Origin of the sequence: Amycolatopsis sp. 2-15, from assembly GCF_030285625.1 — a bacterium.
GTDB lineage: Bacteria > Actinomycetota > Actinomycetes > Mycobacteriales > Pseudonocardiaceae > Amycolatopsis > Amycolatopsis carbonis.
Genome location: NZ_CP127294.1, coordinates 2,124,927 through 2,180,434, shown reverse-complemented (window position 1 = coordinate 2,180,434; position 55,508 = coordinate 2,124,927). Strand labels below are relative to the sequence as shown.

Genomic DNA, 55,508 nt, shown 5'->3' with positions numbered 1-55,508 from the left:
CGCGGTTGCCGCCGAAGCCACCGCGGCCGCCTGCCACGAAGTAGTGCACCTCGCCGGCGCCGACGTACTGCTGGAACTGCGCGAGCGTCGGCGCCGGGTCGCTGCCACTGAAGCCGCCGATGGCCATCACGGGCTTGCCGCTGCTCAGCGCGAGACCGGCCGACTGCATGGCGCCGGTCTGCGCGGCGGCCCACTTCGTGGTGGTCGCCTGGAGAAGTCGATCAAGATCCACTGTGGACTCCACCGTCCCACCGAACCCACCGAAGCCGCCGCCGCGCAACCCACCGCCGCCACGCTGCCCCGCCGGCCCCGACGACGGCTGGCCGCCGGTGTGCGCCGTCGCGGCCGTGACGACGGTGAACGAAGCCGTGCCGAGCAGCGTCGCCACGAGCCCGAGCACGGCGACGACCGGCGCCGCGCGGCGGAGCGAGTCGACGCCGAAGAGCACGGCCGCGGTGGCGAGCGCGCCCAGCACGAGCACGGCGTAGCGCAGCCACGGCTGCCACTCCGGCGTCCGGGCGAGCAGGATGAACGCCCACACGGCGGTGGTGGCCAGCATCAGGGCGAGTACCGCGCGCGGGGCGAAGCGCGCCCGGCCGCGCCACAGCTCGCAGGCCGCGATGCCGATCGTCGCGGCGACGCCGGGCGCGAGCGCCACCGTGTAGTACGGGTGGATGATCCCGCTCATGTAGCTGAAGACCACGACCGAGACGACCATCCAGCCGCCCCACAGCAGCAGCGCGGCGCGGCTGCGGTCGGTGCGCGGGGCGCGGCGGGTGAACCACAGCCCGGCGACGAGCCCGATCAACGCGGCGGGCAGCAGCCACGACGCCTCGCCGCCGAACTGCTCGGTGAACAGCCGCGTCAGGCCCGTGCCGCCGCCGAAGCCGCGAAAGCCGCCACCTCCGCCGGCCCGGTTCGGCAGGTCTAAGCCGGCCGGCAGCTCGGGCCGGGCGCCAGCACCGCCGTGACCCTGGCCGAAGATCCGGCCCAATCCGTTGTAGCCGAAGGCCAGCTCCAGCACGCTGTTGTTCGTGGAACCACTGATGTAGGGCCGGTCGGCAACGGGCCACAGCGCGACGGCCAGCACCCACCACCCCGCCGACACGAGCACCGCACCGGCCGCGGCGAGCAGCTGCCACAGGCGCCGGCCGAGCGACGTCGGCGCCGCCACCGCGTAGGCGAGCACGAACGCCGGCAGCACCAGGAAGGCCTGCAGCATCTTGTCGAGGAACCCGAACCCGATCGCGACGCCCGCGAGCAACAGCCACTTCGTGCTCGCCCGCTCCAGCGCGCGCACCACGCAGTAGCCGCCGGCGACCAGGAGCAGCACGAGGAACGCGTCGGGGTTGTCGAAGCGGAACATCAGTGCCGCGACGGGCGTCAACGCGAGCGCGGAGCCCGCGAGCAACCCGGTGCCGGGGCCGGACAGGCGCCGCACCGCGAGGTAGAGCAGGCCGACGGACGCGACGCCCGCCAGCGCGTCGGGCACCAGCAGGCTCCAGCTGGAGAAGCCGAAGATCCGGCCCGAAAGCCCCATGACCCACAGCGAAAACGGTGGTTTGTCGACCGTGACCACGTTGCCCGGATCGAGCGAGCCGAAGAACCACGCCTTCCAGCTCTCGGTACCGGCCTGCACGGCCATGGCGTAGAAGTCGTTGCCCCAGCCCGAAATCGCAACATCGGTGACATACAGCGCAGCGGTCGCGACCAGGAGCACCGCAACCGCCGGCCGCACCCATCTGGGCTGCTCCACGGGCGGGGCCGCGGGCGTCGGGTCCACTGTGGTCGGTCCGGGCGCGGTGAGGGCACTCGTCATGCGGCCATGCTCACGACGCGGTTTGTGGGCTCCTTGTGCGCTTCCTGTGCGCGTCCTGTGAGAAATTCACGACCGGGTGATAGCCGGGTCACGGAACTCCGGGAACATTGCGACAAACTCTGTTCGTCCGGGCTCACTGAACACCGAGACGCGGCCGCTGTGCGCGGCCACGACGGCGGCGACGATGGCCAGGCCGAGGCCCGTGCTGCCGGCCGCGCGGGAGCGTGAGTTGTCGCCGCGGGCGAAGCGTTCGAACACGTCCGGCAGGATTTCGGGCGGGATACCCGGGCCGTCGTCGAGCACCGAGAGCCGCACCCAGCCGTCCTGTGTGGACAGTGCCGTGGTCACGGTGGTGCCGGGCGGGGTGTGGGTGCGGGCGTTGCCCAGGAGGTTGAGCACGACCTGGTGCAGCTGGCCGGCGTCGCCGAGGACGCTGATCGGCTCGCCGGGCGCTTCGAGCCGCCACTTGTGGTCGGGGCCGGCCACGTGGGAGTCGGCTACGGCGTCGGCCACCAGGCGCGAGAGGTCCACCGGCTCGGGCACGACGGGGCGGCCGGAGTCGAGCCGGGCGAGCAGCAGCAGGTCCTCCACCAGCGTCGTCATGCGCGCCGACTCGGACTCGACGCGGTTCATGGCGAACGCGACGTCGGGCGGCACCTGCTCCTGGCTGCGGCGCGTGAGCTCGGCGTAGCCGCGGATGGCGGCCAGCGGCGTGCGCAGCTCGTGGCTCGCGTCGGCGACGAACTGGCGCACGCGGCTTTCGCTGGCCTGGCGGGCTTTCAGCGCGTTGGCGATGTGGCCGAGCATGCGGTTAAGCGCGAAGCCGACCTTGCCGACCTCGGTGCGCGGGTCCGTGTCCACTTCGGGCACCCGCTCCGACAGCGCCACCTCACCGCGGTCGAGCTGCAGCTCCGACACGCGCGACGCGGTGGCGGCGAGCCGGTCGAGCGGCGCCATGGTGCGCCGGATCGTGACGGCGCCCGCGACGCCGGCCACGAGGATGCCGCCGAGCGCGACGCCGCCGAAGATGAATCCCAAGCGCCACAACGTGTCCGTGACGTCCGAGAGCGGCAGGCCGACCACCGAGAAATCACCCGACGGCGAGAACGACGCGATCACCCGGTACTCACCGAGGTCGCCGCCGAGGTCGATGGTGCGGCGGTGGCCGTCGGGCGGGAGGCCGAGCAGCAGCTTCTGCTGCGCGGTGGAGACCGATTGCAGCGGCGGCTTGACCTTCGACGGCGTAGCGGAGCCGAAGTTGAGCACGGCCGCGCGCACCGCGCCGTTGTGGACCTGGACGGCGAGCGTGCCGTCGCCCTGGCCGAGCACACGCAGCGGGTCGGGGGGCGGTTTGTCGCCGTAGATCCACGGTGGCCGGTCGCCACTGCGGAAGCCGCGGTCGGTCGCCGCGGCGAGGCGCTTGTCGACCTGGCCGACGAGGAAGTCCTGCAGCGCGAACTCCGTGACCACGCCGACGACCAGGCAGACGAGCGCCAGCAGCGCCGCCAGCTGCACGATCAGCCGGCGCCGCAGCGACCACGGCCGGCGCGCGCGGCCCGCGGGCGCGTCAGCCGGCGGGCTTGAGGACATACCCCGCGCCGCGCATCGTGTGGATCATGGGCTCGCGGTCGGCGTCGATCTTCTTGCGCAGATAGGAGATGTAGAGCTCGACGATGTTGGCCTGGCCGCCGAAGTCGTAGCTCCACACGCGGTCGAGGATCTGCGCCTTGCTCAGCACGCGCTTGGGGTTGCGCATGAGGTAGCGCAACAGCTCGAACTCCGTGGCCGTGAGCGGCACGAGGTCGCCGCCGCGATGCACCTCGCGGCTGTCCTCGTCGAGCGTCAGGTCGCCGACCACGAGCTGCGAACCGCTCGCGCCCGTCACCCCGTTGGCGCGCCTGAGGAGGGCGCGGAGCCGCAGTGCGACTTCTTCGAGGCTGAAGGGTTTGGTGACGTAGTCGTCGCCGCCCGCGGTGAGGCCGGCGATGCGGTCTTCGACGGCGTCCTTGGCGGTGAGGAACAGCACCGGCAGGAACGGCGCCTCGGCACGCATGCGGCGCAGCACCTCTAGACCGTCGAAGTCGGGCAGCATCACGTCGAGCACCACGGCGTCGGGCCGGAAGTCGCGCGCTACGCGGACGGCCTCCGTGCCGTCGCCCGCGCTGCGCACCTCCCAGCCCTCCATGCGCAGCGCCATGGCGACGAGCTCGGCCAGCGTCGACTCGTCGTCCACCACCAGCACCCGCACCGGGCTGCCGTCGGCGCGGCGCAGCTCGTCCTTGCCCCGGCCAGGCGACGTCGCGTTCATACTGCTCATGGTGCCATCCTCGGGCCCGGTGTTCAGGCCGAGCTGTGCGGCGGCTGTGCGTTTCCTGTGCGGTGGTTCAGCCGTTCGTGGCTCTCTTGCACAGCCGCAACCCACTCCGGACACAGCTCCCGCACAGCGGCGGCCGCGACTCTCGGTCGGACAGTCAAGACCCGGAGGAAAACACCATGACGACCGATCCAGCGCAGGGCGCCACGTGGGGCGCCTCTGGCGGCGAGCCGCCGGCGGCCCCGAAGAAGTCGTGGTCGGGCCGCAAAACGGCGATCGCCGCGGGCGTCGCCGTGGTCATCGCCGTGGGCGGGGGCCTCGCGATCTGGGCGGGGACCAGCTCCAATGACGCTTCGGCGCAGCAAGACCCCGGCAGCCCCGGCGGCTCGGGTGGCTTCGGCGGCTCGGGCGGTTTCGGTGGCCCGGGCGGCCGCCGCGGTTTCGCCGGCGGTCCAGGCGGTTTCGGCGGCGCCGCCGCCTTACGCGACGCCCTCCACGGCGACTTCGTCGTCACCGACGCAGGCGGCTACCTCACCGAACGCCTCCAGACCGGCGCCATCACGGAGATCAGCGCGACATCCGTCACCCTCACCAGCAAGGACGGCTACAAGCAGACCTACGTCCTCGACTCGTCCACCCAGAAGTCCGCCGCGACCCCCAAGACCGGCGACAACGTCACCGTCATCGCCAAGCTCAACGGCACCACCGCCACCGCCACCTCACTGGAGCCCGCCACCGCCGCCACCCAACGCGGCCCCGGCCCCGGCGGCACCGGCCAGCCCGGCCAGGGCCGCCGCCGCTACGGCAACTGACCGGGCCCCTCGACGCCGGCGCCACCGCCCGACCGCCATCGGGAGGTGACGCCGGCGTCGTCGTTCCCGTCTGCCGGGTCCCCTCGCCCGCCGGAAGTAGGCGCGAGAAGTCCACTCGTGCCACGGGCCACGACCTGTCCCCTCGCACCGCTGGCTTGGCCCCGCTGGCCCCACTGGCCCCCTCGCCCCGCCGACCGCGCACGACCGGTCCACTCGCGCCCCTGCGACGGCACGACCGGTCCACCCCACCGGTCCACTCACGCAGCGAACTCTGCCCGATCGGGCCCTCGCATCACCGCCCCGCACGACGGGTCCCTTCGCAACGCACGGCGCGAGAAGTCCACTCGCGAGCTCGCCATGACACGTCCCCTCGCGCGGTAAACCCGGCATCAGAAGTCCAGTCGCACCACCGACGCGGCACGACTGGTCCCATCGCAGGCCCCGACTCGGCACCAGCGGTCCCATCGCGCCCCGCCGGCACGCGACGCCCGGTCCAGCCGCGTCGCCGACCTGACCCGGCCGGCCCACTCGCTAGCAGGAATTTGGCGCGACCGGTCCCCTCGCGCCCCTGCGATGGCACGACCGGTCCATTCGCGCGGCCAACCCGGCGCGACTGGTCCAACCTGCCTCCCGGCCCCACCCTCCCCTCGCGCCCGGCGATGGCACAACCGGTCCCCTCGCGCGGCAAACTCGGCCGGAGCGGTCCCCTCGCACAACCAACCCGGCCCCACCAGCCCCCTCGCACAACCAACCCGGCCGGAGCGGTCCCCTCGCACAACCAACCCGGCCGGAGCGGTCCCCTCGCACAACCAACCCGGCCCCACCAGCCCCCTCGCACAGCAAACCCGGCCCGAGCGGTCCCCTCGCGCAGCAAACCCGCGGCCCGACCGGTCCCACCACACAACCAACCCCACCCCACCAGTCCCCTCCCACCGCAAACCCACACCCCGCCCAGCCGAACGTGCGTCCCCTCCCCAAACCGCAACAAAACCCCGCCACCGATGCGTAAGTTGGCCGGGTGCGGGACATCAACGGGTCACTGGCCCGCCAATCGCTACTGGTGGCCCTCGTCTGCCTGGTCTGCGACGTCTCCCTCTTCACCCTCCGCGGCCCGCTGCCCGAGGCCGGCTGGCGAGGCTGGGTGATTCTCGGCGGCGCGGTCGTCGTCGACGGGGCCCTGGCCGGAGCGGCCCGGTACTCGGGTTGGGTGGCGGCCGGTCATGCCGCGCTGTTCGTCGCGGCCCCGCTGCTCCTCTGCACCTGCACCGGTTTCGTGGTGGGCAACAACGCGGGCGTCCTCGTCGCGGGGTATCGGGCCGGGGCGTGGTTGCGGGTGGGGCCGGCGGTGGTGGCGCTGGCGGCGATGCTGGCGGGCGTCGGGGCGGGGGAGCTGCTCGGCGGCGGCCGGGGCTCGAACCCGGCGCTCATCGCGATCAGCATGGCCGTCTCGGCGGTGCTGCCGTGGCTCGTCGGCCGGTACACAACGGCCCGGGGCGCGTACATAGCCGACCTGGAGCGTGAAGCCGAAGAGCGCCGAAGGCACGAAGCCGAGGCCATCCACCGGGCCGTCCTCGAAGAGCGCGAGACCATCGCCCGCGATCTGCACGACGTGATCTCCCACCACGTCAGCGCGATCGGCGTCCACGCCGGTGCCGCGAGGCTGGGGCTGCCCCAAGGAGAAAGCCCGGTCCGCGACTCGCTCGGCGCGGTCGAGTCCGCGAGCCGCTCCGCGATGGCCGACCTGCGCCGGCTGCTCGACCTGCTGCACGCGCGTGGTGACGAAGCCGCCCAGCCCGGGCTGGACAACCTCGACGAGCTGCTCGACACCGTGCGCGCCGCGGGCCTGCCCGTGCGCCTCACCGTGCACGGCGACGTCCGCGAAGTCCCCGGCTCGCTCGACGTCGCCCTCTACCGCATCGCGCAGGAAGCCCTCACGAACGCGTCGCGCCACGGCACCGGAGCCGTCGAGCTCGCGCTGGACCGCCGGCGCACGGAAATCGTCCTCGCCGTCACCAACGAGACCGGCCGCCCCTCCCCGCAGCGCGACGGCGCCCACCGGGGGCTCGCCGGGATCCGCCAGCGCGTCACACTCTTCGGCGGCGAGGTCACGTACGGACAAAAGGACAACAATTGGCAGGTCAAGGCCAGCTTCCCCCTGGAGGTCCCATGAGCACACAATCGCGCCGGCCTGCTCATGCCGCCGACCGGGTGCGGGTGTCCCGCAAAACACAGGAGGTCGCATGATCCGCGTGCTGCTCGCCGACGACCACGCCATGTTCCGCTCCGGCATGCGCGCCCTCCTCGACACGCAGCCCGACTTCGAGTGTGTCGGCGAAGCGGCCGACGGGCGTGAAGCGGTGGCGGAAACCCAGCGCCTCAAGCCGGACGTCGCGGTCCTCGACGTCCGCATGCCCCGCCTCGACGGCCTCGCCGCCACCGAGGCCATCCTCGCCGCCCCCGGCAACGACACCCGCGTGCTGGTCCTGACCACCTACGACGCCGACGAGTACGTCTACCGCGCCCTGCGCGCCGGCGCCAGCGGCTTCCTGCTCAAAAGCCTGGCCCCCGAAGAGCTCGTGGCCGCCATGCGCGTCGCGGCGAGGGGTGACGCGTTGATCGACCCGTCCGTCACGCGCCGGCTCGTGGCCAGCTTCGCCACCAGCCTCGAGCCGCGCGCCGCCGAGCCGCCGGAGCTGGCGCGGCTCACGTCCCGCGAACGCGAAGTGCTGCTCCTCATCGCCGACGCGCGCAGCAACGCGGAGATCGCACGCCAGCTTCACGTCGGCGAGGAGACTGTGAAGACGCACGTCTCCCGCGTGCTCGCGAAGCTCGGCTTGCGCGACCGTGTGCACGCCGTCGTGTACGCCTACCGCAACGACCTGGTCGCGAAAGAAGCCACCTAGGAGGAACCGCCGTGAAACGCTGGATCACGCTGGCCATCGGCGCGGTGCTGGTGCTGGTGGGGGCTGTCTGGGTCCTGCAGGGCGCCGGCGTCATCACCGGCAGTTTCATGACCGGGCAGAAGCTGTGGTTCCTGATCGGGCTGGTCGCGATCCTCATCGGGATCGTGGCCGTCGCCGCCACAGCTCGGCGGACCACGAAGAAGTAGCTCAGGCGGGCATCAGCTCGAAGATGGGGTAGCCCGGCGCGATCTCGCGCAGCTTCTCCTCCGGCGCCTTGGCGTCCACGCCGTCGAAGAACACGCCGACCTCGAACTTCCAGCGCTTGAGGTACGCGCGCAGCAGCGCGGGCTTCTCGTCGTCGGCCAGCTCGCGGTAGGTGAAGCCCTCCACGCGCTTGCCGACGCGCAGCTGTCCCTCGCCGGCCACGCGCAGGTTGCGCACCCACTGCGTCGCGCCGCGCGGCGCGACCAGGTAGCGGCCGCCCTCGAACGGCAGCAGGTTCACCGGCACCTCGCGGATCTCGCCGGTCTTGCGGCCGCGGACCATCAGCACGCGGCTGCCCACCACGCTCACGCCCCGCTTGGTCAGCCACTGCACGAAGTTGTTGAACGAGTTGGTGGCCTTGGCGGGCTTGATGTAGCGCTTCTCGGTGTTCATCTCGGGCCTCCAGTTATTCGAGAGCACTGCTCTCCGTTGAGATCAGTGAACACCACGCCGCGCTCCGCGTCAAGAGCAGTGCTCTTCATTTTGTGCAACGCTCTCGAAGTGGCACACTGGTCCCCATGACCGCCACCAAGACCGCCCGCGAACGCGCCCGCGCCGAGCTGACGCAGGAAATCAAGGACGAAGCCCGCCGCCAGCTGGCCGAAGTCGGCGCGCACGGGTTGTCGCTGCGCGCGGTCGCGCGCGAGCTGGGCATGGTGTCCTCGGCGCTCTACCGCTACTTCCCCAGCCGCGACCGCCTGCTCACCGAGCTGATCATCGACGCCTACGACGCCGTCGGCGAGGCCGCGGAGAAGGCCGACCCGGGCACCGTCGACCCGCGCGAGCGCTGGACCGCCGTCTGGCAGGCCACTCGCGCGTGGGCCAAGGCGCACCCGCACGAGTACGCGCTGATCTACGGCTCGCCGATCCCCGGCTACCAGGCGCCGCAGGACACGATCGTGCCCGCCGCGCGCGTGGCGCAGGCGCTGGCGAAGGTGCTGCTCGAGGCCGATCCGCACGAGCCGGCGGTCACGGCACCGATGTCCGCCGAGCTGCGCGGGCAGGCCGAAGGGCTGGCCCGGGACCTGGGCGCGAACGCGCCGGCCGAGGTCGTGACGCGGCTGATCGGCGCGTGGACGCAGCTGTTCGGCGCGATCAGCTTCGAGCTGTTCGGCCAGTACGTGGGCAGCGTCGACCCGTCCGACGCCTACTTCGAGCACCTGACGGGACAGATGGCCGACTTCGTGGGGCTGTGAACTACTCCTCTCAGGACGGTCCGCTCACCGCGGAGAACCGGTACGTTCGCGCGTGACGGCTTCGCGGGGAAGGTGGTTCGACGTGGCGGGATGGGCCGAGCGGGTCAGCAGGGTCCGGGTGGTCGGGACCGGCGTGATGGGGCGCGGCATCGCCCAGCTCGCCGCGACCGGCGGGGTCACGGTCGAGCTGGCCGACCTCGACCTCGACGCGGTGCGCTCCGCGCTGGACCACGTGCACAGCATGCTCGACAAGCTGGTCACGAAGGGCCGCCTGTCCGAGAACGAGGGGCGCGCCGCCAAGGAGCGCCTGGTCATGGTGGACACGCCGTCCGCGCCGGCCCAGAACGTGGACCTCGTGATCGAGGCCGTGCGCGAAGACCTCGAGGCCAAGCGCGTGCTGTTCGGCAAGCTCGAACAGGTCTGCCGGCCCGACACGGTGTTCGCCACCAACACGAGCTCGCTGTCGGTCACGGAGATCGCCGCAGGCCTGAGCGATCCGACGCGCGTGGTCGGCCTGCACTTCTTCAACCCCGTGCCGTTGATGCGGCTGGTCGAGGTCGTCCCGGGCGTCCGCACGGTCGAGTGGTTGCCCGACGAGGCACTGAAACTGGTGCGCCGCTGGGGCCACGAACCCGTGCTCGCGAAGGACGCGCCGGGCTTCCTGGTCAACCACGCCGGGCGCGGCCTGAACACCGAGGCGCTGCAGATCCTGTCCGAGTCGGTCGCCGAGCCGGTGGACGTCGACCGCATCGCGCGCGATGTGCTGGGGCTCAAGCTCGGGCCGTTCGAGCTGCTCGACCTCACCGGTCTCGACGTCTCCCACGCCGTGCTCGAAAGCATCTGGAGCGGCTTCCACTCCGAGCCGCGGCTGCGCCCGTCGTGGCTGACGCGCCCACGCGTGGCGGCGGGGCTGTTCGGGCGCAAGAACGGCGAGGGCTTCTACCGCTACGTCGACGGCAAGCAGGAGGTCGCGCCCGAGCCGGCCGCGCCGCCGGCCCCGAACAAGCCCGTGTTCACCGCCGAGGAACGCCTCGGCCGCCTGCTCACCGGCGCCGGCGTGCAGGTCGTCGCCGACGCGTACCCAGACGCGGTGCTGTTGGTATCACTGCGCGGCGAGTCCACTTTGGACGCCGCCGCGCGCGCCGGCCTGCCCGCTTCGCGCGTCTGTGGCGTCGACGCCCTGGGCGGCTACGAAGGCCGCCTCACCCTGTCCGTCCACCCGGGACTCGACCCCGCCGCGGGCCGCGCCGCGTGGGGCGCGCTGGCCGCCACGGGCCGCCCGGTGACCATCGTGCAGGACGGCCCCGCGCCCGTCGCGCAACGCCTGCTGGCCTCGATCGTCAACACGGCGTGCTACATCGCCGCCCAGAACCTCGCCGACCCGGCCGACATCGACACCGCCGTCCGCCTCGGCCTCGGCTACCCGCGCGGCCCCCTGGAATGGGGCGACCTCGTCGGGCCGGACAAGGTACTGCGCGTCCTCACCGGCCTGCACCAGTCGACAGGGGACCCGCGCTACCGGCCGAGCAGCTGGCTGATCGAACGCGTCGCGCTCGGCCTGCCGCTCACCGCGAAGGGCACGCGGCCCGCCGACCTGCTCTGACGCCGACCGGAACCGGCGGTGCCGTCCCGACCGCGGCGCCCCCGGGTCCGGCGCGGGTTCAGTCGAAGCTGCAGCCCGGGTTCGGCGCGTCATCTGAGAGGGGCGCGCCGTGGGGCATTACGTAGAGGACGTCGAGGACCATCGGCGTGGTGCCCTCGTTGCGGCCGATGTGGACGTGGTCGGCACCGGCCGGTTCCATGATAGGGGCGCCCTGGTGGTAAACGCCGTCGATGGCGCAGTCGGACTCGTAGTGGGTGAGCGTGCCGGAGCGGACCCAGCCGTAGAGGTTGCCCTCGTGGGTGTGCCAGCCGGTGGAGCCGCCCGGGGCGAGGGTGATCTCGCGCAGGACGAAGTCGGTGTTTCCGGCCGTCCACTGGGAGATCAGGGTCGCGCTGACACCACGGCCGGGCGTGGCCGACGCGACGGACGGCACGAGCAGGGTGGCGAGGGTGGCAATACCGGCGACGGCGGCCGTGGCGAGCTTGCGCATGGAAGACCTTTCTCGATGATCTTCCGTGAAGTTACCTCACGAACCGTTGTCTGAAAGTTCCTGACTTACCGTCCACACGGGCACTTCCCACCCGCCTGGAACGCCCACAAAGGACAGATCACCCACGCCGGACCCGGCGTGGGTGACCCGGGCCACTCACCAGCGGCGGTCGACCGCCCCCGCCGGCGTCCACACGATGTAGCCGCCCTGGAAGTCGCTGCGGAACCCGTTGGCGCCGTACCGGTACTCGTCCGACGTCGGCAGCCCCAGGTACGACTTCTCCCACCCGAGTGCGGCCCAGCGTTTGCGGATCTCGCCCTTCACGTTGTGCGCGCCCGTCGCCGGACTCCAGTAGATCGACGCGTTGCCGCTGAAGTGGTTGTAGCGCGCGGCCCCGTTGGGCGTCGCGGTTTCGTCGGTGGTCGGGTAGCCGAAGCCGCGCTCCCAGCCGTATGCCGCCCACTTCTGCTTGATCGCGCCACCGATCTCGTGCGCACCCGTCGACGGCGTCCAGTAGATCGAGGCGCCACCAGTGAAGTGGTTGTAGCGGCCGACGCCGTCCGGGGTCACCGACTCGTCCGTGGTCGGATAACCGAGCCCGCGCTCCCAGCCGTACGCGGCCCACTTCTGCTTGATCGCCCCGTTGATCCAGTGCGCGCCCGTGGCCACGGTGTAGTAGATCGAGCCGCCGCCGCTGAAATGGTTGTAGCTGCCGACGCCGTCGGGCGTGCCGGCCTCGTCGTTGATCGGGTAGCCCGTGGTCTTTTCCCAGCCCAGCGCCGCCCACTTCGCGCGGATCAGGCCCTGGATCGAGTGCGCGCCCGTCGACGGCGTCCAGTAGATCGACGCGGCCTGCGTACCCGGCGTGCCCTGCAGGTGGTTGAACCGGCCGACGCCGTCGGGAGTCGGCGTCTCGTCGGTCACCGGCGGCCCGTAGTCCTGGTGCCCGCCGATCGCGAGGTACTCGGCGAGGATCTGGCCGCCGATCTCGCGCACGCCGGTCGCGACCGTCCAGTACAGGCGGGCGTGGGCGTACGGGCGGTAGTGCACCGGGCCGTCGACCACCTCGGGACCGGTCGCCGCGCCGACGAGCGTGCGCAGCGCGGGTTCCGCGGCGTAGCGCTGGTCGATCGCGGTGGCGTAGTTCGCGGTCAGCGTCGTGTCGCTCGCACCGACGGTGATCGACCACGACGCGGTGGCCGGTCCGTCCTGCCAGCCGGTGAACTTCGACGCGCCGTCGCTGCCCAGCGGTGCCGCGGTCACGTCGAACGTCGCGCCTTCGGTCACCATCGCGCTGCTCACGCCACCCTCGCTGGGGATGCTGAGCGCGGCCGGCTGCGCGCTCACGAGCGTGAGCCGGTGCTGGCGCGGCATCGCGACGTACGTCTTGCTCGCCTTCACACCGGCGCTGTCGGTGACCGTCGCGGTGAACTCCATGCGCGAGTCGGTGTGGTCGGTGAACGGCACGGAAAGCGAGGGCCCGGTCGCGCCGTCGTCGGGGTGCACGTGGCAGGCGCCGAGGTCGGGGCAGTGCCGGATCAGCGACGTCCACGTGACCGGCAGCGTGCCGTCCTCTTCGTCGGTGGCCGTGGCGGTCAGCGAAACCGGCTCCCCGACGGCGAAGGTCTTGTCCGGAGTGGACAGTTCGAGATCGGATGAGTGGTTCCCCGGCGCGACCGCGACCGTGGTGGTCCCCTTGGCACCCAGGGAATCCTGGGCGGTGAGCGTGGCCGTGAACGACGGGCCCGTGGCGTACTTGTGGCTCGCGGTCGCACCCGTCGCCGTGGTGCCGTCGCCGAAGTCCCAGGTGTAGGTGAGCGCGTCGCCGTCGAAGTCGTAGGAACCACTGGCGTCGAAGGAAACGGTGCGCGTGTCGGGGTCGGTCGACGACGTCGCCACCGCGACCGGCGCCGCGTTGTTGCTCGAGTAGCTCAGGCGGCGCAGGCGGCCGCCGTTGAGGTCGGCGAACACGATGTCACCGTTGGGCGCCGAGGAAATCCGCGTGACGCCGCCGATGTTCGCGAACGGCGGCGGGTTCACCGGCGCCTGCATGAGGGCGCCCTGCGCGTTGTACTTGAGCGTCCACAGCTTCTGGCCCGCGTAGTCACCGAAGAAGTACGCGCCCTGGTACCCGGCCGGGTACGTCGTTCCACTGTAGACAACGCCGCCGGTGACGCTGTTGCCGTTCGTCGGCCCGGTGCCGTGCTGGTGTTCCCACAACGGCGGCGTGTTCACGACGTGGGCGCAGCGCGCGTCGGTGCTGTAGCCGGGCGTCGGGTGGTTGCCTTCCCAGCACGGCCACGCGAGGTTCGCGCCGGGCTGCACCACGTCGATCTCTTCCCACAGGTACCAGCCGACGTCGCCCACCACGGGCAGCCCGCTCTTCGGGTCGAGCGTGAAGCGGAACGGGTTGCGGAAGCCGCTCGCGAACACCTTGCTACGCGTGGAATCCGGCGCCGAGGCGCTGTAGAACGGGTTGCTCGGCACACCCTTGCCATCCGGCGTGATGTGCAGGATCTTGCCGTGCGGCGAGTCGAGGTCGAGCGCCACGAACGCGACCTCGTTGGTCTTGCCCGCGTCGCCATTGTCGCCCACGGAGTACCAGAGCGTGCCGTCGGGCGCGGGGATCACGGTGTCGAGGCCGTGGACGTAGTACTGACTGCCCGGCAGCTCGAAGATCACCTTCTCGCCGGTGAGCCCGGAGGGGTGGCCCGAACTGTCGAGGGTCACGGTGAAGCGCGCGGCCCGCAGCACGTACTGGCCGCGGCCCGTGCTCACGGCGCGGTTGAGGTAGATCTGGTGCGAGGTCGCGTAGTCCGGGGCGAGCGCGACGCTCGTGAGCCCCATGTCGCCCTGCGTCTCGACCGCGAAGTTCGCGATCCGCTCGGGCGCGCCCGAGCCGTTGGCCGGGACCCAGTTGACGGCACCGCTCTTGCCCAGCGCCAGCACGCTGTCGTCGGGAAGCCACGCGAAGTCGGTGAAGTCGTAGGGCGAGAGCCCGGTAGGCGTGTCCCGCAGCACGAAGCCGGCGGGCAACGACGGCGCGGCGTCATCGGCCGCCGCGGCGGACGCGGTGATCGGGACCAGCGCCACGGCCAGCACAGCGGCCGTCAGCAGCGAGCGAAGCTTGTTCCAGGCCATGCGTTGCCCCTTCGTGAGTGATCGGTTATCGCTCACGAAGAAGACGTTGTTACCACATCCGGGTGAATTGCGTTAAGTACCCGCACCGACCCTGCGGGTGCCACCTGGACCTGCGCATCCCGTGAATATTCGAACACCTGAGCCCAACCCGGCTCGATCACGGCGCCGCCGGAGCTGACCATCCACGGCCGGCCGTGCCTGCCCGCGTCCGGCTCCGCGAAGACGGTGATGCTGGCGCTGCACGGCATCACCTACACCAACCAGTACTGGGATTCGGGCTACCAGCCCGAGACCTACTCGTTCGTCCGGCAGATGACCGCGGCCGGCTACGACGTGTTCGCCATCGACCGCCTCGGCTACGGCAAGAGCGCCCACCCCTCGGGCGCGCTGGTCACGCTCCACGTGCAGGCCGAGGTCGCGCACCCGGTGCTGCAACAGCTGCGTGCGGGCAAGATCGGCGGCTCGCCGTTCGAGCACGTGATCCTGGTCGGGCACTCCTACGGCACCGCGACGTCGTGGCTGGAGTCCTCGATCTACTACGACGCCGACGCCGTGATCGGCACCGGCTGGGGCTCGAGCATCCAGCTCGACCCGCTGGTCCGGTTCTTCAGCGGCTTCGCGCGCAACCCGGCGATGATCGACGCCAAGACCGCGTCCGTCGTCGGCCTCGACCCGACGTACTTCACACCGCCGGCGGGCGGGCGTGATCAGGACTTCCTCTTCGTGTTGTCCAATGTCGATCAAGGAATGATCGATTACGACCAGAACGTGTTGTGCGACACCGTGACGCTCGGCGAAGGCTCGACGTTCGTCAACCGCCACAACAAGCTCTCCCTCGGCGCGATCCCCAGCACCGGGCAGGAGCTGTCGCTGCCGCTGTCCACGCACACCGAGCAGATCCGCATCCCGACTCCGGAACGAACGGCACGAGCGGTCCCGCCGCGTTCGGGCCGTTGGCCGTGTAAGCGCGAAAAAGAAGTGGGGGCGCCGGTTTCGACCGACGCCCCCACTTCGCGTTTCACCCACCCGTCAGGGCACGACCTGCACGACGTCGCCGACGTGGAGGGTGTTGAAGAACCTGAGCGACGACGTCGCCGAGAGGTGGACGCAGCCGTGCGAGTACGTCTTCAGGCTGCCGGTGTGGAAGGCGTCGCCGGGGTAGAAGAAGACGGAGTTCGGCATGGGCGCGTTGTCGAACTCGCGGCTGTAGTGCATCTTCTCCTTCGACAGCACGCGGAACGAGCCCGTCGGCGTCGCGTAGCCCTTGCGGCCCGGCAGCATCGAGACGGGGCCGTAGATCACCTTGCCGTCCTGCAGCAGCCACGCCTTGTGCGCCGAGATGTCCACGCACGCGGCCGTGCCCGACGCGGCGGCGGCCTTGGCGCACGGCACGTCGGCCGTGGTCGCCGGCGGCTTCGGCTTGGTCGTGGTGGGCTTCGGCTTGGTGCTCGTCGGCTTCGTGCTCGTGGGCTTGGGCTTCGACGAGCTCGTGGCCGGCGAGCTCGTGGTGGCCGGGGCGCTGCTCGTGGTCGCGGGCGCGCTGCTCGACGTGGCCGCCGAGGTCGTCGGCGCACCGCCGCCGGCACCGGCCTCCACCGCGCCACCGCCGGTCACGTTGGCGGGCGACGCACCGCCGCCGGAACACGCGGCGAGCACGAACGCGCCGGCCACGGCCGCGATCCCCACCAGAAGCCTCTTCACGATCCGGTACCCCCAGGGTCGAACTCGTCGGTCGAACTTGTCACGGGGATAGACGACCGTCCCCCAGTGGTGGTTGCGGCCCGAAGGTCACGATTTCGGCGCGGCTCCACCCCCGGGTGGACGCGAGGATCCACCCAGGACCCGCCCGTGAGCTGACGAAACGGCTGGTCGGAAGGACGAATCTGGGTGTCACCACCGACCAAGGAGCCCCCGATGAACCCGCTGTCCATCCTCGCCTACGTCGCCATCGCGGCCCTCGTCCTCTACCGCCTGGTCTACAAGCAGCTGCGCGGCACGCTGCTGAGCCGCAAGTCACTGGTCACGATGCCGCTCGTGCTCACCGCCATCGGCGTGTTCACCACCGCCCAGGCGCTGCCGAAGGCGAGCACGGGCGAGCTGGTGCTGCTCGGCGCAGACATCGCGGTGCTGGTCGTGCTCGGCCTCGCCCGCAGCGCCAGCACGACGCTCACGGCGCGCGGCACCACGACGTTCCAGAAGGGCTCGGCACTGACCCTCGTGCTGTGGCTCGCGACCATCGGCGCCCGCGTCGGCTTCGGCTTCCTCGGCGGCCACCTGGGCTTCGGCAGCGGCCTCACCTCCGCGTCGATCCTGCTGACGCTGGGCCTGAGCATCGGTGTCCAGAACGCGCTGACCTACTACCGCGTCCAGCAGCGCGGCCTGCCGCTGGCCGAGCAGAGCCGGCCCGCGGTGCGCGCCTGACGATCCGCCGCGAAGTCCTCCCCACCCGGGTCGGGAGGACTTCGTCATCCCCGGACCTGCGCGACCACGCGCGCGTACATCCGCGCCGGACTCGGCGCCACGCGCAGGAATCCCGGCAACGGCGGCAGATCACGGACGAACGGGCCCAACCGCGCGTACAGCACGTCGGCACCGGAGGGACGGTCCGCCGGGTCCTTGGCCAGGGTCGCGGCGAGCAGGGCGTTGAGCGCGGCGGGGACCCCCGGCACGGCGGCGGGCGCGTCCTTCACCTGCTTCTCGAACACGGCGTACGCGGTGGGACCGGTAAAGAGCTGGCGGCCGGTGAGCATCTCGTGCAACGCGCAGCCCAGCGCGTACAGGTCGCTTCGCGGCTCCGCGAGGCCGCGCTGGATCTGCTCCGGCGCCATGTACGACGGCGTACCCAGCAGCTGGCCGGCTCGCGTGAAGCGGGCGACGTCGGCTTCACGCAGCACGGCTAGGCCGAAGTCCATCACCTTCACGCTGCCGTCGGGCAAGAGCATGAGGTTGGCGGGCTTGAGGTCGCGGTGGCAGACGGACCGGGCGTGGGCCGCCGAGAGCACGGCGGCCGTCTGCGCCGCGATCGCCGCCGCCCACGGCACCGGCAGCGGGCCGTGCTCGGCGAGGAGATCAGCGACGGTGACGCCGTCGACGAACTGCATGACCTGGAACAACCGGTCGTCGTGCGTGCCGAAGTCGTACAGCGTGGGTACGCCGGCGTGGTCGAGCGTCGCGAGGATGCGGGCTTCGCGGGCGAAGCGTTCTTCGAGCTCTTCATCACGGCCGGGCAGGCGCAGCAGCTTGATGGCGACGCGCCGGTCGAGACGCCGGTCGTGCCCGCGGTGCACCGCGCCCATCCCGCCGCGGCCCAGCGGCAGCTCGTCGACCTCGTAGCGATCGGCGATGAGCATGGTTTCCCTTCAGGCGCCGGGCCGCAGCCGTCCTTCGGCGAGCGCCGCAAAGCCTAGCCGGACCAGGTCACGGCCGATTTCCGCCGTCTCCCGCAGCGCCCGGTCGAACTCGGCGAGGGCCCGGAAGGCGGCGCCGTGCGAGCGTTGCTCGGCAAGCGGGTAGCGCGGCACCTTGAGGCGCCGCGCGTCGATGCGGGTCGAGGCGCTGTGCACGGGGAAATCGGCGGCGCGCAGGCAGCCGGCGAGAAACTCGGCGTCGAGCCGGGCGGGATCCACGCGGTAGAGGGAAAGTGCGGGGCCGAGCCGCACGGGCGGTCCACTGTGGACCTTGACCGCGCCGGTGACGGACGCGATCACGTCGCCTTCGTGCGCGATCACGGCCGCGTCGTCGGGAGCCGCGTAGCCGGTGGGGGCGCGGCCGGCCAGGACGTCGTCGGGGGTCAGGACGGGTTCGTCGCCGTCGCCAGTGCGCGTGGGCGCGTGGTGGATCTCCAGCGCGCCGGCCTTCACCAGCTCGCCGACGGTGGTGTGCGGCGGCTCCTCTCCCGTCGGCTGCAGGGGCGGGAGGTCGAGGCCGACGCGACTGAAAAGCCGTTGCGCGGCAAGGAAAGCCTCGCCGAGATCTTCGCGGGCGGTGCGGCGCTGGGCGGGCGTGAGATCGACGTCGTCGTCGAGGAGGTCGATGATGCGTTCGCCGGCGCCGTTGTCGAGGTGGTCGCGCCAGAGGGCCTCGGCGTCGTCGACGGTTGTCTCGGCGATCAGCGCGGTGGCGGGCGCGCGGGTGCCGGGCTCGGGTCTGGTGAGCAGCCAGAGGTCGGCGCCCGGGGCGAGGGTGAGCACGGCGCGGAGGGCGCCCGCACGCAGGAGGTTGGCGCGGATGCGTTTGCCGCTGCGCCGGCCGGCCGCCGCGCCGGGCATGAGGATGGCGACGGTGCCGCCGGGTGTCACGTGCGCCAGGCAGTGCTGCACCCACGCGAGCTCCGACTCGCCGCGCGGCGGCAGGCCGTACTCCCAGCGCGGGTCGCCGACGAGCTCTTCGTGGCCCCACGCGCGTTCGTTGAACGGCGGGTCGCACAGGACGACGTCGGCACGCTGGCCGGTGTAGGCGTCTTCACGCAGGGAGTCGCCGGCGTGGACTTCGGTGTCGGCGCCGTGGAGACGCAGGCGCAGGGCGGCGATGCGGGCGGTGGTGGGGTCGCTGTCCTGGCCCTGGGCGTGGGTGGCCTCGGCGGCGAGGAGCAGGGACCCGAAGCCGCACGCCGGGTCGAGCACGGTCGTCCCCTTCGCGCCGGTGAGGCGGACCATCAGGCTCGCGTACGCGGGGGCGGTCGGAGAGACACGGCGAGCGTGGGCTTCGAAGTAGCGATCACAGAGCTGCTCGAACGTCCAGCTCGCGCCGTTCGTCGTGGCCACCTCGGTGAGGAGGGCGAGCAGCTCGGGGTCGTCCGTCGGACGTTCGGTGGCGTGGGCGAGGTATTCACCGGCGTCGGCGACGCGGGTGCCCAGCTCGAGGTCGTCGCCGAGGGCGCGCAGCCGTTGCCACGCCAGGTCGATCGGCGCGAGCTCCACCGGCCGGCCGCGGCTGGTCAGCCACGCCTGCACCTCGGGCAGCGAGAACAGCGGGCTGGACGCGGTGCCGCCGACCGGGCGCGGGAAGTCGTCGTGGCGCCGCCGCCAGTTGCTCACCGCGGCGCGGCGCACCCCCGCGAGCCGGGCGATCTCGGCGGCGCTGACCGTCGCGGTGTCGTCCATGGCCAGCACGATAGCTGATGACTGAAGTTTCCATCGTTTTGCTTGTTAACTCAGTCAACCAATGGTTTCATGGTGGCATGGCCACCAACCAGACCCGGTTCAGCCTGCGCTACGCCGCGGGCTCCGACACCGGGCGACGACGCTCGATCAACGAGGACTCCGTCTACGCCAGCGGACGCCTGCTCGCCGTGGCCGACGGTATCGGTGGTCAGCCCCACGGGGAAGTGGCCAGTGCCACCGCGGTCGGCGTGCTCGCGAGCCTGGACTCCGAGCTGCGCTCGCTCGACCTCACCTCGCTCGACCTCCAGAGCACCCTCGCCGACGGCGTACGGCGGATCGGCGAGCGCCTCGCCGAGGTCGCCGAGCAGGACCCGGCCACCCACGGCATGGGGACCACGCTCACCACCCTGCTCTTCGACGGCGTCCACTTCGCCGCCGCCCACATCGGCGACTCGCGCGGCTACCTCCTGCGCGACGGCGAGCTGCACCGCATCACGCGTGACCACACTCTCGTCCAGGCCCTGGTCGAAGACGGCCGAATCTCCCAGGCCGACGCCATCGACCACCCGCGCCGCTCACTGCTCATGAAGGCCCTCCAGAGCACCGGCTCGGGCGACCCCGACGTCTGGGAGTTCACGCCCCTCGCCGGCGACCGCCTCCTGCTCTGCTCCGACGGCCTCACCGCCGGCGCCGGCGAACCCGCCATCGCCGAGACCCTGGCCGCCGGCGCCCCCGACGAAGCCGTCCCCGCCCTCATCACCCTCGCCAACGACGGCGGCGGCCCCGACAACATCACCATCGTCGTCGCCGACGTCGTCCCGGCCTGATCCCCACCCCCGGCCCGCCTGCGGGACCGCACCACCCCATCCGGTACCCTTCTCCACGGAGGATTGGCCGAGCGGCCTAAGGCGCACGCTTGGAAAGCGTGTTGGGTTCACGCCCTCGCAGGTTCGAATCCTGTATCCTCCGCGCTTCAGTCGAAACGCCGGGCAGCTTTCACGAGCAGCCCGGCGTTTCGCGCGTTGTACGGACCTGTCATTGCGCACTCTTGTTGCGCAGTCACGATTCCCGCCGCGCGGCCGGCGCGCGAAGTGGATCAAGCACCGCACCGCTTCCGGAAACGCGAATTTCCTTCTAGCTGCCCGATTTCTCCCGTGCGCACCGCGACCGGAAGCCGTTGCCGAAGCGTTGCTGATCGGCACCCGCGCAGGCCAGGGACTAGCCGAGGACCTCCGAAACCCACCCCGACCGCACCCGCTACGCTCCTGCGCAGACTCGATCGTAGAAGTTCGGAGAGGTTCATCGGTGTCACGAATACCGGCTTGACCTGGGCGCGGCCACTCACGCGCGAGCCTCGAAAACCGCAGGTCACCATGGCTGGAACTCGGTTCGGGGGTCCCGTCACCAACCGCTGCCCGCGAGGCCCCGGACGTCACCCACGTCCGGGGCCTTGTCGATTCTCCCCCAGTTCCTCACTTACCGAAGACACCTGATCACGCTAAGTTTGTACGTGGTCGTTCCAGCCCCGACGCACCGAGGAGTCCGCCCCCATGCCCGGAGTGGAAGAGATCCGCGCTGGCATCGCGCTCGCGAACGAGAAGGCGTCCGCGAGCATCGCCGCCCTGCAGCAGGCAGCGCAATCTCTCGAAGAAGCCCAGTTGTCGCTTTCCCAGGCGACGCAGGGCAGCAGTCAGCACGAGGTCAACCAGGCCCACGGTCTGCTGGCCGAAGCGCTGAACGGAATCACCGGGATGCAAAGCACCATCCAGGCCAGTATTTCGTCGGCCGACTCCTACTCGGCCCGGTTGTAACCTGATGTCGGGACTCGCCGAGATCCACCAGTTGCTCACCGCCGCGATGACGGGGCTCACCGACGGGCGTGCCCACGCCGAGCGGGCCAAGTCCCTGCTCGGGGACGCCCGCAGAGCGCTCGTCGATGCACAGGCGAAAGCCGATCCTTGGCTGCCGACGCAACTGGACCAGGCCGACGAGGGACTCGACCACCTCCTCACCCGCCTAGCCGCCGCCGACGACCTGGTGAGCGGATACCAGTCACGCCTGTAGGGACGAACGGCACAGTATGAGCGACACCGATGGCCAGTAAATCCGCCGAGCAGCGCAACCGCGTTCAGACGGCGCTGGACCGGGTCCGGCACCAGATCGGGCTCGTGCTCGGTGCCGCCGCCGGCGCCCGCGAGGCCGCGGAGGCCGACGTGGCGCGGCTCGCTCTCGAACAGGAAATCGTGCGGGTCGGCATGAACCACGCCAATGCCGAGCAGCAGACCGAATGGGCGCGGCACCCGGCCGCGCACGAGGTTTTCGCTTCGCTCGGCGGCGTGCGCAACGCGTTCTACACCGACTGGAGCTCGGGGCCGGGCGCCCTGCGGGACCTGGTGGCGGCCAACGCTCCGGGTCCCGCGGGACGGCCGCCGAGCGAATGGCTCGGCCGGGTGGGGACGAACCCCGGTATCACCGCGCCGGGGTTGTGGCGCGTGGGCTCGGCGACGGCGGCCGGCCGCGACATCTCGCGGACGTTCGACGTCGCCGTGCCCCTGCTCGACGAGTCGCACCTGCAGATCACCTCGGCGCCCAAAACGCGTCCGGTGATCGACGGGATCGTGCAGAACCTGCTGATGCGGGTGCTCTCGACGTTCGAGCCCGGCGCCGTGAAGATCCACCTGTGGGACATCGGGCAGCTCACCGCGATCCTGCCCGACCTCTACCCGATCAGCCGCACCAGCGCGCTGTCGCTGTACGACCCGACGCGGCTGGAAGACCTCCTCGACGAGCTGGCCGGCCACATCCGCCGCATCCACGCCACCGGCATGCAGGCCGGGCACACGTCGTTGCGGGAGCTGCGGCGCGCCGGCAACCAGCGCGTGGAGCCGTACCGGATCGCGGTGCTCTACGGCAACGGCGAAACGCTGGAACCCGAGCTCGCGCGCGACCTCAAGCGCGTGGCCAGCGGCGCGCTCGCCGCAGGCATCTGCCTGATCCTCATCGACGTGCCCACGGCCGTGAGCGCGTCGATCGAATCGCTGAGCCTGCTCGACGAGCGGCGCGCGATCAGCAGCATGACGGGCACCGACCTCGTCGTCGACCTCGATCCGCCGCTGCCGTCCGGGCAGGTCATCCGCGCGGCCGGGCGGATCGCGGAAGCGTTGATCGCCAAGCAGGGCGGGCCGCGGTCGTTCGCCGACCTGCTGCCCACGGAGTTCGGCCAGGAGAACTCGGCGCGGGAGCTGCGCGCGCCCGTCGGGTTCTACGAGGGCGAGGCCGTCGAGGTCGTGATCGGCGACGCGAGTCCCCACGCGCTGATCGGCGGCCCGAGCGGGTCCGGAAAGACGAACTTCCTCTACGCGCTGCTGGGCAGCCTCGCCGCGCGCTACTCGCCGGATGAACTGGCGCTGTACCTGCTGGACTTCAAGGAAGGCGTGTCGTTCGCCGGTCTCGCGCCGGGTCGCAAGGACGCGAGCTGGCTGCCGCACGCGAAGCTCGTGGGTGTCAACGTGAACACCGACCGCGAGTTCGGCCTGGCGCTGCTGCGGTTCCTCGCCGACGAGCTGCGCCGTCGCTCGGCCGCGGCCAAGGAGCACGAGGTCACGAACCTGGCCGACCTGCGCGAGCAGGACCCGGGCGGGCACTGGCCGCGGATCGTCGCCGTGATCGACGAGTTCCAGTACCTGTTCGCCGGCCGTGACCAGGTGACGGCCACGGCCACGCAGCTACTGGAGGACATCGCGCGGCGCGGGCGTTCGCAGGGCATCCACCTCGTGCTGGCGAGCCAGGACGTCGCGGGCATCGAGGCGTTCTGGGGCAAGCCGGCGGTGTTCGAGCAGTGCACGCTGCGCATCGCCATGCCGAAGGCTCGGCGCGTGCTGGCGGAAACGAACAACGCGGCGGTGTCCGCGCCGAAGTGGCACGCCGTGATCAACCACGATTCCGGTGTGGCGCACGGAAACCTGCTCGCGCACATCCCGGACGCGAGCAGCCGCAACGTGTTCGTCGAGCTGCAGCACAAGCTGTGGGAGCTCTACTCCGGACGCTTCCCGCGCCCCCGTCTGTTCGACGGCGCGCATTCGCCGGTGCTGGAACAGTTCCCGGCGTACACGGAACTCAAGCCCACCTCACGCCCGCGCGCGCTGCTGGGCCAGTCGATCGACGTGACGGAGGCCGCACAAGGCGTGGAGCTGCCCCGCGCGCCGGGCCGTAACGTCGCGGTGCTGGGCGGCGCGTCGGCCGAGGCACTGTCCATCATGGACTCCGCCGCACGGTCGCTGGCGCGGCAATACGACATCGGCGAGGTCGAGTTCGTGCTGCACTGCCCGATCGAGGCGTGCGCACCGGCCGTGCTGGAGCTGACGGATCGGCTGCGCGCCGAGGGCCACATCGCGGATCTGATCGACGACCTGACGGCTTTGCTCACCTCGATCGTCGAAGGGGAGCTCGGCGGTCCCTCGCGGATCCTGCTGCTGTACGGAGTGGACGCCGCGTTGCCCGCGCTGGAGACCAAGGCCCCCGGCCAGCTCAAGAGCGGCCTCGACCACCTGCGCACGGTGCTCAAGACCGGCCCGGGCCACGGCGTGCACACCATCGGCTGGTGGCGCAGCATCGCGCGCCTCAAGGACACGCTCGGCTTCGGCGGCACCGACGACATCGGCACCTGGGCGGCGCTCGACGTGCAGGGCAACGAGCTTTCGCCGTTCGCCGCCGGCCAGGTCGTGCACTGGTCACCACGCCAGGGCCGTGCGTTGTTCTTCGACCGCACCACGCACGGCGCCCCCGAAGTGATCATCCCCTTCCAGCGACCCGAGCAGACTGGAGATCCGGCGTGACGGACGACGCCAGCGCGGCCATGCGCTACAAAGAGATCGTCGGCCTGGCCCGCGGCTCCGCCGACAACCTGCGCGCCTGGGAGCTCGCCCGCGCCGACGAGATCGACCACCAGCTCGCCGACGCGCACGCCGCCGTCTCCGCCGCGAAGGAACGCGAGGAGAAGGCGGCGGAACGCGCCTCCCGCTGGTGGAAGATGGCCCTGCACAACGTCGCCCGGCTCACGTTCCTCGAGCCGCCCGACGACCCGCAGCCGGTGTCGACGGCGCGGCCGCAGTATCTGGACCGCTATCTCGAGGAAGTGAAGCCGTCGTACCAGGAACTGGTGCAGGCGGTGCTGGCGCTGGGGTGGCGAGCGAAACGCTGACGCGTCAGATGATGTCGGTGTAGAGCACGACGGTGCCGCCCGCGGTACTGGCCGTGACGCCGCAGTTCAGCTTGTGGGCCGCGAGGTCCGGTGTGACGGCGAGCTGGGGGTTCGTGGCGCCCTCGACCGGGACGTAGAACTCGAAGCCGTTGGCGGGGTCGACCCGGTTGGAGTACCAGGCGTAGTCCACCTTGGCCGGTTTTCCGCTCGTCCACTTCGGAGCATCGCAGGTGAGTGTGTTGCCTGCGGCTTTGGTGCCGGTGATCGTGGGCTCGTTCCGGGTCATCGGCGCCAGCGGCGGCCTCGGCTGTGTCAGGAAGGAACGCAACGCGGCCGCGTCGGCGAACCCGTTGGCGGTCGGCTCACCACACTGCTTACCGGCGACCTCACCGGCGAAGCTGACGACGCCGACGAGCCGGCCGTCCTGGACCAGCGGCCCGCCGCTGTCGCCGGGACAGACGGTGGCCGCGGCCTGCGTGCACAGCACCGACGGCCCGTCGATCACGTCCTGGCTCCCGAACGACTGTCCGCACGCCTGGTCGTCGATGACCTCGAGCTGCGCGTGCGCGAGCTGGTCACCCAATGCGGGCAACGGATCCTTCGGGTCCGGAGTTCTGGTGAGCCCGTGCCCGTATACGTCCACAGTGGATCCCGGCTTCGGCGCCCTGGTGGCCACCGGCAACGTCGGAATGCCGAACACCGGATGCGCCAGCTTGATCACCGCGACATCGTCGGCCGCGCTGGCCTTCGAGTAGTCCTCCGGCGCCTGCGGCGACGGGATCAGCCGAAACCCCGGGTTGATCGACCACCCCTCGATCGGCACGATCCACCCGGGATCCGTCGACAGCGTCCCACCCCCGAGATGCACCTCGAAATGCGTCGGGTCCACGTGGTCGAGGCAGTGCGCCGCCGTCGCCACCCGATCCGGCGCGATCAGCGCCCCACCGCAACTTTCCCGCTGCACCAGAGGCTCGTCACCCTTGAACCCGACCGTCACCATCCACGGCGCCGCGCCATCGGGTGTGGGCTCCCCACCGGACACCGCCATGGCGGGCGCCGCCACCACCGTGCCGGCCATCAAAACCGCCGCGGCCACGGTCAACATCCTGCGCATTCGGACCTCCTCATCGGTTGGTCCAAACGTACGAATCGCGCACCAGCCCGGACAACACTCGACGGACTGATCACCACGTACACCTTTCGGCTACGAGTAACGCGCCGATCGGCTACGCGTTCCAGACCACTGCGTCGGTCACCAGGTCCGAGGCCGCCGACACCTTCACCGTCAACCGGAACGGGCGGCCCTTCGGCGTGATCCCACAGACGATGCTGCCGGCGTGCAGCGAGTCGAGCTGGTTCGTGCCGTCGGCCGCGACCAGCCGGCTGCAGTCGTCGCGGCCGGGGACGCCGTTGTCGACCCAGATCCGCATCCGGCTCTCGCCGGCGGTGAACAGGTCGGAGCCGAAGTGGTCCGCGATGTCGTTTTAGTCCCCCTCGGCAGGCGGGTTGAGGTCGAGGTTGATGCTCCCGAACGTGACCGGCCCCGTGAAGTACGACCCGGGCACCTGGCCGGCCGGTGGCTGACTCGTCGGCTGCACCCGCCCGCCCGACACCGGCGTGTCCCCCGGCGCGGCCGCCGTCACGGTGACCGTTGCCGGCGCCGGCTGCGCGGGCGTGCTCGGCACGCTCGCCCTCCCGACGAAGAACCCGGCCCCGGTCAACGCCGTGACCAGCGCCGCGATCGCGGTGATCCACTGGTGCCCGAGCATCCCCAGCCCGTCTTCTTGGCCTCGCCCTCGTCCGCCACCGCTGCGCCCCCGTTCGCTTGCGAGGGGCCGATTCTAGCCGCCCCGAACACACCGAAGGCCACCATTCGCGGAGAATGGTGGCCTTCGGTGCCGATCAAGAACTACTTACGCGGAGCAGTGCGCCAAAGCAGCTGGTCCAGGTAGTCCAGCAGGTCGTAAGCCAGGTCCTGCAGCTTGTTCCCCGTCGACGGCCGGAACCGCACGATCTGCGGGTCGTGGTCGCTGGCCTGGTCGGCGAACTCGGCGTTGATATGGACCACGTCGTAGTCCACGCCGCGCAGCGCACCGGAAGCCAGGATGTGGTCCAGCACCTGCGACTGGCCCTCGAACACGTAGCTGTACCGCTCGGCGGCGGGCAGCGTCGCGATGAGGTCCTTCAAGCCGCCGGACGTCAGCTGGGCCAACGCGGGCGAGAACTGGTAGTCGTTGAGGTCACCGGCCACCACCACGTTGGCGTTGCGGTCGGCCGAAAGCAGCTGCGAGACGAAGCCCTTCAGCACCGTCGCCTGCGTCTGGCGCTGCACCTCAGAACTGCGCACCGGCGGCTGGAACCGGCCGTGCGTCGGCTGGTCGCCGCCCTTGGAGTTGAAGTGGTTGGCGATCACGAACACCGTGCGGCCCTGGAAGACGAACTCGCCGGCCAGCGGCTTGCGGCTGTCGGTCCACGCGTCGTTCGTCGGGTCGACGCGGCCCGGGGACTGCGTCAGGTGCACCTTGCCGTGGTCCTTGGTCACGCCCACCGAGGACAGCGCGCTGCCACCCGGACGGTCCACGAAGGACACTCGCGCCGGGTTGAACAGGAAGCCCACGCGGATGTTGCCGCCCGGCTCGCCGCCGTCCTCGTCGTTGGTCGGGTCGATCTCGCGCCACTGGTAGTGCGGGCCGCCCGCCGCGACGATCGCGTCGGTGAACTTCTTGAGCGTCACATCGGCGGCGACCACACCGTCGTTGGTGGCGCCGTCGTTGTCCTGGATCTCCTCCAGGGTCACGACGTCCGGCGCGGCCAGGTTGTCGACGATGCCGTGCGCGAGCTGCGCGAACTTCGTGTCCGGGTCGGACGGCGCGAGGTTCTCGACGTTGTACGTCGCCACCGCGAGCTGCCCCGGCCGCTGGCGCGCCGTGACCTCCTTCTGCAGGTGGTTGTCCTTCGTCGCACCGAGCTGAGACGCGAAGAGCGTGTAGCCGCCGAAGCTGCTGTACTCCACCGGGCCGGAGGTGGTCCCGGTCAGCACGTCACCGGTGTTGACCTTCGGGAACGGCTGCTGGTCGAACGGGATGATCGACTGGACCTTCAGCACGCCGGTGTTGATCTTGTCGTAGCCCAGGTAGACCGTGCCGCCGCGCTGCGTGGGGTTCTGCTGCGGCTTCGTGGTCACGTAGAGCTCGTCGAAGTCGTTGCTCGGGCCGACCACGCGGGCGTCGGAGATGCTGACGATCTCGCTCTCGTGCGACTCCCAGAAGTCCAGCGAGTACTTCGCCGGCTCCAGCGGCAGGGCCTCGATACTGCCGCCGGCGTTGGGCGCGAGCACGTCCGGGATCTGGTCGGGCGTGATCTTCGTGGGCGCGGGCAACGCGTTCTCGTGCGTGCCGACCGTCCACTGTGCACTGGACAGCTCGGTGAGCGACTGGTAGGTCGACGTCGCAGGGGCGTCCGGGTAGAACTCCTTCACCGTGCCGGCCGCGGTCACCGCGTCGCCGACGGCCACGGCGGGCGTGGTCGAACCGGTGAACACGAACAGGCCCTCGCTGGTGCGCGGGTCGCTGTCGGGGTTCGGGTCGGTGAGCCAGAAACCGCGCGAGGAACCGAAGGTGCGCGCGGCCGTCACGATGCCCGTGACGTCGCTGACCTTCTTGTCCTTGAACGGCGAGATCCGCGTGGTGCCCTGGATGTCGTGGATCTTCGCGGGGGTGCCCGGGTCGACCGGACCGGTGTCGCCACCGCCGGACGTCTCACCCTTGGAGTTGGTGGGCGTCGGGTCGCCGACGGTGAAGTCGGCGCTGTTGTTGTCCGTGTCGGCCAGCGACGCGGCGCGCGCGGCCGAGGTCGCGTTCGAGAGCGCGGCGGTCGGCGTGCCCTCGCGGACCACGGCGTCACCGAAGCCGACGAGGTCCTTGACCTGCGGGTCGGCTGCGCAGTCGGCGGCGGTCTTGCAGGTCAGCGCGGTGGCGCCGCTGACGAGGGCGATCGTGCCGGCGGTACCGGACATCGCGATGGTCCCGGTCGCGTCCGGGGTGGGCAGCGCGGTGGTCCCGCCGGTGCCCTTCGACTCCTGGACGAGGTAGCGGCCGCCCGCGGCGACCGAGCCGGCGAGCTTCGTGACCTGCCACGTGCTCGACGCGCTGGCCGTGGCCGGCAGGTACTGCACGCTGAAGCCGTCGAGCGCGAGCGGCGCGCCGCCGTGGTTCGCGAGCTCCACGAAGTCGTTGGTGAGCGTGGCGCCGACGTTGCCCCCACCGCCGTAGACCTCCGAGATGACCGCGTCCGCGCTGGGTGCGGCGAGTGCGGCGGGAGCGCCGCTCACCACCAAGCCCGCGACGGCAGCGGCGGTCAGCACGCTCTTTCTTCGACCGGATATGGTCACCCTGAGTCCCCTTTGCATGAACGGTCGACGCATCGTCCCCCGAACAAGCGAAGGGTAGGAAGACTAAGAGGCAACGATTCGTAACGAGTTCACGGAATTACCTCCGAGGGACGGGTTGACACAGTGATCTCTCTCGTACTCGGCGGAGACGTCAACGTGCAGGGCCGAAGCGAGCCGAAAACGGCATTCCGGGCATTGACTCCGTTGCTGAGCGGGGCCGACGTGCGTTTCGTCAACCTCGAGGGTCCGCTGTCGGGATCGATGGGCGACCACGGCGGTCTGGACATCCCGCACAAGCCGAATTGGCGCCATTCCGCGCCGGAAATGGTCGAGGCGCTCACCGCCGCCGGCATCGACGTGGTGTCGGTCGCCAACAACGTGACCTACCCGCCGCCGGCCATGCTCGCGAGCCTGTCGGTGCTGGAGAAGGCCGGGATCGCGTACTGCGGCGGTGGTGCGAACCTCACCGCCGCGCACACGCCGGCCGTGATCGAACGGGCCGATCGCCGCGTCGCCTTCCTCGCGTTCACGTCGCTGTGCTGGCCGATCGGTCAAGAGGCGAAGGCCGACTCGGCGGGCGTCGCGGCCGCCGGTGCCTACACCTCCTACCAGCCGGATCCGCGGGTGCTCGACGTGCCGGGCCGGCCGCCGATCGTCCACACCAACCCGGTGCCGGCGGACCTGGAACGTCTGGTCGCCGACGTCCACCGCGCCCGCGCGACGGCCGACCACGTGGTCGTGTCGATGCACTGGGGGCTGCCGGGCGACGAGCTCACCGAGTACCAGATCGCCTACGCCCACGCGATCATCGACGCGGGCGCCGACCTCGTGGTGGGCCACGGGCCGCACAGCATCCAGGCCGTGGAGGTCTACCGCGGCCGCCCGATCCTCTACAGCCTCGGCAACCTCGTGTTCGACTGGCCCCCGATGCGCGGCCGCCACGTCGACGGGCTGCTCGCCGGGTGCCTGCTCGGTGACCGGCCGCGGCTCGAGCTGATCCCCGTGCGCCGTGGCGAGGACAACGAGTGCGTGCCGCTCGCCGGCGAAGCGGCGGCGCAGGTACTGCGGCATGTCGCCGAGCTGTCAGCCCGGCGGTCCACAAAGGTGGCCGTGGGAGCCGGGATCGGCACCGTCGAAGGGTTTCTCGCGCCGAAGCGCTGAGGGGCGTTTGCCCAGGTCGTCACCCGGACGGCCCATCTGCCTTAAATGCAGGTCAAGCTTTGGCGCGGTCCGTTTGCCCCAGAGGTACCTTTACTCGCGAGCCCCCGGGAACGTGGCCCAGACCACTTCCCGAAAGCTCACGGGTCGCACACCGCGGGGGGAGGCGACACGATCACATGGGGGTTGATCGTGTTCGGCTTGCGCGGTTTCGCGCCCCGCTGGGGAACGCCGCGGACGCGGGATTTTCCGCTTCTCCCGCGACCGCGGCGTCCGCGGAAAAGTTTGCCCCGGGGGTTCGTGGGTGGTGCGGCTTCGCGGCCGCACCACCTACGAACGGTACTTGCCGATGAGGGTCTTGGCGCCGGACAGCGCCGCGCGTCCGGCGCCCTTCGCGCTGGCCGCGAGGAACGTCGTCCAGTCGAAGTAGTCGCGCCACAGCACGATCCGGCCGTTCTCGACCTCGAAGGTGCCGCACACCCAGAACTCCGCCGCGAACGAACCGCGGCGCAGCACGTCGGTGCGTTCGGTGAGCACGATGTTGCCGTCTGCGGCGATGTGGTGCGTGCGCGCTTCGAACCCGGTGCCGAACCGGGTCAGTGTGCGCAGCTGCTTCTCCACAGCCGCGAGCCCGCGGGCGGCCGGGAGCGGCACGTTCTGGTAGGTGATGTCGACTGCCACGTGGCTCAGCGCCCGCTCGACGTCCATGTCCTCGAGAGCCTGCAGGAACGCGGTGACCACGGCCTTGGGTTCGCTCATGCGACCAGGTTAGGCCCGTACGGCCGGTCGCCCACGATGGCGACGCGTTCGGCCACCCGGTTGTGGGGGTGGTAGTCGTGCACAGCGTAGTGCTGGGTCGCGCGGTCGTCCCAGAACGCCACGGCGTCGCGGGTCCAGCGGAAGCGCACCTGGTACTCGGGCGTGTGGGCCTGGAGGAACAGGTAGCGGAGCAGGCGGTCGCTCTCGATTTTACCGAGGCCGACGACGTGGGTGGTGAAGGCCTGGTTCACGAACAGCGTGCGCCGGCCGGTCTCGGGGTGGACCCGGACGATCGGGTGCTCGACGGGAGGGAAACGGTCCTGGTGGGCGGCCAGCACGTCTCGGTCGGTGAAGCGCTCGAAGCCGGGGACGAAGTCGTGGACCGCGGTGAGGCTGTCGATGCGTTCGTGCGCGCCGGCGGGCAGGTTGTCGTAGGCGGCGGCCATGTCGGCAAACATCGTGTCGCCGCCGACCGGGCGGGACCTCCCCCAGCCGGAGGACGGAGCCGAGCGCGGGCGCGGAGCGCCAGGTGACGTCGGTGTGCCAGATGTTCTCGTAGCCGGGCCGGCCCGCGTTGCGGGTGAAGCGGACGACCTCGTCGTTGTCGCCTCGCGGGATGAAGGGGTTGGTTTCCAACGCTCCCCAGTGGGAAGCGAACACGCGCTGTTGTTCCGACGTCATTTTCTGTTCGCGGAAGAACAGCACCTTCCACTCCAGCAACGCGCGGTTCAGCTCTTCGCGAACCCTGGGGTCAATGACGCTCCGAGGTCGACGCCCTCGATTTCGGCCCCGATCACCCGTCCGAGGGGACGGAGGGTGAACAGTTCGTAGGGGCGTTCCTCGACGCCTTCGGGCAGCCGGCGCAGCACGCGCGGACCTTCGAGGATGCCGTCGGCGGGGGTGGCCGATGAGCGCAGCAGGTCGATCGACATCAAGTCCTCCGGGTGGACGAATCGGCTTGGTTGAGCGGAGTTCGGCCGATCGGGGTGGCTTGCCGCGTCGGCTGGCGCGCGGCGGTGCCTGCACCGGACGGGCCGCCGGGTCGACTGCGGGGGCGGGTGGCTGGCATGGGCGCGATGGTCATCAGCGCTACCGCGGCGGGCCAAGGCTCTTAACGATGTGGAACTGTCCTACGCCCGGCCGAGTGACCACACACGACGTGATGAGGTTAGATCTCCCCCTACAGGGTGACGAGGTGGGGGCCTGGCCACCTTGAACTGGTTTGGTCCGGGAAGGGGCGGTCCCATGGCGAGCTCGACGAGTGAGCGGCTGCGCGCCGCGGCCGACGCGCTGGACAAGGCCGCGGCCGACGCCGACCAGGCAGCCGGCCGCTTCGCAGAGGCACGCCTGGAGTCGACGCCGTTCGGCATCTCCGCGCCCGCGCGCGAGCTGGCCGCGCGCTGGGAGGCCGCGCTGGCCGCGCGCGATGTCGACGCCCGCGTGCTCGGCGACGCGACGTCCGACCTCGCCGGCCGCCTGCGCATGGCAGCGGGCGGGCACGCGGAGAAGATCCGCCCCGCGGTGGCGACGGCGCTGTTCACCTGATGCCTTTCCTGCACCCGGCCCTGGAGAAAGCCGCCGCGACCCTCGAGCCGCTGCGGAAGGCGGGCGCGCGCCTCGGTGCCCCGGATCCGGTGGCCGCGCTGCAGCAGATCGACTGTTCGCCTCCCGCCATCCGCGAGTCGGCCCGCACGCTGTCCACCGGCCGCGACGTCCTGGTCACCGCGAGGCTGGCGTTCGAAAGCGGCGCTCACCGCGCGGAACGCCGCTGGGGCGGCGAGCCCGCCGCCCTCTTCCGCACCCGCGCCGACGAGCTCGACGTGCACTACCGGCAAGCCGCCGAAGCCGCCGCTCGCACTGCCGCCGTCGGACTCGACCTGGCCGACCTGCTGGACCGCCTCGCGGCCGAGACGGCCGCCCAGGTCACCTACGTCGCGAGCTCAGCCGGGGCAGCCGCGGTGGCTGTCCTGGCCGGCGACCGCTCCACGGAAACGGTTCAACCGGTCCTCGACGCGTGCACCGCGGTCGTGCGCGCCGTGCAAACCGGCGTCTCCACCATCCTGGAGACCATCTCGTTCCTCGAACCCTTCGGCACCCCAGTCCTACCCTTCGACTGAGGTCGCCGACAGCTGCGGCGCGCTGAACGGTTCGACTGAGGCGTCCGGGTTCCGGCCGGTAAAACCGTGCCCCGGAAACGAACGCCCCCGGGACCGGCTGTACTGCCGACAGCTCGACCTGAGCGCCTACCGGATTTGTCTTTCAAAGACGGCCACCCACCACCAGTGACCCATCCGCAGCAGGTGACCACCACCGGGGATCCGGGGGCAACGCCCCGGGCGGGGCCTGGGGCGTTGCACCCCCAGAAACACGGCGAGCGAGGCACCTCGACGCATTCCGTCGACATGCCTCGCCCACTCGCGAGCGGTGGCGGTGAGATTCGAACCCACGGACAGGATTAACCGTCACACGATTTCGAGTTCCAGGCCCGGTCGTCAGGCCGGTTCAGGTCGAGCGTTTGACCTGCTCAGACTGCATCGACGACCGCCTTTGAACCACTGCGAACCTGAGTGAACTGAGACCAGTTCGGCCCCAGTCAGCCGATCTACGGTGCAAGTGCTGAAGCGCTCTGATCTCTCTGCGTTGGCCACGGCCGTGTCGCGGGCCACCAACCACATGGCCACGCGTGAGCCCACTCAGTGTGACTGTGAAGGCTATCTGTCACCTGTGATCGATAGTTGTCACCGAGCCTGAAGCTGGGTGTTCATGCCCACTGAGCGCTTGCCCCCAGGCCCATTCAAACTCGCGGTCAGGGATTCGAGACGCCACGAACTCCTGCTGTGCGTTGATCTCGTCGAGAGGTGGGACGGGGAGCTCGCCTAAGCCTGTGCCGCCCACCTCATGCTTCTCGTCAGCCCAACCGAGTCGGCCGTCCCGGAAGCGCTCTACCTTCCGACGCTCGTAGCCATCGGCGCCGACCTCGCTGAGGATCTCGACTGGCTCCTCGGCGAACTCGTGCAACCACGCGACCCGCAAATGCCACATCCGCGCATCTCTCCCGCCCCTGCACTTCGCTACTGCGCAGACTATTCAGGCCACGCCAGTAGATCGGCGGGCGGAGGTTGGTGCCCGCCTAAGAGGTACATCTGAGACCAGAACTGAGACCACACAGCAGAACGCCGGGCAACCCTTCGCGGGTCACCCGGCGTTCTGCCTGGCAAGTGCGGTGGCGGTGGGATTTGAACCCACGGACGGGATTAACCGTCACACGATTTCGAGTCGTGCTCCTTCGGCCGCTCGGACACGCCACCGCCGAGAACAATACCGGAGGCCGGAGCCAGGGCGTCGGCGGGGTGGCGGCGGGTGGCGAAGTAGGTCTCGAGCAGCTCGGCGCACTCCGAAGCGAGCACGCCGCCGTGGACTTCGGGGCGGTGGTTGAGCCGGCGGTCGCGCACGACGTCCCACAGGGAGGACACGGCGCCGGTCTTGGGTTCCCACGCGCCGAACACCAGGCGGGCGACGCGGGCGAGCACGAGGGCGCCCGCGCACATCGTGCAGGGTTCCAACGTCACGGCGAGCGTGCAGCCCTCCAGGCGCCACCCGTCGCCGTGGACGCGGGCGGCCGCGCGCAGGGCGAGGATCTCCGCGTGGGCGGTGGGGTCGCCGAGCTCGACGCGGGCGTTGCGGGCCGCAGCCAGCGGCCGTCCGTCAGGGCCGAACACCACGGCGCCGATGGGCACATCGGCGCCTGGACCGCGCGCGGCTTCGAGCGCCGCCTGCACGGCTTCGGTGTCGGCCGGGCGTCTCAGAGCTCGTCCAGCAGTTTCGAGAACTCGGCCGCGAAGCCGCAGCGCTGGGCGATCATCTGGAGCTGCTCGTCGGGGTAGAGATCCACCTCTCCGACGATAACTTCAAGCTCGCCGCCCGGCAGTCCGAGATCGGCGAGGATTTCGAGGTCGCCTTCGGGCCACACGGCGTCGTCGTCCTCGTCGGGCGGGTCGACGCGCAGGACGTCGAGCACGTCCGCGGCGATGTCGTAGTCGAGCGCCGCCGCGGCGTCCGACAGCAGCAGCGACGGCCCCCGCGGGCTCGGGCGCACGATCACGAAGAACTCGTCGTCCACCGCCAGCAGCCCGAACGCCGCGCCGGTCGAGCGGAGTTTTCCCAGCTCGGTGATCGCCGCGTCGAGCTCCGTGAGCGCCGCGGGATCGAGCGCACTGCACCGCCACCGACCGTCTTCTCGGACCACTGCCATCGCGAAGCCCGTGACCGGCTCTTGCACCGCCATGCGCACACCGTATTCCGCCGCCGATGCGAGCGCACGCACGGTGCACCCGAAGCGTCCGTGGTGCCACTATCGAGCCATGACCGGACCCACCGACCTGCCGACTCTCCCGGACACCCGCTTCGACGGGCTGCTCGACGCCGCGCGGGAGCTGCAGGACCGCACCGTCGCGTTGCGCCGCGCCCTGCACCGCCGGCCGGAGCAGGGGCTCCAGCTGCCGCGGACGCAGGAAGCCATCCGTTCGGCCCTTGCCGACCTGCCGCTTTCCGTGACCGAGGGCCGCGCCACTACGTCGCTCACCGCCGTGCTGCGCGGCGCGCGCCCGGGCCCGGCCGTGCTGCTGCGCGGGGACATGGACGCGCTGCCGCTGCACGAGGACACCGGCCTCGAGTTCTCGTCCGAGCTCGACGACACCATGCACGCCTGCGGGCACGACACCCACGTCGCCATGCTCGCCTCCGCCGCCCGCCTGCTGGCCTCGCGGGTGGACTCACTGGCCGGCTCCGTGGTCTTCATGTTCCAGCCCGGCGAGGAAGGCCACCACGGCGCGCGCTTCATGATCCACGAGGGCGTGCTCGACGCGGCCGGCCCGCGCGTCTCACGCGCCTTCGGCCTCCACGTCATGGCCAACACGCCCACTGGCCTCCTCCAGGTCCGCGGCGGCGCGATGATGGCGTCCGCCGACACCTTCCGCGTCGAGGTGACCGGACGCGGCGGCCACGGCTCCGCCCCGCAGGAAGCCATCGACCCCGTCCCCGCGGCGGCCGCGATGGTCGGCGCCCTGCAGACGATGGTCACCCGCCGCATCGGCGTCTTCGACCCCGCCGTGATCTCCGTGACCCGCATCGAGGCCGGCACGACCACGAACATCATCCCCGAGACGGCCGTGCTCGAAGGAACCATTCGCACCCTGGCGGAAGCCACGCGCGCCGTGGTCCGGACTGAGCTGCCCCGCGTCTGCGAGTCCATCGGCGCGGCCCACGGGTGCCGCGTCCTGGCCGACATCGAGCCCGGCTACCCACCGACCGTGAACGACTCCGAGGTGGCCGCCGAGGTGCTGGCCCTGGGCGCGACAGTGCTCGGCGAGGAGAACGTCCAGGAGATCCCGCACCCGATCATGGGGGCGGAGGACTTTTCGTATGTGCTGCAACGGGTTCCGGGCGCGTTCGCGTTCCTCGGGGCCCGCCCGCCCGGGGTGTCACCCTCGGACGCTCCGGCGAACCACTCGAACCGGGTGGTCTTCGACGAGGCCGCGATGCCGGCTGGGGTGGCGATGCATGCGGCGTTCGCGTTGAACGCTTTGCGGGGCTGAAGGGTCCCCTCGCGCGCACCAGTGGGGGGACCCTTCGCCGAGCGAACGGTCCCCCCGTGCAGCCAGATCAAGCCGTCCGGCTCGGCTGCCCGTTCTCCAGGTGTCCGGCGAACCGCCGGTGCCACTCCGGGTGCCCGACGAGCGACAGCCGCACGTCGTACCAGCCGGAATTGTCGGCGAGAGCGTCAACGGAAAGCGTGTGCGAACCGTGCGGGCCCACGACAAACCCGGGGCGGCCCTTCACCGTCAACGTCGCCGAACGGGACAGTGAATTCGTCACCTTGAGCTGAAAAATCGGATGCGCGGCCGACTCCGAAATGGAAGCGGCGACCTCCACCCCCGCGGTCGACGAATCACCGGACGCTTCGACGACAAATCCATTCGGCCCATGGACAGCGATGTCATAAGAAGACGCGAAAGCAATCTTCCCAGACGCAGAACCACCACCGGAAACGTCGAACCGCTGCGAAACCCCACCGGCGTGATAAGCGTATGAAGCCAGCTGCAAGCCAGCCGCCCCGTGGTTCGACGCCTGCAAAGCCAACGACCCCGCGCCCACCGAAACAAAAGCCACCGGCTGATACGGCAAGGCGCGCGCCGGAGCCGTCCCGCGCTCCTGTTCCGGCATCGCCTGCTGCCCCGTCAGCGGAGGCGCCGGCTTGGGCAGCTTCGTCTGCGTCCGGTCCGCCTCGGCGCGCAACGCCGTGGCGTCCGGCAGCGACGGGATCGAAACATCCCGACGCGCGAAGTCGAAGCAGCTCGTCAGGTCACCGCAGATCTCGCGGCGCCACGCGGAGATGTTGGGCTCGCGCACCCCCGTCCACGTCTCGAGGAACCGCAGCACGGACGTGTGGTCGAACACCTGCGAGTTCACGAACCCACCGCGGCTCCACGGCGAGATCACCGTCATCGGCACACGCGGCCCGAGGCCGATCGGCGCCGGCGCGCCGGTCCCGACGCCGCCGGGCCCCGACGGCTGGTTCACCGGCAGCAGCTCACCCGGCGTCCCGGCCGGAGCGCACGGCGGCACGACGTGGTCGAAGAACCCGTCGTTCTCGTCGTAGTTGATCAGGATCACAGTGGACTCCCACAGCTTCGGGTTGTCCCACAACGCCTTCAGCACCCGCTGCGTGTAGGCCGCACCGTCGACCGGCCGCGCGGCCGGGTGTTCGCAGTACGCGTACGGCGCCACCACCCAAGACACCGCCGGCAACGTGCCCGCCTTGCAGTCAGCCACGAACTGCTGCAGCACGTGGTCGACGTTCTTGCCCTGCCCCGAATCGGGCTTCCACTTCGCGCGCAGGCTGGCCCGCTCGGCGAGCTGGCGCTTCTTCGGGTCCGACGACGCCAGCGCGTCGTGGTACTGCTGGAACAGCCACAGTGGATTGTCGCCGTAGTCGCCGACGTAGCCGTCCGCGCCGTCGCCGACCTCGTCGTTCGCGTAGACCTGCCAGGAGATGCCGGCGGCCTGCAGGCGTTCGGGGTAGGTCGTCCAGCGGTAGACGGGCTTGTAGTCGTCCGGGTTCCACGTCGCGGGGCCGCCGAGCTCGCCGTCCGGGTCGATCATGCCCGTCCAGTGGTAGAGGCGGTTGGGCGTGGTCGGGCCCTGCAGCGAGCAGAAGTAGTTGTCACACAAGGTGAACGCGCTCGCGAGCGCCCGGTGGAACGGCAGGTCGTCGCGGTTGAAGTAACTCATGGTCATCTCGGTCTTGGCCGGGACCCACGCGTCGTAGGCGCCGTTGGCCCACGCCTGGTGCGTGGTGGCCCAGTCGTGCGCGAGGTCGCCGAGGTCCTGGCCGTCGACGAGCGCGGTGTCGACGTGGAACGGCAGCAGGTGGCCGCCGTCGGTGCGCTTCGCGTCGGGCTGGCGGAACACGTCGCGCACGGCCGCGGTGTCGCCGAAGCCGCGGACGCCGGCCGCCGTGCCGTAGTAGTGGTCGAACGACCGGTTCTCCTGCATCAGCACCACGACGCGTTCGACGTCGTCGAGGCTGCCGCGCCGCCGGGGACCCGCGGCCGCCTCGGAGAACGCGCCGCCGAGACCCGCCGTCGCGCCCGCCACGCCGGCCGCCGCCGCGCCGCCGAGCACTGAGCGACGGCTCAGCCGCCCTTCCGCTTGCCCCATCCGTACCTCCTCGTCCGGAATGTGCGTGACGGAGATCCACGTCACGCGCGGCAAGCAGCCTTCCCCAGGTCACGGCCCACGACAAGCAGCCGAATGTGAACCGCGGCTGAACACGGTAGCAATTACACAACAGTGTTGATTTAATACCGGACATGACGACCGAAACCGAGCTCATCCAGGAGCTCCTCGAGCAGGAGAGCCGGCTGGTGTTCCCCCGGTTCGACAACGAGACCGCTCTCGCCCTCGGCCAGCACCTGCTCGCCGCGGCGCGCGAACGCGCCCTGCCCGTCACCATCTCCGTGCGCAGAAACGGACAACGGTTGTTCCACGCCGCACTCCCGGGAACATCGGCCGACAACGACGCCTGGATCGACCGCAAGAGCCGCGTCGTCGACCGCTACGGACACAGCTCGTTCCTCGTCGGCACGCAGTTCCGCGCGAAGGGCAGCAGCTTCGAGGCCGACTCCCGCCTCGATCCCGACCTCTACGCGGCCCACGGCGGCGTGTTCCCGGTGCTGGTCAAGGACGTCGGGCCGGTCGGCACGGTCGGCGTCTCGGGCTTGCCGCAGGCCGACGACCACGCGTTCGTGGTCGAGCAGCTCGCCGGGTTCCTCGCCGGCTGAAAATCCCCGCACAAGAACTGGTAGCCCGCGCACAAGAAGTTGTCGATTCGGCGCGTCCCTCGTTCGACGGTTCACCACAGACCCGACGAACGAGGGAGACGACCGATGGGCAAGCTGACCGTCACGGCGTTCCTGACCCTGGACGGCGTGGTGCGCGGACCGGGTCACGTCGACGCGCAGGTGGGCGCGGCCCTGGCCCGCTGGTTACGCCGCGCGTCGGCGTTCCTGCAGGTCAGGAACGTCGCCGACTACTGCCCGAGCTCCGATGACCTGCCGCGGCACGTCATTACCGGCGACCTCGCCACCGAGATCCGCCGGCTCAAAGCCCGCTACGACGGCGAGCTGCAGCTCCACGCCAGCGGCAGCCTCGTGGCCGAGCTCGACGACCTCGTCGACGAATACCGCCTGCTCGTTTTCCCCGTCGTGCTCGGCGAAGGCCACCCGCTCTTCCCCGCCGGCGCCCACCCGCTCGCCCTACGCCCGCTCTCGACCAGCGCGACGAGCACCGGCGTCGTGATCCAGGAGTACGCGGCCGCGGGCGCGCCGACGTTCGGGTCGATGGCATGACCACGCTCACCGCCACCACGTTCGTCTCCCTCGACGGCGTGGTGCAGGGCCCGGGCACGCCCACCGAGGACCCACGCGGCGGCTTCGACCTCGGCGGCTGGCTCACGCCGTGCTACGACGCGGTGATGGCCGAATACACCGCCGACTGGTTCTCGCGCGCCGACGCGTTCCTGCTCGGGCGCCGCACCTACGAGATCTTCGCGGGCTACTGGCCTTCCGTCGGCGGCTCCGACCCGGTGGCGGGACCGCTCAACTCGCTGCCGAAGTACGTCGCCTCGCGCACCCTCACGCGCTCGTCGTGGCAGGGCACGGCGTTCCTGCGCGACGACGTCGTGCGGGCGGTGACCGAGCTCAAGGCCGAGCCCGGACGCGAGCTGCAGGTGCACGGCAGTGGCGATCTGCTTCGGACGCTGATGGCCGCCGGCCTGGTGGACGAGCACCGCGTGTGGGTGTTCCCGGTGGTGTTGGGAAAGGGACAACGGCTGTTCCCGCCGGGAACACCGCGCCGGTCACTGCAGCTCGTCGAACACCGCACGACCGGCAAGGGTGTCTCCGTGCAGGTCTACCGGACCGCTCGGCCCGAAGATCAGGACGCCTGACCCACCACCCCGTGCTACCCTCTGCGCCGTCACATCATATATCAGATCGGACACACCAGTGGCGTTCGAAGTGCAGAAACGGCGGTTGGCGGGCGTCGTCGCGATCCCCGTGACGCCGTTCAACGGGAGCGGCGGGGTCGAGGCGGAGACGTACGGCCGGCTCGTCGAGCGACTGGTGACCGGCGGCGTCGAGGTGGTCACGCCGAACGGCAACACCGGCGAGTTCTACACGCTCGACGAGCACGAGACCCGGCTGTGCCTCGAGGTCACCGTGAAGGCGGCACGGGAGGCGAGCGTGCTGGCGGGCGTCGGGCACGACGTGCGCACGGCCGTGAAGGCGGCCCGGCACGCGCGCGACACCGGTGCCGACCTGGTGATGATCCACCAGCCGGTGCACCCGTACGTCTCGCGCGAGGGCTGGGTCGAGTACCACCGCGCGATCGCGTCGGCCGTGCCGGAGGTCGGCGTGGTGCTGTACGTGCGCAACCCCGAGATCGGCGGCGAAGAGCTCGCGCGCCTCGCCGACGCGGCGCCGAATGTGATCGGTGTGAAGTACGCGGTGTCAGATCCCGTGCGTTTTGCAGCAGTTTCACGTGACGCCGGTCTCGAACGCTTCGTCTGGATCGCGGGGCTGGCCGAGCTTTCGGCACCGGGCTATTTCGCCGTCGGCGCGCAGGGGTTCACGTCGGGGCTGGTGAACGTCGCGCCGCGCATCTCGCTCGACCTGTTCGCCCGGCTGCGCGAGCGCGATTTCGCCGGTGCCATGCGGTTGTGGGAACTGATTCGGCCGTTCGAACAGATGCGCGCGGCCGAACGCAACGCCAACAACGTGAGCGTCGTCAAGGACGCGTTGTCACAACTCGACCTCTGCCGGCCCGACGTGCGCCCGCCGAGCCGACTGCTGACCGCGCCCGAGCACGAGCGGATTTTCGGTCTGCTGTCGACCTGGGGACTTTTGTAAGGCTTCCCGACCCCGGTGGGCAATTGCCTTTGCCAGCCAAGGGTGAGAGGCTTGGTACAGGCTGCGGTGCCACCGCGGCCAGGCCCCAGCGCCCTTCTCCCGGACTGGACCCGGACCCGTCGTGGCCGGAAACCGTCGCTGGACAAGCGATTCGCCTGAACCAGAGCGGTGCTGGCATGACTTCGTCCTCAACTTTCGATACCACAGAACCGTCCACCGGAAGTGATTTCGCCGAACTTTCCCGACTGGTCAAGGCGGCGGGCCTCCTGAAACGTCGCCGTACCGCCTACGGAATCCGCATCGGCCTCAACCTCGCCGCCTTCGCGGGCGGCTGGGTGGCGTTCGCGTTCCTCGGCGACTCCTGGTGGCAGCTGTTCCTCGCCGCCTTTTTCGCGATGATGTTCGCGCAGCTGGCCTTCATCGGCCACGACGCCGGGCATAAGCAGATCTTCTCCAGCCGCAAGGCCAACGACGCCGCCGGACTCGTCCACGGTGGACTGACCGGGCTCAGCTACGGCTGGTGGATCGCCACCCACAACCGCCACCACGCCAACCCGAACCACGAGGACGAGGACCCGGACGTCGACATCGCTGCGCTCGCTTTCTCACGCGCGCAGAGCCACCAAAAGCGCGGGTTCCTGCGCTGGGTGGCGAAGTACCAGGCGTTCCTGTTCTTCCCTCTGTTGCTGCTCGAAGGCCTCAACCTGCACGTGTCGAGCGTTCGCGCGGTGTGGGCCGGTGACGTGCGCCGGCACAAGCTCGAGTCGGCCTTGCTGATCGGGCACCTGGTGGCCTACCTCGCCGCGGTGTTCATCGTGTTGTCGCCGCTGACGGGTCTGGTGTTCATCGTCGTACACCAGTTCCTGTGGGGCTTGTACATGGGATGTTCGTTCGCTCCCAACCACAAGGGCATGGAAATGCTCACGACGGGCCACAAGCTCGACTTCCTGCGCAAGCAGGTGCTGACGTCGCGCAACATCCGCGGCGGCGTCATCGTCGACTTCGCCCTCGGCGGCCTCAACTACCAGATCGAGCACCACCTCTTCCCGAGCATGGCCCGCGGGAACCTCAAGCACGCGCAGGTGATCGTGCGCGAGTTCTGCGCCCGCCACGGGATTTCCTACGCCCAGTGCGGCTGGGCGCGCTCGTATGGCTACGTGCTCGAACACCTCCACTCCGTCGGCGCTCCCCTGCGCGAGCGCACGCCGGAGCCGGCCACGTCATGACTGCCGCCGAACACGAAACGCCGACCGAGGTCCGGCCCGAGACGTCCTGCCCCAGCTGCCCGCACCCGCTCGAAGAGCACGACGTGATCGCCCGCAGGTACTGCGCCGCGACCGCCGTCGGCAACACCGAGCGCGGCTGCGTCTGCGGCGCCGCGAAAAAAGCACAACACCGAGGACGATGATGACCGCCACTGCCCTGCCGCCGAGCCGTTACGAAACCCGGGTCGACCGCGTGAAGAAGATCGTGCTGGACAACACCAAGCTCTCCGAAGAAAAGGCTCGTGAGCTGGCCGTGCAGATGGTGCACGCGCTCGACACCGTGCCGGAGAAGATGCGCTGACCGGACTCACCCCGGCGTCGGCACCGCGAACGAGATCGCGGTGCCGCGCATGGAGTTCTTGTGCCCTGAGCGGCGTCAATCGAGCGGCAGTGTTTGCGGGAAATCGAACAGCTCGAACACCACCGGTGCGAATGTTGTCACTTCAGCGACGTGGCCTCGTGCGATTCGCAACACGTTGAGCCCGAACGCCCGGAACTCGCCGTCGAGCCGGACGTAGGTCGCGAGCGCGGGGAGGCCGTTGGCCCGCGTTGCCAGCACGTGGAACGCCACGGCGTCCGGGCCACGCAGCGCCGGCGCCCAGCCTTCGAGCACGGTCTCGCGGCCCACGTACCAAGTCGGCTCCGCGCCCACGTGCCCGCCGGCGCCCGGAGCGTGGCTGCAGCGGACGTCTTCGCGCAACAATGAAGCGAACGCCGCCTCATCGTGCTCCACCAACGCCGCCATGTACCGGGCCACCACAGTGCGTTCCTCGGCGCTGCCCTCCGCCGACCAGTCCGTTCGCCGTTCCGGCAAGTGCTCCTTCAGTGCCGCACGCGCCTGCAGCACCGCGGTGTTGATCGACGCCGGCGTCGTCTCCAGCGCGGCCGCCGTCTCGCGAGCCGACCAGCCGAGCACGTCACGCAGCACCACCGCCGCACGACGGCGTGGGGACAGGTGCTGGATCGCCGCGAGGAAAGCCAGCTCCACCGTCTCGCGCGCGACCACCTCGCCGAGCACGTCGTCGGGCACCGGCTGCAGCCACGGCACCGCCACGTCGGGCCGCGGCGCCAGATCGGAACTGCCGGCCGACGGCAGGTCCAGCACCGGCAGCTCACGCGGGTGCGCGGCGAGGTGATCCAGGCACGCGTTCGTCGCGATGCGGTACAGCCACGCGCGCAGGCTCGCACGGCCGTCGTAGGTGCCGCGGCCACGCCACGCGCGCAGCAGCGTCTCCTGCACGAGGTCCTCGGCCTCGTCGAAGGAACCCAGCAGCCGGTAGCAGTGCACCCGCAGCTCGTGGCGGTGCGTCTCGGTGTCGGTCGCGAAGTCCGTCATCTCTTCAACCATGTCCCATGAGACAGGGCGCGGCGGGAAAAATCGACTCTTCGCAGGTCAAACGGAATGTGGCCGAAGTTACTCGCGCGTTAAGAACGTGTCAGCGCGGCCGGGTGGAGCGTCAGGGTGGTGTTCACGGCCGGGGCGAATCCAACACCACCGCAGTGTGCTGACGGTGTCCGAATTCGCACATCGCCCGGAGGTCACCGTGACACTCAGCGAGCTCCTCCCCAGCCTCGGTTGTGAGGCCGCCGACCATCTCGAGCCGGGGCTCTGGCCGCGCAGCACCTACCTCGGCGAAGGCGGTGAGCTGATCTTCGCGGGTGCTCCGGTGAGCCACCTGGCCAACCGGTTCGGGACCCCGGCGTACCTCCTCGACGAGGCCCAGGTGCGCGACACCGCGCGCGCATACCGCCGTGCCCTGCCCGAGGCCGAAGTGGCCTTCGCGAGCAAGGCGCTGTGTACGCGCGCCGTGCTGCGCTGGGTGGCCGAGGAAGGCCTGTCGCTCGACACCTGTTCGGCGGGCGAGCTCGCCGTCGCGCGGTCCGTCGGCTTCCCCGCCGAGCGGATCCTGCTGCACGGCAACGCGAAAACCCCCGAAGACCTCAAGGCCGCGCTCGAGTACGGCGTGCGCCGCATCGTGCTCGACTCGCTCGACGAGATCGAGCAGCTCGGCGCGCTGGCCCTCGGCGCACAGCAGGTCATGATCCGCGTGACGCCCGGCGTCTCCGGCGGCACCCACGCGGCGATCACCACCGGCACCGAAGGCCAGAAGTTCGGCTTCTCGCTGCGCGCGGACGTTCGCGACAACGTGGACCGCGCCGTCGTCGCGGTGCTCGCGCAGCCCGGCCTCAGGCTGGTCGGGCTCCACTGCCACATCGGCTCGCAGGTCGCCCGCGTCGACCGGTACGAGGAGGCCGCGCGGCGGATGGTGGAGGTGCTGGTGCGCGTGCGCGACCAGTACGGCGTCATCCTGCGCGAGCTGGACCTCGGCGGTGGCCACGCCGTGCCGTACCTCGACCGCGAGGCCGCGTTCGACCTCGACGGCTACGCCCGGCGGCTGCGGGTGGCACTGGCGTACGAATGCTCGTCGCACGACTTTCCCTTGCCCCGCTTGACGATCGAGCCCGGCCGCGCGATCGTCGGCCCCGCCGGGATCACGGTGTACCGCGTGTGCGCGGTGAAGCGCGGCAGCCGGACGTTCGTCGCCGTCGACGGTGGCATGAGCGACAACGCGCGCCCCGCCCTGTACGGCGCCCGCTACACCGCGCGGCTCGTCGGGCGGCACACCAAGGCCGCGCGCACCCCGATGACCGTGGTCGGCCGCCACTGCGAGTCGGGTGACGTGCTGGCCGACGACGTCGGCCTGCCCGACGACGTCCACGCCGGCGACCTGCTGGCCGTACCGTGCACCGGCGCGTACCACCACTCGCTGGCGTCGAACTACAACCTCGTGGGCCGGCCGCCGCTGATCGGCGTGCGCGACGGCTTCGCGAAGCTGCTCGTGCCGCGCGAAACCGAGGAGGACCTGCTGCGGCGCTGCTGAACGCTACCGGTTGCCGGCCTCAGCCCCAGGTCAGCAACCGGTAGTGCAGCCCCGTCGACGATTCCTGCCACTCGCCGGTGGCGTCCGGCGGCCGACCGACCTCGGGCGCGTACGTGTCGCCCTCGAAGTGCTCCTGGATCTCCGTGACCACGACCCGGTCCGCGAACGGCAGCGCGGCCCGGTACACGGCCTCGCCGCCCATCACCCACACGTCGCCGGACACCGCCGCGAACGCCTGTGCCAGGTCGGGGAACGTCTCCACGCCCGCCTGCGGCGTACGCGACAGCACCAGGTTGCGCCGGCCCGGCAGCGGCCGGAACCGCGGCGGCAGCGACTCCCACGTGCGGCGGCCCATGAGCACGGTCGCGCCCGTGGTCGTCTCGCGGAAGTGCTTCTGGTCCTCCGGCAACTGCCACGGCAACTCGTTGTCGCGACCGATGACCCCGTTGGCGGCCTGCGCCCAGATCAGGCCGATCACACCGCCACCGGTGCCTTGATGCCGGGATGGGGGTCGTAGCCGTCGATCGCGATGTCGTCGTAGGTGTAGCCGAAGAGGCTGTCCACCGGCTTGAGGCTCAGCGACGGGAACTCCCGGGCCTCGCGCGAGAGCTGCGTGCGGACCTGGTCGACGTGGTTGTCGTAGATGTGGCAGTCGCCGCCGGTCCACACGAAATCGCCGACGCGAAGGCCGACCTGCTCGGCGATCATGTGGGTGAGCAGGGCGTAGCTGGCGATGTTGAACGGCACGCCGAGGAACAGGTCGGCGCTGCGCTGGTAGAGCTGGCAGGACAGCTCGCCTTCGGCGACGTAGAACTGGAAGAACGCGTGACACGGCGGCAGCGCCATGCGCGGGATGTCGGCGACGTTCCACGCGGACACGATCATGCGCCGCGAGTCGGGGTTCTCACGCAGCGTGGTCAGGAGCTCGGCGAGCTGGTCGACGTGGCCGCCGTCCGGGGTCGGCCACGAGCGCCACTGGACGCCGTAGACCGGGCCGAGGTCGCCTTCGGGGGAGGCCCACTCGTCCCAGATCGTGACGCCGTTGTCCTGCAGCCAGCGGACGTTGGAGTCGCCGCGCAGGAACCACAGCAGCTCGTAGGCGATCGAGCGGAAGTGGACTTTTTTGGTCGTGACCAGCGGGAAGCCGTCGGCCAGCCGATAGCGCAGCTGGTGCCCGAAGATCGACCGCGTGCCGGTGCCGGTGCGGTCCTGCTTGCGGGCGCCCGTGTCGAGCACGTGGCGGAGCAGGTCTTCGTACTGTGTGTCCGGCATGCCCACGAGCCTAAGCTCCTTCGATCGACTCGCCGCCGCGGCTCACCGAACCGCGAGGCAACCGGCGGCCGGCGAAGAATTCACGACACGCACGGTGCACGGCGAACATCAGCGGGAAGCCGATCAGGATCGACACGACCCCGATCACCGCGACGCCACCGATGCCGAACACGGTGGTCTCCCCCGCGTCCGGCTTCGCGTATTCGATCACCGCGAGCACCAGCACGGCCAGGAAGAACACCGCGCCGACGAACGGCAGCACCCCGCGCAGGACGAAGTGGCGCAGGCTCGCCAGCAGCGTTTTGCGGAACAGCCAGACGCACGCCAGCGCCGTCATCGTGTACTCGATCGCGATGGTGAGGCCGACGGCGTCGACCGAGTCCGAGAGCACGTTGTCGCTCCACACCGCGAGGAGCACGTAGAGCACGAGCGAGACGAGGCCGAACGTCCAGGTGGAGACCGACGGCGTCTGGTACTTCGGGTGCACGCGGCCGAAGACCTTGGGCAGCGCGCCGTGGCTGGCCATCGAGAGCGTGGTGCGCGCGGCGGGCATGATCGTCGCCTGGCTGGTGGCGGCGCCGCTGGTGAGCACGGAGACGATGAGCAGCAGGCCCATCACCTTGCCGAGCCCGGAGCCGCCGAACACCGCACCGCCGAGGCCGGCCAGCACGTCTTCGGAGTTGGCCTCGTTGCCCAGGCCGATGCCGCTCTCCCCGACGCCGGCGAACGCGAGCGCGGCGACCGTGACGAGCAGGTAGTTGAGCACGAGCAGCACGGTCGAGAGCACGGCGGCGCGGCCGGGCGCGCGGCGCGGGTCGGCCGACTCCTCGTTGACCGACAGCGAGCTTTCCCAGCCCCAGTAGATGAACACGGCCAGCAGCACCGCCGAGACGGCCGTGCCGAGGCCGACGCCGTCGGGCCACAGCCAGCTCCACCGCGGGTGGGTCGCCTGCGGGCCGGCGCTGCCGTCATAGACCCGGACGAGGGCGACGACGGAGAAGATGACGAGCACGGCGAGCTCGATGCCCAGCAGGATCCACTGGGCGCGCGCGGACACCTCGATGCCGCGGTAGCACAGGTAGCAGAGGGCCAACAGCCACGCGCAGCCGATGGCGGTGGTCACGGCCCGGTTGTCCGCGAGGCTGTCGGCGCCCAGCAGGAGCAGCGTGTAGCGACCGGTGAGCGCCGACTGGCTGCTCATCACCAGCAGCTGCGCGACCGTGACCACCCAGCCGGTCATCCAGCCCGCGCGGCTGCCGAACGCGCGCGTCGCCCAGGTGAAGTTGGTGCCGCAGTCGGGTTCGGCGGAGTTGAGCTCGCGGAACGCGACGGCCACGAAGAGGACGGGGATGAACGACAGCAGGATGAACGCGGCGGCCTTGAAGCCGGCGCCCGCGAGCACGATGAACCCGAGCGTCGCGGCGATCGAGTACGCCGGGGCCGTCGACGACATCCCGATCACCATCGCCGACACCATGCCCAGAGCCCCTGTCCGGAGTCCTTTGGCCGGCACGGCCGGAGCGGGGTGTGCGCCGAGCGCGACGGCTTCGGACATGATCAGTCCTCCTTATGGGGGTGGGATTTGGTCGGAGCCGCTGGGTTTCACTAGGCCTTCCGGGTCTTTCCGGGCCTTTCACGGCCGCCAGACGGTACCGGTTAGGCCCTCAGGCTCGGCACCCCGTATGCGCCGTCGCACATCCGTGCGGCGAAAACATCACCTCGATGGAGCCTTGACCACTTATTTCGGCGTCGTCGTCGGCTCGGCCGGGGAATAGCGTGAATCCGGAAACGGGCTCCTCTTCCAGCACGAGGGCAGATACGCTGCGCGCCTAAGGAATCACATGCCGAAACACAGGGAGGGACGGCATGGGTGACGGAAACCGTACGAAGGTCGAGGAGCAACGCACGCCGAAGGCGTTGGACGGCACCGACAGAACCTTGATCGCCCTGCTCCAGAGCGACGGCCGCGCCTCGTTCACCGCACTGGCCAAAGCAGTCGGACTCTCCGAGGGCGCCGTGCGCCAACGGGTCCAACGTCTGCTGCGCGACGACATGATGCAGATAGTCGCCGTGACGGCCCCAGGAAACGTCGATCTGACCCGCCAGGCCATGATCGGCATCACCGTGAGCGGCGACCCGCGCGAGGTCGCCAACCGCCTGTCGGACCTCGCCGACGTCCACCAGGTCGTCCTCTGCGCCGGCCGCTTCGACCTCCTGGCCTCACTGATCTGCCGCGACGACGAGCACCTGCTGGCCGTCCTGGGAGACCAGGTGCGCCCCATCCCCGGGGTGACCTCCACGGAGCTGTTCGTGTACCTGAAGCTGGCCAAGCAGAACTACGCGTGGGGCAACCTGACTTCGTGAGGTTTTCTCCGCGTTTCTCGGATGAGGCCGGGCCCCCGCCTCACTTCCGGCGCCTTGGGCGCTGTGTCTGGGTTGGTTGAGGCGGGGTTTTCGGCTCTGCGGACCGTCTTGGTGCGGGGTTTTTCTTTACGCCCCCAGCGCTTCCCTCACACATAACGGCGATGACTCACCCGCCCACCGCCATCCGGCGCCACCCCACGCAACGCAGCCGGAAGCGGCCCGTCGTGGACGATGCCCAGCCGTTGCGTCGCGCGGGTGAGCGCGACGTACAGTTCCGCCGCCCCGCGGGAGCTCGCCGCGAGGATGCCGGCGGGGTCCACGACGAGCACCGCGTCGTACTCCAGGCCCTTGGTCGCCGACGGCGGCACCGTGCCCGCCACGCCGGGCGGCCCGATCACCACACTCGTGCCCTCGCGCGAAGCCTCCGAGTCGACAAAGGCAGAAATCGCCAAGTCGTACGAAGAAACCCGCCGCGACCAAGGCGACACTCCACACGAACGCACCGACTGCGGCGGCTGCACCCCCGGCGCGAACTCCGCCAGCAGCCGCGCCGCCACCGCCATGATCTCGGCCGGCGTCCGGTAGTTCACCGTGAGCGGCCGGAAAACCCACCGGTCCGCGACGTAGCGTGACAACACCTCCGCCCACGACCGCGCGCCGGCCGCCGAACGCCGTTGCGCGAGATCGCCCACGATCGTGAACGACCGGCTCGGACAACGCCGCATGAGCACGCGCCAGTCCATTTCGGACAGTTCCTGTGCCTCGTCGACGACGACGTGCCCATACGTCCAGTCGCGGTCCGCGGCAGCGCGCTCGGCGAGTGCGCGGTTGTCGCGCTCTCGGTGACGCTCCGCGAGCGCGCCCTCGTCCAGCAAGTCGGCCGCGGTGAGCTGCGCCTCGTCGTCCATCGTCTCCTCGACCTCGAGGACGTCGAGCACACCGGCGGCGTAGTTCTCCTCGACGTGAGCCCGTCGCGCGGCGGCCCGCTCCGCCGAACGGTCCTCCCCGAGCAGGTCGACGGCCTCGTCCAGCAGCGGGACGTCCGACACCGTCCACGCCGCGCCGTGCGCCCGGTACAGCGCGGGCGCCCCGCCGGCCGCCGACACGCGAGCGCGCGACGAGTACAGCTGCGCGAGCAACCGGCGCGGCGTCAGCAACGGCCACAGCCGGTCGAGCACCGCCGCGAGCTGCTCGTGATCTGCCAGCTCCGCCAGCACCTCGGCGCGCAGCTCTGCCCGCATACCGTCCGACGGTGACAGCCAGCCTTCCCCGATCCGGTCCACCGCGCGCTCCGCCAGCCCCCGCCGGACGGCCTCGCGGAACACCGGCCGCGCCTCGTTGTGGGGCAGCCCGGTCGCGCGGGCCTCGTCGCGGGCCGCACGCGCGACGTCCGCGTCGAGCAGCACCGGGCCGTCCGTCAGCTCGACCGGCACCGGGTCCGAAGGCAGCTCCTGCCGATCCGCGACGGCCACCGCCAGCACGTCGAGCATCGCGGTCGACCCCTTGATGCGCTGCAGCTCGGGCTCGTCCTCGGCCGTCACGCTCAGCCCGGGCACGAGGTCGCCCGGCGTCTGGAACACGACGTCGGTCTCACCCAGCGACGGCAGCACGCGGCTGATGTGGTCGAGGAACGCCGGGCTCGGCCCGACGACGAGCACGCCGCGCCGTTGCAGCCGCTCGCGTTTCGTGTACAGCAGGTACGCGACACGGTGCAGCGCGACGGCCGTTTTCCCCGTCCCCGGCCCGCCCTCGACCACGACGACGCCAGGGTGGCGCAGCCGGATGATCTCGTCTTGCTCGGCCTGGATCGTCGCGACGATGTCGCGCATCCCGTCGCCGCGGGGTGCATTGACGGCGGCGAGCAGCGCGGCATCACCCCTGGTCCCGCCGCGGTCGCCGCTGTCGCCGAGGAATTCGTCGGTGAAATCGACAACGCTCTGCCCCCGCGTGTGGAACTGCCGGCGTCGCGCCATTCCTTCGGGTGACGCCGCGGTGGCGCAGTAGAACGCGCCGGCGACCGGCGCGCGCCAATCCACGAGCAGGGGTTCGTAGTCGTTCTCCTCGTCGAAAATGCCGAGCCGGCCGAGGTACGTCCGTTCGCCGGAAAGGGCGTCGAGACGGCCGAAGCACAATCCGTTGTACGCCACGTCGAGCTGCGCGACGGCCTTCGCGCACTGGGCGGCCTGGACGTCACGCTCCCACAGCACGTGGCCGGGTTCCCTTACTGCCTTGACATGCGCGGCCCTCGCCCGCTCCCGCTCGGCGGCGAGCCGATCGTAGAGCGACGCGACGTACGCGCGTTCCGCTTGCAATTCCTCGTCGTACCCCTGATTTGACAAGTTCCCTCACAGCGTTTATCCTGAAACCAGGTTCGGCGTTCACGAGTGACTTTGACGTGAGCGTCGATTTTCTATTGTCCAGGTCCTGTCAAGTCGGATCTTTCGGACGTGAAAAGGCGCCCCGTCACTGGTCGGGGCGCCTTTTCCAGAAGGTGTCAGCCGAGCAGGAAATCGCGGACGGGCAGGGCGCGGTCCACCACGCGCACGTCGCCGAGCAGGCCGTAGAAGCCCTGCTCCACCTTGCTGTCGTAGGCATACGCGCCCACGAACCAGCCGCCGCCCGGGTTGGCCAGGCCGTTGGCGGGGGTCTTCGGGTTGCGCAGCAGGGGGCAGCCGTCGACGTAGATGGTGGTGTGCTTGCCGTCGTTGACCACGGCCACGTGCCACCACTTGGCCAGCGGCAGCTCGTGGCCCCAGTTGGTGGAGATGCCGTTCTGGTTGAGCGGGAACACGGCCCACTGCAGCTCGGCACCGTCCGAAAGGGACAGTGTGGCGGCGGGCTCGCTGGGGTCGTCGCCCGTCTTGCCGGCCTGGCCGCCGGGGTTGGCGCGGCCGAAGATGCCGCACCAGCCGTGGTTGCCGTCGCGGAAGTCGGCGGGCAGCTGGATGAAGGCCTCCACGGTGTAGCCGTGCGAGAAGGTCGCGGTGTTCATCGGCGCCTGGTCCACGGTCTGCAGGTAGGCGCCGTGGCCGGGGTTCTTGCCGCCGTAAAAGCGCAGGCTGCCGCGCGAGGGCTGACGCGGCGCGAACTCGCTGGCGTAAGTCAGCGCCTCCGGTCCGCTGCCGGGCATCGTCAAACGGCGGAGGTTGTTTCCGTGGCCGCTGAGGTCCTTGACGTCGGCGGTCACGGGCGCGCCGTCCTTGCCGCCCTCGAACCGCCAGTACGCGACGGTGCCCGGCACGAGCACCTGCCGAACGGGCCGCGCCGGCGGCACGGGGATCGGCGCGAAGCCGGCGAAGCGCTGGGCGAAGTCGATCTCGAGGCTGAAATAGTCGACGTCGGTGCTGCGCTCGACCTCGATGCGCTGCAGCTCGGTCAGGTCGCGCTGCTTCTCGAGCCACGGCGAGAGCGTGCGGACGTCGATCACACCGCGGGCCAGGTCGAACTGGTAGAGGCGGATCATCGCGCTGCCGCCGTAGTAGCGGTCCTGGCAGTTCGTGAGGTGCAGGTGCACTTCGTGACCGGCGGCGTTCTGCTTCACCAGGCGGCTCGGGGGCCAGAAGTGCCCGTTGAGGGTGAGGAAGATCTGGTCGCTCTCGTTGACGAAGTCGTCCCAGACCTGCTGGCCGAAGCCGGAGAGGAACGGCTGGCCGTGCTCGTCGCTGTCGACGAGCTCGTGGATCGTGAGGATGGCCGGCGTGTGCGGGTGCTGCGCGAGCACCTGCTTCGCCCAGTCGAAGCTCGCTTTCGAGGGCCGCCAGTCCATCGCGAGCACCAGCCACTCGCGGCTGGCGGCGCGGAACACGTGGTAGGTGTTGCAGCCATCCTTGGTTGCGCCGCGGAACGTCGGCGAGTTCTTCTGCCGCTGCGGGCCGAACGCATCGAGGTACGGGGTGCGCCCACGCTGGTCGTCGGTGGACGCGTTGATGTCGTGGTTGCCGGCAAGCGTGCTGTACGGGAAGCGGCGCCGGTCGAGCGCTTGGAACGACCGGCTGATGCCCGCGAACTCGCCGACCTGGCCGTTCTGAGTGAGGTCGCCGAGGTGGGCGAGGAAGACAACATTGTCAGCCTGGCGCCCCAGCACGTACTCCAACGACGCGTCCACGGGCGCGGCATCACCTCGATCCTCGTCGAAGAGATACTGCGTGTCGGGCATGACGGCGAACGTGAACCGGGGCTCTCGGTGTCGGCACCGTAAGCCTTCCCAGCAGCTTGGTCGCTTTCGGCTTGGGCTTCGGACGGTCTGACGACAGCGGGGATCGCGGCCACCGCAGCACCGGCACCGAGCAGCCCGGCGCCGCGCAGGAAGGTCCGGCGGGAGGAGTCAGTCACCCGCCGGAAGCTACGCAAACCCCCGACACCCACGGCAACACCGCCCGACGCACCGATGAACAGCACCTTTGCGCAGCGCGTGGGGGTCCGGTCGCGCAATTTCTTGAGCACGACGGCCCCTTCGCGCACCGGCCCGATGGGCGCTGCGGCCGGCGCACACGGCGCTGCGGCCGAGTTGGCGCGAACGGTCCCGTTGCGCCGGCACGTTGGTGCGAACGGTCCCCTCGCACAGGCTCGGCGGCGCGGGCGGTCCCCACGCACAGGCTCGGCGGCGCGGGCGGTCCCCACGCACAGGCCCGGCGGCGCGGGCGACGTCGCGCCGGCTCGGTCGCGCCAACGGCCCCGTCGCACCGGCTCGTCGCCTGCGCAGCCCCCACGCCGTCGGCCCAACAGCACGAACGGTCCCGCCACGCCCACCTGCAGTTGCGCAATCGGACCCGCCACGTCGGCACTTCGGCACGAGGGGCCCACCAGATCGCCCCGGAAACACGAGCAGTCCCGTCGCGCCTCCAGCTGCAGCGCAAGCGATCCGATCGCGCCGACTCGCGACGCGAGCAGACCGCCAGCTTGGCGGCGACGCTAGCGGTCCCACCTCGCTCACCTGCTGCCCAAGTCGCCAGGTCGCGCCAGCTGGTGACCGCGGGCAGCCGATCGCAGCAACAGCGGCAGCGGCGGTCCCACCGCGCCCGCGCGCGCGGTGGGACCACGCTGCCCGCAGGCGGCACAAGCGGTCCCGTAGCGGCGCCCACCCGCGTGAGCAGTTCCGGCACCCCGCTCACGCCCGGGTCGGCGGTCCCGCGGCGCAACCCAGCGCCCGCGCACGGTGGGACCACGCCGCCTGCGGGCGGCACAAGCGGTCCCCACCCCGCGCGGGGTCGGACCACGCTGCCCGCAAGCGGCACAAGCGGTCCCGTAGCGGCGCCCACCCGCGCGAGCAGTCCCACACCCCGCTCACGCCCGTGTCGGCGGTCCCGCGGCACAGCCCAGCGGCCACAACGTCTCGCCGTGCCGACCCGCCAACGTCGGAGACCCACCGCAGCGAGCGAGTGATCCGTCCAGCCGGCAGTCGCGGTTCGTCGGCCGGCCGGCCCTGCCAACGTCGGAGACCCACCGCAGCGAGCGAGCGATCCGTCCAGCCGGCGGGCGCGGTTCGTCGGCCGGTCAGCCCTGCCGGTCGCGGTCGGGCCGGGGCGGGTTGGCGGCGATCGGGTCGTCCTTGGGGAGGCGGAGGGGGACGACGAACCACAGCAAGCCGAACAGCAGGACCGTGAAGCCTCCCGCGGCGATGAGGGCGGCGGTGCCGTAGACGACCTTCGCGATGAGGGCGACCGTCAGCGTGACCGCCCCGGCGAGGCAGCCCAAGCCGGCGAGCACAACGCGATTGCCAACGCGCAGGATCTCGTCGCGGCGGCCCGTGCGGAACAGCAGGCGATGCCACGCCGCGGGCGCGGTGAGCAGCGCCGTGGCGGCGACCGCCAGCAGCACCGCGACCAGGTGCAGCACCTTCTCGAGCCCATTGGTCGCCTGGAACCGATCGGTGAACACGACCGCCAGCAGGAACCCGAACAGGATCTGCACCCCGGCCTGCGCGACGCGCAGCTCCTGAAGCAGCTCACCGACGTTGCGCTGCAGCTTCTGGTTGCGCGTCTCCCCGGTGTGCTCCATGTCGACGTCGTCGATGACCTCGTCGGCCTCCACCGGCGGTGCACCGTCGGTGGTCGAACCGAGGCGTTCCCCGCGGCGGAATACGGCTCCTGCGGGGTCGGCGGAGGA

Annotated in this window: 49 protein-coding genes, 2 tRNA genes and 4 pseudogenes (1 of these 55 only partly in view); 27 read left to right on the top strand and 28 right to left on the bottom strand. The window is 70.6% G+C overall.

Annotated features, from left to right (window positions below):
• From QRX50_RS10645 to QRX50_RS10635, 3 genes are all read right to left on the bottom strand, one after another.
• Nucleotides 1-1,819, bottom strand: partial view of a glycosyltransferase family 39 protein gene (locus QRX50_RS10645; RefSeq protein ID WP_285971787.1) — the 5' portion only. 92 nt of this gene lie to the left of the window's left edge; 1,819 of the gene's 1,911 nt are visible here — the first part of the coding sequence; it begins with the start codon at nt 1,817-1,819; its stop codon lies beyond the left edge, outside the window.
• Between the two features lie 66 nt (nt 1,820-1,885).
• Nucleotides 1,886-3,409, bottom strand: coding sequence for a sensor histidine kinase (locus tag QRX50_RS10640; protein ID WP_285971786.1), 1,524 nt, complete (start codon nt 3,407-3,409; stop codon nt 1,886-1,888).
• Nucleotides 3,387-4,136 (bottom strand): response regulator transcription factor, encoded by a 750-nt coding sequence (locus QRX50_RS10635; RefSeq protein WP_285971785.1) that lies wholly within the window; start codon nt 4,134-4,136, stop codon nt 3,387-3,389. Before QRX50_RS10635 ends, QRX50_RS10640 begins: the two co-directional genes overlap by 23 nt.
• A 176-nt stretch (nt 4,137-4,312) precedes the next feature.
• On the opposite strand from QRX50_RS10635, the gene QRX50_RS10630 reads away from it, so the two are divergent.
• The 4 genes from QRX50_RS10630 (at nt 4,313) to QRX50_RS10615 (ending at nt 8,054) form a co-directional block, all read left to right on the top strand.
• Complete coding sequence (locus QRX50_RS10630) at nt 4,313-4,945, top strand: hypothetical protein (RefSeq protein ID WP_285971784.1); 633 nt, start codon at nt 4,313-4,315, stop codon at nt 4,943-4,945.
• 1,018 nt (nt 4,946-5,963) lie between these two features.
• Nucleotides 5,964-7,115, top strand: a complete 1,152-nt coding sequence (locus QRX50_RS10625) for a sensor histidine kinase (RefSeq protein ID WP_285971783.1) — start codon at nt 5,964-5,966, stop codon at nt 7,113-7,115.
• Between the two features lie 70 nt (nt 7,116-7,185).
• A complete protein-coding gene (locus QRX50_RS10620; RefSeq protein ID WP_285971782.1) occupies nt 7,186-7,848 on the top strand; it encodes a response regulator in 663 nt (220 codons plus the stop codon).
• Between the two features lie 11 nt (nt 7,849-7,859).
• Nucleotides 7,860-8,054 carry a hypothetical protein gene (locus QRX50_RS10615; protein ID WP_285971781.1) on the top strand — a complete coding sequence of 65 codons (195 nt, stop codon included), beginning with the start codon at nt 7,860-7,862 and terminating at the stop codon, nt 8,052-8,054.
• A gap of 1 nt (nt 8,055) precedes the next feature.
• On the opposite strand, the gene QRX50_RS10610 is transcribed toward QRX50_RS10615, so the two are convergent.
• A complete protein-coding gene (locus QRX50_RS10610) occupies nt 8,056-8,505 on the bottom strand; it encodes a nitroreductase family deazaflavin-dependent oxidoreductase (protein ID WP_285971780.1) in 450 nt (149 codons plus the stop codon).
• A gap of 125 nt (nt 8,506-8,630) precedes the next feature.
• Between QRX50_RS10610 and QRX50_RS10605 the strand changes: the two genes are divergently transcribed.
• Nucleotides 8,631-9,308: a TetR/AcrR family transcriptional regulator gene (locus tag QRX50_RS10605; RefSeq protein WP_285971779.1), complete on the top strand. Its 678-nt coding sequence runs from the start codon at nt 8,631-8,633 to the stop codon at nt 9,306-9,308.
• A gap of 82 nt (nt 9,309-9,390) precedes the next feature.
• Entirely contained in the window at nt 9,391-10,911 is a 1,521-nt protein-coding gene (locus tag QRX50_RS10600) for a 3-hydroxyacyl-CoA dehydrogenase (RefSeq protein ID WP_285971778.1), read from the top strand.
• A gap of 58 nt (nt 10,912-10,969) precedes the next feature.
• On the opposite strand, the gene QRX50_RS10595 is transcribed toward QRX50_RS10600, so the two are convergent.
• On the bottom strand, nt 10,970-11,401 hold the full coding sequence (locus tag QRX50_RS10595; RefSeq protein ID WP_285971777.1) for a cupin domain-containing protein: 432 nt from the start codon (nt 11,399-11,401) through the stop codon (nt 10,970-10,972).
• A 156-nt stretch (nt 11,402-11,557) separates the two neighbouring features.
• The gene (locus QRX50_RS10590; RefSeq protein WP_285971776.1) at nt 11,558-14,542 is read right to left on the bottom strand and encodes a PQQ-dependent sugar dehydrogenase; all 2,985 of its coding nucleotides are present in this window, start codon (nt 14,540-14,542) and stop codon (nt 11,558-11,560) included.
• A gap of 228 nt (nt 14,543-14,770) precedes the next feature.
• Between QRX50_RS10590 and QRX50_RS49450 the strand changes: the two are divergent.
• A pseudogene (locus QRX50_RS49450) lies at nt 14,771-15,178 on the top strand (alpha/beta hydrolase); the annotation flags it as partial.
• 119 nt (nt 15,179-15,297) lie between these two features.
• Here QRX50_RS49450 and QRX50_RS10585 read toward each other — a convergent pair.
• Nucleotides 15,298-15,447 carry a hypothetical protein gene (locus QRX50_RS10585; protein WP_285971775.1) on the bottom strand — a complete coding sequence of 50 codons (150 nt, stop codon included), beginning with the start codon at nt 15,445-15,447 and terminating at the stop codon, nt 15,298-15,300.
• Nucleotides 15,448-15,571: 124 nt separating this feature from the next.
• The gene (locus QRX50_RS10580) at nt 15,572-16,243 is read right to left on the bottom strand and encodes a L,D-transpeptidase (protein ID WP_285971774.1); all 672 of its coding nucleotides are present in this window, start codon (nt 16,241-16,243) and stop codon (nt 15,572-15,574) included.
• 213 nt (nt 16,244-16,456) lie between these two features.
• Between QRX50_RS10580 and QRX50_RS10575 the strand changes: the two genes are divergently transcribed.
• A complete protein-coding gene (locus QRX50_RS10575; protein WP_285971773.1) occupies nt 16,457-16,963 on the top strand; it encodes a hypothetical protein in 507 nt (168 codons plus the stop codon).
• A gap of 44 nt (nt 16,964-17,007) precedes the next feature.
• Here QRX50_RS10575 and QRX50_RS10570 read toward each other — a convergent pair whose 3' ends face one another.
• A complete protein-coding gene (locus QRX50_RS10570; protein WP_285971772.1) occupies nt 17,008-17,892 on the bottom strand; it encodes a serine/threonine-protein kinase in 885 nt (294 codons plus the stop codon).
• Between the two features lie 9 nt (nt 17,893-17,901).
• Nucleotides 17,902-19,644, bottom strand: coding sequence for an N-6 DNA methylase (locus QRX50_RS10565; protein WP_285971771.1), 1,743 nt, complete (start codon nt 19,642-19,644; stop codon nt 17,902-17,904).
• Between the two features lie 77 nt (nt 19,645-19,721).
• On the opposite strand from QRX50_RS10565, the gene QRX50_RS10560 reads away from it, so the two are divergent.
• The 6 genes from QRX50_RS10560 to QRX50_RS10535 all read left to right on the top strand — a co-directional run bounded on the left by QRX50_RS10560 (nt 19,722) and on the right by QRX50_RS10535 (nt 24,844).
• Nucleotides 19,722-20,471, top strand: coding sequence for a PP2C family protein-serine/threonine phosphatase (locus QRX50_RS10560; RefSeq protein ID WP_285971770.1), 750 nt, complete (start codon nt 19,722-19,724; stop codon nt 20,469-20,471).
• 57 nt (nt 20,472-20,528) lie between these two features.
• Nucleotides 20,529-20,613 (top strand) — tRNA-Ser (locus QRX50_RS10555).
• A gap of 581 nt (nt 20,614-21,194) precedes the next feature.
• A complete protein-coding gene (locus tag QRX50_RS10550) occupies nt 21,195-21,455 on the top strand; it encodes a hypothetical protein (protein ID WP_220244957.1) in 261 nt (86 codons plus the stop codon).
• A 4-nt stretch (nt 21,456-21,459) separates the two neighbouring features.
• Nucleotides 21,460-21,708, top strand: a complete 249-nt coding sequence (locus QRX50_RS10545; protein ID WP_285971769.1) for a hypothetical protein — start codon at nt 21,460-21,462, stop codon at nt 21,706-21,708.
• A gap of 29 nt (nt 21,709-21,737) precedes the next feature.
• On the top strand, nt 21,738-24,479 hold the full coding sequence (locus QRX50_RS10540; RefSeq protein WP_285971768.1) for an FtsK/SpoIIIE domain-containing protein: 2,742 nt from the start codon (nt 21,738-21,740) through the stop codon (nt 24,477-24,479).
• Complete coding sequence (locus tag QRX50_RS10535) at nt 24,476-24,844, top strand: hypothetical protein (protein WP_285971767.1); 369 nt, start codon at nt 24,476-24,478, stop codon at nt 24,842-24,844. Before QRX50_RS10540 ends, QRX50_RS10535 begins: the two co-directional genes overlap by 4 nt.
• Nucleotides 24,845-24,848: 4 nt before the next feature.
• Here QRX50_RS10535 and QRX50_RS10530 read toward each other — a convergent pair whose 3' ends face one another.
• The 4 genes from QRX50_RS10530 to QRX50_RS10515 form a co-directional block, all read right to left on the bottom strand.
• Nucleotides 24,849-25,958 carry a S1 family peptidase gene (locus tag QRX50_RS10530; RefSeq protein WP_285971766.1) on the bottom strand — a complete coding sequence of 370 codons (1,110 nt, stop codon included), beginning with the start codon at nt 25,956-25,958 and terminating at the stop codon, nt 24,849-24,851.
• A 112-nt stretch (nt 25,959-26,070) separates the two neighbouring features.
• Nucleotides 26,071-26,274: a hypothetical protein gene (locus tag QRX50_RS10525; protein WP_285971765.1), complete on the bottom strand. Its 204-nt coding sequence runs from the start codon at nt 26,272-26,274 to the stop codon at nt 26,071-26,073.
• A gap of 54 nt (nt 26,275-26,328) precedes the next feature.
• Nucleotides 26,329-26,613 (bottom strand): hypothetical protein, encoded by a 285-nt coding sequence (locus QRX50_RS10520; RefSeq protein WP_285971764.1) that lies wholly within the window; start codon nt 26,611-26,613, stop codon nt 26,329-26,331.
• 140 nt (nt 26,614-26,753) lie between these two features.
• A complete protein-coding gene (locus QRX50_RS10515) occupies nt 26,754-29,252 on the bottom strand; it encodes a DUF8508 domain-containing protein (RefSeq protein ID WP_434533254.1) in 2,499 nt (832 codons plus the stop codon).
• 105 nt (nt 29,253-29,357) lie between these two features.
• Between QRX50_RS10515 and QRX50_RS10510 the strand changes: the two genes are divergently transcribed.
• Entirely contained in the window at nt 29,358-30,395 is a 1,038-nt protein-coding gene (locus tag QRX50_RS10510; protein ID WP_285971762.1) for a CapA family protein, read from the top strand.
• Nucleotides 30,396-30,722: 327 nt separating this feature from the next.
• Here QRX50_RS10510 and QRX50_RS10505 read toward each other — a convergent pair whose 3' ends face one another.
• A complete protein-coding gene (locus tag QRX50_RS10505; RefSeq protein WP_285971761.1) occupies nt 30,723-31,151 on the bottom strand; it encodes a limonene-1,2-epoxide hydrolase family protein in 429 nt (142 codons plus the stop codon).
• Nucleotides 31,148-32,083, bottom strand: a pseudogene (locus QRX50_RS10500) (TauD/TfdA dioxygenase family protein). The gene QRX50_RS10505 and the pseudogene QRX50_RS10500 overlap by 4 nt, the downstream one beginning before the upstream one ends.
• A 313-nt stretch (nt 32,084-32,396) precedes the next feature.
• On the opposite strand from QRX50_RS10500, the gene QRX50_RS10495 reads away from it, so the two are divergent.
• The gene (locus QRX50_RS10495) at nt 32,397-32,696 is read left to right on the top strand and encodes a hypothetical protein (protein ID WP_285971760.1); all 300 of its coding nucleotides are present in this window, start codon (nt 32,397-32,399) and stop codon (nt 32,694-32,696) included.
• The gene (locus QRX50_RS10490) at nt 32,696-33,268 is read left to right on the top strand and encodes a hypothetical protein (RefSeq protein WP_285971759.1); all 573 of its coding nucleotides are present in this window, start codon (nt 32,696-32,698) and stop codon (nt 33,266-33,268) included. The genes QRX50_RS10495 and QRX50_RS10490 overlap by 1 nt, the downstream gene beginning before the upstream one ends.
• Before the next feature lie 601 nt (nt 33,269-33,869).
• Here QRX50_RS10490 and QRX50_RS10485 read toward each other — a convergent pair.
• The 4 genes and pseudogenes from QRX50_RS10485 to QRX50_RS10470 all read right to left on the bottom strand — a co-directional run bounded on the left by QRX50_RS10485 (nt 33,870) and on the right by QRX50_RS10470 (nt 35,436).
• The gene (locus QRX50_RS10485) at nt 33,870-34,169 is read right to left on the bottom strand and encodes a DUF6881 domain-containing protein (RefSeq protein WP_285971758.1); all 300 of its coding nucleotides are present in this window, start codon (nt 34,167-34,169) and stop codon (nt 33,870-33,872) included.
• A 203-nt stretch (nt 34,170-34,372) separates the two neighbouring features.
• Nucleotides 34,373-34,459: transfer RNA gene (locus tag QRX50_RS10480), tRNA-Ser, on the bottom strand.
• Between the two features lie 45 nt (nt 34,460-34,504).
• A pseudogene (locus tag QRX50_RS10475) lies at nt 34,505-34,930 on the bottom strand (nucleoside deaminase); the annotation flags it as partial.
• Nucleotides 34,931-34,953: 23 nt separating this feature from the next.
• Nucleotides 34,954-35,436 (bottom strand): tRNA adenosine deaminase-associated protein, encoded by a 483-nt coding sequence (locus QRX50_RS10470; protein WP_285971757.1) that lies wholly within the window; start codon nt 35,434-35,436, stop codon nt 34,954-34,956.
• A gap of 76 nt (nt 35,437-35,512) precedes the next feature.
• On the opposite strand from QRX50_RS10470, the gene QRX50_RS10465 reads away from it, so the two are divergent.
• Nucleotides 35,513-36,745, top strand: coding sequence for a M20 metallopeptidase family protein (locus QRX50_RS10465; RefSeq protein WP_285971756.1), 1,233 nt, complete (start codon nt 35,513-35,515; stop codon nt 36,743-36,745).
• Nucleotides 36,746-36,812: 67 nt separating this feature from the next.
• Here the strand turns inward: QRX50_RS10465 and QRX50_RS10460 are convergent, their stop codons facing one another.
• On the bottom strand, nt 36,813-38,870 hold the full coding sequence (locus QRX50_RS10460) for a phosphocholine-specific phospholipase C (RefSeq protein WP_285971755.1): 2,058 nt from the start codon (nt 38,868-38,870) through the stop codon (nt 36,813-36,815).
• Between the two features lie 152 nt (nt 38,871-39,022).
• Between QRX50_RS10460 and QRX50_RS10455 the strand changes: the two genes are divergently transcribed.
• The 7 genes from QRX50_RS10455 (at nt 39,023) to QRX50_RS10425 (ending at nt 43,186) form a co-directional block, all read left to right on the top strand.
• Nucleotides 39,023-39,493: a heme-degrading domain-containing protein gene (locus tag QRX50_RS10455; RefSeq protein ID WP_285971754.1), complete on the top strand. Its 471-nt coding sequence runs from the start codon at nt 39,023-39,025 to the stop codon at nt 39,491-39,493.
• Nucleotides 39,494-39,598: 105 nt separating this feature from the next.
• Nucleotides 39,599-40,060, top strand: a complete 462-nt coding sequence (locus QRX50_RS10450; protein ID WP_285971753.1) for a dihydrofolate reductase family protein — start codon at nt 39,599-39,601, stop codon at nt 40,058-40,060.
• Complete coding sequence (locus QRX50_RS10445) at nt 40,057-40,659, top strand: dihydrofolate reductase family protein (RefSeq protein ID WP_285971752.1); 603 nt, start codon at nt 40,057-40,059, stop codon at nt 40,657-40,659. Before QRX50_RS10450 ends, QRX50_RS10445 begins: the two co-directional genes overlap by 4 nt.
• Nucleotides 40,660-40,717: 58 nt before the next feature.
• The gene (locus QRX50_RS10440) at nt 40,718-41,620 is read left to right on the top strand and encodes a dihydrodipicolinate synthase family protein (RefSeq protein WP_285971751.1); all 903 of its coding nucleotides are present in this window, start codon (nt 40,718-40,720) and stop codon (nt 41,618-41,620) included.
• Between the two features lie 176 nt (nt 41,621-41,796).
• A complete protein-coding gene (locus QRX50_RS10435) occupies nt 41,797-42,846 on the top strand; it encodes a fatty acid desaturase family protein (RefSeq protein WP_285971750.1) in 1,050 nt (349 codons plus the stop codon).
• The gene (locus QRX50_RS10430) at nt 42,843-43,028 is read left to right on the top strand and encodes an RGCVC family protein (protein WP_285971749.1); all 186 of its coding nucleotides are present in this window, start codon (nt 42,843-42,845) and stop codon (nt 43,026-43,028) included. Before QRX50_RS10435 ends, QRX50_RS10430 begins: the two co-directional genes overlap by 4 nt.
• Nucleotides 43,025-43,186, top strand: coding sequence for a DUF6307 family protein (locus QRX50_RS10425; RefSeq protein ID WP_285971748.1), 162 nt, complete (start codon nt 43,025-43,027; stop codon nt 43,184-43,186). Before QRX50_RS10430 ends, QRX50_RS10425 begins: the two co-directional genes overlap by 4 nt.
• A gap of 75 nt (nt 43,187-43,261) precedes the next feature.
• Here QRX50_RS10425 and QRX50_RS10420 read toward each other — a convergent pair whose 3' ends face one another.
• Nucleotides 43,262-44,221: an RNA polymerase subunit sigma-70 gene (locus QRX50_RS10420; protein WP_285971747.1), complete on the bottom strand. Its 960-nt coding sequence runs from the start codon at nt 44,219-44,221 to the stop codon at nt 43,262-43,264.
• A gap of 208 nt (nt 44,222-44,429) precedes the next feature.
• On the opposite strand from QRX50_RS10420, the gene lysA reads away from it, so the two are divergent.
• Complete coding sequence (gene lysA / locus QRX50_RS10415) at nt 44,430-45,767, top strand: diaminopimelate decarboxylase (protein WP_285974418.1); 1,338 nt, start codon at nt 44,430-44,432, stop codon at nt 45,765-45,767.
• Between the two features lie 19 nt (nt 45,768-45,786).
• Here lysA and QRX50_RS10410 read toward each other — a convergent pair whose 3' ends face one another.
• From QRX50_RS10410 to QRX50_RS10400, 3 genes are read right to left on the bottom strand one after another with little or no spacing between them, the layout of a single operon-like run.
• Complete coding sequence (locus tag QRX50_RS10410; RefSeq protein WP_285971746.1) at nt 45,787-46,245, bottom strand: dihydrofolate reductase; 459 nt, start codon at nt 46,243-46,245, stop codon at nt 45,787-45,789.
• Nucleotides 46,242-47,039, bottom strand: a complete 798-nt coding sequence (locus QRX50_RS10405; RefSeq protein ID WP_285971745.1) for a thymidylate synthase — start codon at nt 47,037-47,039, stop codon at nt 46,242-46,244. Before QRX50_RS10405 ends, QRX50_RS10410 begins: the two co-directional genes overlap by 4 nt.
• Before the next feature lie 10 nt (nt 47,040-47,049).
• A complete protein-coding gene (locus QRX50_RS10400) occupies nt 47,050-48,594 on the bottom strand; it encodes an APC family permease (protein WP_285971744.1) in 1,545 nt (514 codons plus the stop codon).
• 311 nt (nt 48,595-48,905) lie between these two features.
• Here QRX50_RS10400 and QRX50_RS10395 point away from each other — a divergent pair, with 311 nt between their 5' ends.
• On the top strand, nt 48,906-49,403 hold the full coding sequence (locus tag QRX50_RS10395; RefSeq protein WP_285971743.1) for an Lrp/AsnC family transcriptional regulator: 498 nt from the start codon (nt 48,906-48,908) through the stop codon (nt 49,401-49,403).
• A 146-nt stretch (nt 49,404-49,549) separates the two neighbouring features.
• Here the strand turns inward: QRX50_RS10395 and helR are convergent, their stop codons facing one another.
• The 3 genes and pseudogenes from helR to QRX50_RS10380 form a co-directional block, all read right to left on the bottom strand.
• Entirely contained in the window at nt 49,550-51,742 is a 2,193-nt protein-coding gene (helR, locus tag QRX50_RS10390) for an RNA polymerase recycling motor ATPase HelR (RefSeq protein ID WP_285971742.1), read from the bottom strand.
• Nucleotides 51,743-51,897: 155 nt separating this feature from the next.
• Nucleotides 51,898-53,735 (bottom strand): annotated as a pseudogene (locus tag QRX50_RS10385) (LamG-like jellyroll fold domain-containing protein).
• 1,161 nt (nt 53,736-54,896) lie between these two features.
• The gene (locus QRX50_RS10380; protein ID WP_285974417.1) at nt 54,897-55,400 is read right to left on the bottom strand and encodes a DUF6328 family protein; all 504 of its coding nucleotides are present in this window, start codon (nt 55,398-55,400) and stop codon (nt 54,897-54,899) included.
• Between the last annotated feature and the right edge of the window lie 108 nt (nt 55,401-55,508).

What these genes read in the sequence shown, in the direction of transcription:
- QRX50_RS10400 (WP_285971744.1), bottom strand. Translation starts at nt 48,594, where the DNA reads ATGTCCGAAGCCGTCGCGCTCGGCGCACACCCCGCTCCGGCCGTGCCG.
- QRX50_RS10635 (WP_285971785.1), bottom strand. Translation starts at nt 4,136, where the DNA reads ATGAGCAGTATGAACGCGACGTCGCCTGGCCGGGGCAAGGACGAGCTG.
- QRX50_RS10520 (WP_285971764.1), bottom strand. Translation starts at nt 26,613, where the DNA reads ATGCTCGGGCACCAGTGGATCACCGCGATCGCGGCGCTGGTCACGGCG.
- QRX50_RS10380 (WP_285974417.1), bottom strand. Translation starts at nt 55,400, where the DNA reads ATGGAGCACACCGGGGAGACGCGCAACCAGAAGCTGCAGCGCAACGTC.
- QRX50_RS10605 (WP_285971779.1), top strand. Translation starts at nt 8,631, where the DNA reads ATGACCGCCACCAAGACCGCCCGCGAACGCGCCCGCGCCGAGCTGACG.
- QRX50_RS10465 (WP_285971756.1), top strand. Translation starts at nt 35,513, where the DNA reads ATGACCGGACCCACCGACCTGCCGACTCTCCCGGACACCCGCTTCGAC.
- QRX50_RS10540 (WP_285971768.1), top strand. Translation starts at nt 21,738, where the DNA reads ATGGCCAGTAAATCCGCCGAGCAGCGCAACCGCGTTCAGACGGCGCTG.
- QRX50_RS10460 (WP_285971755.1), bottom strand. Translation starts at nt 38,870, where the DNA reads ATGGGGCAAGCGGAAGGGCGGCTGAGCCGTCGCTCAGTGCTCGGCGGC.
- QRX50_RS10405 (WP_285971745.1), bottom strand. Translation starts at nt 47,039, where the DNA reads ATGCCGGACACACAGTACGAAGACCTGCTCCGCCACGTGCTCGACACG.
- QRX50_RS10545 (WP_285971769.1), top strand. Translation starts at nt 21,460, where the DNA reads ATGTCGGGACTCGCCGAGATCCACCAGTTGCTCACCGCCGCGATGACG.
- QRX50_RS10560 (WP_285971770.1), top strand. Translation starts at nt 19,722, where the DNA reads ATGGCCACCAACCAGACCCGGTTCAGCCTGCGCTACGCCGCGGGCTCC.
- QRX50_RS10445 (WP_285971752.1), top strand. Translation starts at nt 40,057, where the DNA reads ATGACCACGCTCACCGCCACCACGTTCGTCTCCCTCGACGGCGTGGTG.
- QRX50_RS10420 (WP_285971747.1), bottom strand. Translation starts at nt 44,221, where the DNA reads ATGACGGACTTCGCGACCGACACCGAGACGCACCGCCACGAGCTGCGG.
- QRX50_RS10610 (WP_285971780.1), bottom strand. Translation starts at nt 8,505, where the DNA reads ATGAACACCGAGAAGCGCTACATCAAGCCCGCCAAGGCCACCAACTCG.
- QRX50_RS10565 (WP_285971771.1), bottom strand. Translation starts at nt 19,644, where the DNA reads ATGGACGACACCGCGACGGTCAGCGCCGCCGAGATCGCCCGGCTCGCG.
- QRX50_RS10490 (WP_285971759.1), top strand. Translation starts at nt 32,696, where the DNA reads ATGCCTTTCCTGCACCCGGCCCTGGAGAAAGCCGCCGCGACCCTCGAG.
- QRX50_RS10495 (WP_285971760.1), top strand. Translation starts at nt 32,397, where the DNA reads ATGGCGAGCTCGACGAGTGAGCGGCTGCGCGCCGCGGCCGACGCGCTG.
- QRX50_RS10620 (WP_285971782.1), top strand. Translation starts at nt 7,186, where the DNA reads ATGATCCGCGTGCTGCTCGCCGACGACCACGCCATGTTCCGCTCCGGC.
- QRX50_RS10395 (WP_285971743.1), top strand. Translation starts at nt 48,906, where the DNA reads ATGGGTGACGGAAACCGTACGAAGGTCGAGGAGCAACGCACGCCGAAG.
- QRX50_RS10450 (WP_285971753.1), top strand. Translation starts at nt 39,599, where the DNA reads ATGGGCAAGCTGACCGTCACGGCGTTCCTGACCCTGGACGGCGTGGTG.
- QRX50_RS10570 (WP_285971772.1), bottom strand. Translation starts at nt 17,892, where the DNA reads ATGCTCATCGCCGATCGCTACGAGGTCGACGAGCTGCCGCTGGGCCGC.
- QRX50_RS10575 (WP_285971773.1), top strand. Translation starts at nt 16,457, where the DNA reads ATGAACCCGCTGTCCATCCTCGCCTACGTCGCCATCGCGGCCCTCGTC.
- QRX50_RS10470 (WP_285971757.1), bottom strand. Translation starts at nt 35,436, where the DNA reads ATGGCGGTGCAAGAGCCGGTCACGGGCTTCGCGATGGCAGTGGTCCGA.
- QRX50_RS10515 (WP_434533254.1), bottom strand. Translation starts at nt 29,252, where the DNA reads ATGCAAAGGGGACTCAGGGTGACCATATCCGGTCGAAGAAAGAGCGTG.
- QRX50_RS10590 (WP_285971776.1), bottom strand. Translation starts at nt 14,542, where the DNA reads ATGGCCTGGAACAAGCTTCGCTCGCTGCTGACGGCCGCTGTGCTGGCC.
- QRX50_RS10530 (WP_285971766.1), bottom strand. Translation starts at nt 25,958, where the DNA reads ATGCGCAGGATGTTGACCGTGGCCGCGGCGGTTTTGATGGCCGGCACG.
- QRX50_RS10640 (WP_285971786.1), bottom strand. Translation starts at nt 3,409, where the DNA reads ATGTCCTCAAGCCCGCCGGCTGACGCGCCCGCGGGCCGCGCGCGCCGG.
- QRX50_RS10425 (WP_285971748.1), top strand. Translation starts at nt 43,025, where the DNA reads ATGATGACCGCCACTGCCCTGCCGCCGAGCCGTTACGAAACCCGGGTC.
- QRX50_RS10550 (WP_220244957.1), top strand. Translation starts at nt 21,195, where the DNA reads ATGCCCGGAGTGGAAGAGATCCGCGCTGGCATCGCGCTCGCGAACGAG.
- QRX50_RS10525 (WP_285971765.1), bottom strand. Translation starts at nt 26,274, where the DNA reads ATGCGGATCTGGGTCGACAACGGCGTCCCCGGCCGCGACGACTGCAGC.
- QRX50_RS10595 (WP_285971777.1), bottom strand. Translation starts at nt 11,401, where the DNA reads ATGCGCAAGCTCGCCACGGCCGCCGTCGCCGGTATTGCCACCCTCGCC.
- QRX50_RS10505 (WP_285971761.1), bottom strand. Translation starts at nt 31,151, where the DNA reads ATGAGCGAACCCAAGGCCGTGGTCACCGCGTTCCTGCAGGCTCTCGAG.
- QRX50_RS10435 (WP_285971750.1), top strand. Translation starts at nt 41,797, where the DNA reads ATGACTTCGTCCTCAACTTTCGATACCACAGAACCGTCCACCGGAAGT.
- QRX50_RS10585 (WP_285971775.1), bottom strand. Translation starts at nt 15,447, where the DNA reads ATGCGGATCTGCTCGGTGTGCGTGGACAGCGGCAGCGACAGCTCCTGC.
- QRX50_RS10430 (WP_285971749.1), top strand. Translation starts at nt 42,843, where the DNA reads ATGACTGCCGCCGAACACGAAACGCCGACCGAGGTCCGGCCCGAGACG.
- QRX50_RS10455 (WP_285971754.1), top strand. Translation starts at nt 39,023, where the DNA reads ATGACGACCGAAACCGAGCTCATCCAGGAGCTCCTCGAGCAGGAGAGC.
- QRX50_RS10630 (WP_285971784.1), top strand. Translation starts at nt 4,313, where the DNA reads ATGACGACCGATCCAGCGCAGGGCGCCACGTGGGGCGCCTCTGGCGGC.